This is a genomic window from Collinsella sp. AF02-46-1 (assembly GCF_003465825.1).
GTDB lineage: Bacteria > Actinomycetota > Coriobacteriia > Coriobacteriales > Coriobacteriaceae > Collinsella.
The window spans coordinates 56,920-101,277 of the sequence record NZ_QSBV01000007.1; the positions used below are offsets into that span (position 1 = coordinate 56,920).

43 protein-coding genes and 1 riboswitch (1 of these 44 only partly in view) are annotated in these 44,358 nt (G+C 58.3%); of the genes, 31 read left to right on the forward strand and 12 right to left on the reverse strand.

The genetic code is table 11. From position 1 onward, the window contains the following. Together DWV20_RS04220 and DWV20_RS04225 are read right to left on the reverse strand one after the other, a co-directional pair. Positions 1-258, reverse strand: partial view of a hypothetical protein gene (locus DWV20_RS04220; RefSeq protein WP_118256444.1) — the start only. 1,038 nt of this gene lie to the left of the window's left edge; the window shows 258 of its 1,296 coding nt (coding positions 1-258); its start codon is at positions 256-258; its stop codon lies off the left edge, out of view. A 140-nt stretch (positions 259-398) separates the two neighbouring features. After that, positions 399-1,361 carry a hypothetical protein gene (locus DWV20_RS04225; RefSeq protein ID WP_118237679.1) on the reverse strand — a complete coding sequence of 321 codons (963 nt, stop codon included), beginning with the start codon at positions 1,359-1,361 and terminating at the stop codon, positions 399-401. Positions 1,362-1,609: 248 nt separating this feature from the next. On the opposite strand from DWV20_RS04225, the gene DWV20_RS04230 reads away from it, so the two are divergent. The 13 genes from DWV20_RS04230 to DWV20_RS04290 all read left to right on the forward strand — a co-directional run bounded on the left by DWV20_RS04230 (position 1,610) and on the right by DWV20_RS04290 (position 14,894). After that, on the forward strand, positions 1,610-2,446 hold the full coding sequence (locus DWV20_RS04230) for a PRD domain-containing protein (protein WP_117655301.1): 837 nt from the start codon (positions 1,610-1,612) through the stop codon (positions 2,444-2,446). 267 nt (positions 2,447-2,713) lie between these two features. Further along, positions 2,714-4,138: a PTS transporter subunit EIIC gene (locus tag DWV20_RS04235; RefSeq protein ID WP_117635424.1), complete on the forward strand. Its 1,425-nt coding sequence runs from the start codon at positions 2,714-2,716 to the stop codon at positions 4,136-4,138. A gap of 118 nt (positions 4,139-4,256) precedes the next feature. Beyond that, complete coding sequence (locus DWV20_RS04240) at positions 4,257-5,468, forward strand: hypothetical protein (RefSeq protein ID WP_117773912.1); 1,212 nt, start codon at positions 4,257-4,259, stop codon at positions 5,466-5,468. Between the two features lie 58 nt (positions 5,469-5,526). Continuing rightward, positions 5,527-6,435, forward strand: coding sequence for an AEC family transporter (locus DWV20_RS04245; protein ID WP_158550973.1), 909 nt, complete (start codon positions 5,527-5,529; stop codon positions 6,433-6,435). Between the two features lie 183 nt (positions 6,436-6,618). Beyond that, positions 6,619-6,888, forward strand: coding sequence for a hypothetical protein (locus tag DWV20_RS04250; protein WP_118205981.1), 270 nt, complete (start codon positions 6,619-6,621; stop codon positions 6,886-6,888). Further along, the gene (locus tag DWV20_RS04255) at positions 6,881-7,159 is read left to right on the forward strand and encodes a DUF4160 domain-containing protein (protein WP_117635420.1); all 279 of its coding nucleotides are present in this window, start codon (positions 6,881-6,883) and stop codon (positions 7,157-7,159) included. The genes DWV20_RS04250 and DWV20_RS04255 overlap by 8 nt, the downstream gene beginning before the upstream one ends. A gap of 133 nt (positions 7,160-7,292) precedes the next feature. Then, positions 7,293-9,281: an NAD(+) synthase gene (locus tag DWV20_RS04260; RefSeq protein WP_118256445.1), complete on the forward strand. Its 1,989-nt coding sequence runs from the start codon at positions 7,293-7,295 to the stop codon at positions 9,279-9,281. Positions 9,282-9,398: 117 nt separating this feature from the next. Next, positions 9,399-10,562, forward strand: coding sequence for a pyridoxal phosphate-dependent aminotransferase (locus DWV20_RS04265; RefSeq protein WP_118256446.1), 1,164 nt, complete (start codon positions 9,399-9,401; stop codon positions 10,560-10,562). A gap of 201 nt (positions 10,563-10,763) precedes the next feature. After that, entirely contained in the window at positions 10,764-11,714 is a 951-nt protein-coding gene (locus DWV20_RS04270) for an L-lactate dehydrogenase (RefSeq protein ID WP_118256447.1), read from the forward strand. 127 nt (positions 11,715-11,841) lie between these two features. Next, positions 11,842-13,002, forward strand: a complete 1,161-nt coding sequence (locus tag DWV20_RS04275) for an Mbeg1-like protein (RefSeq protein ID WP_118256448.1) — start codon at positions 11,842-11,844, stop codon at positions 13,000-13,002. A gap of 111 nt (positions 13,003-13,113) precedes the next feature. After that, the gene (locus DWV20_RS04280) at positions 13,114-14,118 is read left to right on the forward strand and encodes a nucleoid-associated protein (protein WP_118256449.1); all 1,005 of its coding nucleotides are present in this window, start codon (positions 13,114-13,116) and stop codon (positions 14,116-14,118) included. A gap of 84 nt (positions 14,119-14,202) precedes the next feature. Further along, on the forward strand, positions 14,203-14,553 hold the full coding sequence (locus DWV20_RS04285) for a hypothetical protein (RefSeq protein ID WP_118256450.1): 351 nt from the start codon (positions 14,203-14,205) through the stop codon (positions 14,551-14,553). Further along, positions 14,550-14,894, forward strand: coding sequence for a type II toxin-antitoxin system RelE/ParE family toxin (locus DWV20_RS04290; protein ID WP_118256451.1), 345 nt, complete (start codon positions 14,550-14,552; stop codon positions 14,892-14,894). Before DWV20_RS04285 ends, DWV20_RS04290 begins: the two co-directional genes overlap by 4 nt. Before the next feature lie 218 nt (positions 14,895-15,112). On the opposite strand, the gene dapD is transcribed toward DWV20_RS04290, so the two are convergent. The 3 genes from dapD to dapA are packed head-to-tail and all read right to left on the reverse strand — an operon-like array spanning position 15,113 to position 18,914. Continuing rightward, positions 15,113-15,832 (reverse strand): 2,3,4,5-tetrahydropyridine-2,6-dicarboxylate N-acetyltransferase, encoded by a 720-nt coding sequence (gene dapD / locus DWV20_RS04295; protein WP_118256452.1) that lies wholly within the window; start codon positions 15,830-15,832, stop codon positions 15,113-15,115. A gap of 39 nt (positions 15,833-15,871) precedes the next feature. Further along, positions 15,872-16,612, reverse strand: coding sequence for a 4-hydroxy-tetrahydrodipicolinate reductase (gene dapB, locus DWV20_RS04300; protein ID WP_199581785.1), 741 nt, complete (start codon positions 16,610-16,612; stop codon positions 15,872-15,874). Next, positions 16,605-18,914: a 4-hydroxy-tetrahydrodipicolinate synthase gene (dapA, locus tag DWV20_RS10050; protein ID WP_118256453.1), complete on the reverse strand. Its 2,310-nt coding sequence runs from the start codon at positions 18,912-18,914 to the stop codon at positions 16,605-16,607. The genes dapB and dapA overlap by 8 nt, the downstream gene beginning before the upstream one ends. A 65-nt stretch (positions 18,915-18,979) precedes the next feature. Then, positions 18,980-19,148, reverse strand: a riboswitch (Lysine riboswitch). A 145-nt stretch (positions 19,149-19,293) separates the two neighbouring features. Here dapA and DWV20_RS04310 point away from each other — a divergent pair. The 7 genes from DWV20_RS04310 to DWV20_RS04340 all read left to right on the forward strand — a co-directional run bounded on the left by DWV20_RS04310 (position 19,294) and on the right by DWV20_RS04340 (position 24,073). Beyond that, a complete protein-coding gene (locus tag DWV20_RS04310) occupies positions 19,294-20,481 on the forward strand; it encodes an N-acetyldiaminopimelate deacetylase (protein ID WP_118256454.1) in 1,188 nt (395 codons plus the stop codon). 102 nt (positions 20,482-20,583) lie between these two features. After that, the gene (locus DWV20_RS04315) at positions 20,584-20,865 is read left to right on the forward strand and encodes a type II toxin-antitoxin system RelE/ParE family toxin (protein ID WP_006234335.1); all 282 of its coding nucleotides are present in this window, start codon (positions 20,584-20,586) and stop codon (positions 20,863-20,865) included. Continuing rightward, positions 20,837-21,178 carry a HigA family addiction module antitoxin gene (locus DWV20_RS04320; protein ID WP_022094130.1) on the forward strand — a complete coding sequence of 114 codons (342 nt, stop codon included), beginning with the start codon at positions 20,837-20,839 and terminating at the stop codon, positions 21,176-21,178. Before DWV20_RS04315 ends, DWV20_RS04320 begins: the two co-directional genes overlap by 29 nt. Before the next feature lie 29 nt (positions 21,179-21,207). Then, positions 21,208-21,531 carry a hypothetical protein gene (locus tag DWV20_RS04325; protein WP_158566312.1) on the forward strand — a complete coding sequence of 108 codons (324 nt, stop codon included), beginning with the start codon at positions 21,208-21,210 and terminating at the stop codon, positions 21,529-21,531. 164 nt (positions 21,532-21,695) lie between these two features. Next, a complete protein-coding gene (locus DWV20_RS04330) occupies positions 21,696-22,139 on the forward strand; it encodes an FxLYD domain-containing protein (protein ID WP_117637493.1) in 444 nt (147 codons plus the stop codon). Between the two features lie 33 nt (positions 22,140-22,172). Then, complete coding sequence (locus DWV20_RS04335) at positions 22,173-22,595, forward strand: XRE family transcriptional regulator (protein WP_118256456.1); 423 nt, start codon at positions 22,173-22,175, stop codon at positions 22,593-22,595. 98 nt (positions 22,596-22,693) lie between these two features. Beyond that, on the forward strand, positions 22,694-24,073 hold the full coding sequence (locus tag DWV20_RS04340) for a protein kinase (RefSeq protein WP_158566314.1): 1,380 nt from the start codon (positions 22,694-22,696) through the stop codon (positions 24,071-24,073). Positions 24,074-24,110: 37 nt separating this feature from the next. Here DWV20_RS04340 and DWV20_RS04345 read toward each other — a convergent pair whose 3' ends face one another. Then, on the reverse strand, positions 24,111-25,244 hold the full coding sequence (locus DWV20_RS04345) for a glucosaminidase domain-containing protein (RefSeq protein ID WP_099431497.1): 1,134 nt from the start codon (positions 25,242-25,244) through the stop codon (positions 24,111-24,113). A gap of 395 nt (positions 25,245-25,639) precedes the next feature. Here DWV20_RS04345 and DWV20_RS04350 point away from each other — a divergent pair, with 395 nt between their 5' ends. Together DWV20_RS04350 and DWV20_RS04355 are read left to right on the forward strand one after the other, a co-directional pair. Then, complete coding sequence (locus DWV20_RS04350) at positions 25,640-26,896, forward strand: ATP-grasp domain-containing protein (protein ID WP_117716582.1); 1,257 nt, start codon at positions 25,640-25,642, stop codon at positions 26,894-26,896. Between the two features lie 84 nt (positions 26,897-26,980). Next, a complete protein-coding gene (locus DWV20_RS04355) occupies positions 26,981-27,727 on the forward strand; it encodes an aspartate/glutamate racemase family protein (RefSeq protein WP_233539771.1) in 747 nt (248 codons plus the stop codon). 126 nt (positions 27,728-27,853) lie between these two features. On the opposite strand, the gene DWV20_RS04360 is transcribed toward DWV20_RS04355, so the two are convergent. The 5 genes from DWV20_RS04360 to DWV20_RS04380 all read right to left on the reverse strand — a co-directional run bounded on the left by DWV20_RS04360 (position 27,854) and on the right by DWV20_RS04380 (position 34,796). Further along, complete coding sequence (locus DWV20_RS04360; RefSeq protein ID WP_118256459.1) at positions 27,854-28,600, reverse strand: energy-coupling factor transporter transmembrane protein EcfT; 747 nt, start codon at positions 28,598-28,600, stop codon at positions 27,854-27,856. Then, positions 28,593-30,344, reverse strand: a complete 1,752-nt coding sequence (locus tag DWV20_RS04365) for an ABC transporter ATP-binding protein (RefSeq protein ID WP_118256460.1) — start codon at positions 30,342-30,344, stop codon at positions 28,593-28,595. Before DWV20_RS04365 ends, DWV20_RS04360 begins: the two co-directional genes overlap by 8 nt. A gap of 212 nt (positions 30,345-30,556) precedes the next feature. Next, positions 30,557-31,126 (reverse strand): hypothetical protein, encoded by a 570-nt coding sequence (locus tag DWV20_RS04370; RefSeq protein WP_117773926.1) that lies wholly within the window; start codon positions 31,124-31,126, stop codon positions 30,557-30,559. 400 nt (positions 31,127-31,526) lie between these two features. Next, complete coding sequence (locus DWV20_RS04375) at positions 31,527-33,470, reverse strand: C69 family dipeptidase (protein WP_118256461.1); 1,944 nt, start codon at positions 33,468-33,470, stop codon at positions 31,527-31,529. 408 nt (positions 33,471-33,878) lie between these two features. Then, positions 33,879-34,796, reverse strand: a complete 918-nt coding sequence (locus tag DWV20_RS04380) for a diacylglycerol kinase family protein (protein ID WP_117790630.1) — start codon at positions 34,794-34,796, stop codon at positions 33,879-33,881. Positions 34,797-34,894: 98 nt separating this feature from the next. On the opposite strand from DWV20_RS04380, the gene rnd reads away from it, so the two are divergent. The 9 genes from rnd to DWV20_RS04425 all read left to right on the forward strand — a co-directional run bounded on the left by rnd (position 34,895) and on the right by DWV20_RS04425 (position 44,086). Next, a complete protein-coding gene (gene rnd, locus DWV20_RS04385) occupies positions 34,895-36,028 on the forward strand; it encodes a ribonuclease D (protein ID WP_006234315.1) in 1,134 nt (377 codons plus the stop codon). A gap of 238 nt (positions 36,029-36,266) precedes the next feature. Continuing rightward, a complete protein-coding gene (locus DWV20_RS04390; RefSeq protein WP_117790628.1) occupies positions 36,267-36,971 on the forward strand; it encodes a zinc metallopeptidase in 705 nt (234 codons plus the stop codon). Positions 36,972-37,086: 115 nt separating this feature from the next. Then, a complete protein-coding gene (gene xseA, locus DWV20_RS04395; RefSeq protein ID WP_369831919.1) occupies positions 37,087-38,538 on the forward strand; it encodes an exodeoxyribonuclease VII large subunit in 1,452 nt (483 codons plus the stop codon). A 42-nt stretch (positions 38,539-38,580) separates the two neighbouring features. Next, entirely contained in the window at positions 38,581-38,847 is a 267-nt protein-coding gene (gene xseB, locus DWV20_RS04400) for an exodeoxyribonuclease VII small subunit (RefSeq protein ID WP_006234311.1), read from the forward strand. A 49-nt stretch (positions 38,848-38,896) separates the two neighbouring features. Then, positions 38,897-39,232 carry a histidine triad nucleotide-binding protein gene (locus DWV20_RS04405; RefSeq protein ID WP_035137921.1) on the forward strand — a complete coding sequence of 112 codons (336 nt, stop codon included), beginning with the start codon at positions 38,897-38,899 and terminating at the stop codon, positions 39,230-39,232. Positions 39,233-39,273: 41 nt separating this feature from the next. Next, a complete protein-coding gene (locus tag DWV20_RS04410; RefSeq protein ID WP_117766169.1) occupies positions 39,274-40,164 on the forward strand; it encodes a LysR family transcriptional regulator in 891 nt (296 codons plus the stop codon). 119 nt (positions 40,165-40,283) lie between these two features. Continuing rightward, the gene (locus DWV20_RS04415) at positions 40,284-41,444 is read left to right on the forward strand and encodes an MFS transporter (RefSeq protein WP_117766170.1); all 1,161 of its coding nucleotides are present in this window, start codon (positions 40,284-40,286) and stop codon (positions 41,442-41,444) included. Positions 41,445-41,564: 120 nt separating this feature from the next. After that, complete coding sequence (locus DWV20_RS04420; RefSeq protein WP_006234305.1) at positions 41,565-42,743, forward strand: acetate/propionate family kinase; 1,179 nt, start codon at positions 41,565-41,567, stop codon at positions 42,741-42,743. A gap of 164 nt (positions 42,744-42,907) precedes the next feature. Further along, positions 42,908-44,086: an acetate/propionate family kinase gene (locus DWV20_RS04425; protein ID WP_118256462.1), complete on the forward strand. Its 1,179-nt coding sequence runs from the start codon at positions 42,908-42,910 to the stop codon at positions 44,084-44,086. Between the two features lie 58 nt (positions 44,087-44,144). Here DWV20_RS04425 and DWV20_RS10055 read toward each other — a convergent pair. Next, a partial coding sequence (locus tag DWV20_RS10055; RefSeq protein WP_233539772.1) for a hypothetical protein occupies positions 44,145-44,358 on the reverse strand: 214 nt, incomplete at its 5' end.

Sequence of the window (44,358 nt, forward strand, 5' to 3'; positions counted from 1 at the left end):
AGCCTCGTTGGCGATGACGGTGGCATGCAGGCGACCGCCCTTAAAGACGGTCAGCTTAATGCAGTCGTCGAGCTCCTCGAGCAGCTCACGCGTGGACTCAAAGCCCAGGTCATAAGCGGTCATGTCGCCGGCGGCGAGCGCCTCCTCGACCTGTGTCATAAACGTTTGCTTGCCGCACCCAATCGCGTCGCGCAGCAGGCGATACAGATAGATGTGGTTGCCCAGCGAAAGCGTGGGCCTAACTATTGTCTTGCTCATGGCAAATCTCCTCTTTACACATGTAAAGCATCTTACCATCGCATAGCGTTCGCCATGGCGGCGCCCAAGGCAAACGGGCGCGAACCGCTTTCGATTCGCGCCCGTTGTACAGGTCGGTTATCTATGAGAGGCAAATGTGCTTAGTTGCCCGATGCCGTGCCTTGGCTCGAGTTGTCAGATGCCGTGCCGGACGCGGTTCCGCTCGAGCTGTTCGAGCTGTTGGTGTTGCTGCTGTCTGCTGTGCCCGTTCCCGAAGCGGTGTCGCTCGTCTGGCCGCCCGTGCTCGGCTGCGAACCGTCAGTCGTTTGGCTTGAGTCGGTCGTGCCGGACGGCGCGCCACTGTTGGCCGTAGAGGAATCGGTGCCCTGCGATTGGCTTTGGGTGTTCGAGGACGAATCGGCTGAGGTAGAACTGTCTTGCGTGCCGTCCGCCTGTGCCTGCTGATCTTGCGACTGGGTGTTGCCATTTGCATCGCTCTCGGTCGTGCGCGACGAAAGGATTGGCTCGGGGCGCTCGCCCAGACCCTCACCGGCGGTGGTAATAAGGATGGCGCCGGTACAGGCGATGACCGCGACGATGGCGATGGCGATCGAGAAGACGATGACCTTCTTTTGCGTCTGGCTGCGCTCTGCCGCCGCCTTGGCGCGCAGACTGTTAGGGGCGACGCGCGCCGTGGTCGCGCGTCCCGCAACCTGGCGCATTTCCTGCGTGGTCGCGGCGCCACCTAGGTGCTCCTCGACATCGGGTTCAACGGGCTCGTAGGCGCCGGCAGGGTAGTCGACAGCGGCATGCGTGCCCTTGATTGCTTCGGCGCTGGCAGAGATAAAGTGGCGGTAGACCTGCGAGGACACAACGGTGATGACCGAGCTCACGGCGGCGCCAATTACTGAACCAGCGATACCAATCTTGGAGGCAAGCGCGACGCTCGTGGCGGCAGCTGCGGCGCCGGCGATGATCTGGGGAATGGAAATGTCGTCAAACAGGCCCTTTTTGGGTGCGATGGCCATGGTCTGTCCGATGGAATGGTTCTCGTGCACGCCGTTGTTGAGCGATGCCGGCGTCATGACGCGCGTGCGCGGCGCGTCGGTATATTCAGTCGTCATACGGGGTCCTTCCGGTTCGTTTAGTGCTGCGACAGGTTGTTCAGCCCTCAGGGTACCCAGTCGGTGTGAACCGGAGATGGATTCGCCCGCAACACCATCAACTCACCAAAGCGCGAAATTTCTTCTCAGGCTGATCGAATGAAGACGGGGCGAATCGTTCGGATGTCGAAAGGAAGGTTGACCGGATTTGAAATCCCGTGGAATAATCGGGCTCGCGGCGCTGTTGCTTGCGCCGGGTAGGGAGCGTCATGAAAATCCTTAAGCGGATCAACAACAATACGGTTATCTGCGTAAACGCCAAGGGCCGTGAACTCGTGGCAATTGGCCGCGGTATCGGGTTTCCCAATGGCCCCGATGAGGTCACACTCGATAAGATCGAGCGAACCTTCTACGGTGTCGACTCGCGCTACCTAGCGCTGCTCGACGAGATCGATCCTCAGGTGATGGAGTTCTCCGCCCAGATTGCCGATATCGCTCGCTCCAACATCTCGCGCGAGCTCTCGGCAAACCTTCCCTTTACCATGGCTGACCATATCGCCTTTGCCATCAAACGCTGCCGCGAGCATATGTTTGTGCAGATGCCGCTCTCCTATGATGTGCAGCAGATGTACCCCATTGAGTACAAGATCGCCAAGTTCGCGATCGAGGGCATCAATCGCGGCTTCAACGTCAAGATGCCGCGGGGGGAGGCGAGCGGTATCGCGCTCTGTATCGTCAACAGCGTGGTCGCCTCGTCTTCAAAGGCCAAATCCAATACGGTGCGTAAGGACGAGGTGATGCTCGAGAGCTTCACCAAGATTATCGAATCCGAGCTGGGGGTTTGCGTGGACCGCGACGGCTTTGACTTTTGCCGTTATGCCACGCACGTGCGCTACCTGTTAGAACGCGTGCAGACAGGAGAGCCCCTCAACACGGAGAACGGCGCGCTTTACGGACCGCTCTGCGAGCAGCATCCCGACGTGGCCGTGTGCGTCGACCGCATGGCCGCGCTTATCGAAGAGCGCTTTGACGCCGGGCTCGCCGATGAAGAGAAGGTCTACCTGATGCTCCACGTCAATCGCGTCTGCGCGGGATCTAGGTCCTAATCGACCGCTCGCCGCTGAAGTTTGACCGTTGGCCGGTTTCGACTTTCGTAAAAGCAACTGTTGGATGTAGTTTCATAGTCACATAAGGTGTTATTCGAGAAGAGCCTCGAAGCATGACGTAGACAGTTCCCTGTCCGCTTTGTGCTTTGGGGCTCTTCTGTTTTTGTCTTCTTCTTGCTTTTCTCGATTTGCCTCGTGTCAGGCCTGCCGTAATCGGTTCTTCGCGTGTGCGCAAACGGGAAGACAGAAAAGCAAGGGAGTTCAGCTATGACTGACAATAAGAAAATCGCCGCGGACGTGCTCGAGGCCGTCGGTGGCAAGGAGAACGTGACGTTTGTTGCGCACTGTATGACGCGCCTGCGTTTTAACCTCAAAGATATCGATGCCCCCGATATCAAAGAAGTGAAGAAGATTGGCGGTGTGTTGGGTGCTCAAATCTCCGGAGGGCAGTTCCAGGTAATCGTGGGCCAAAACGTGCCCAAGGTTTATGACGAGCTCTGCAAGATCGGCGGCTTTGCCAAGCAGGACGCCATCGACGAGAACCTTGATGCTCCTAAGCAGAAGCTCACACCTAAGGTTATTGGCAATAACATCCTCAACTACCTGTCAAGCTCCATGGTGCCTATGATCCCCGTCCTAATGTGTGCTGGCCTGTTCAAGACCGTAGCGGTGGTGCTGGGACCTACGATGGCGGGCGTGCTGTCCGACACAAGCGACCTTTATGTTCTGATGAACATGGTTTATGACGCAGCGTTCTATTTTATCCCCATCTACCTTGGCTATAATGCGGCTAAGAACATTGGCGTAACGCCTGTCCTCGGTGCCTTTATGGGCGGCATTCTTATCGACCCGACCATGATTCAGCTTGCGACCGATGGAGCTCAGTTCTCCGTTTATGGCATTCCCTGCGTCGCCGCAAACTACACAAAGACGGTCCTTCCCATTCTTCTGTCCGTGTGGGCGATGAGTTATATCGAGCGCTTCTTCCGCAAATATGTGCCAGATACCCTTTCAACGGTTTTCGCGCCTTTCCTTACCATGGTCGTCGCTGTTCCTGTGTCTCTCTGCGCTCTCGCCCCTGTTGGTTCATGGGCCGGTAATGCCCTCGCCGCCGGTTTTGAGTTCCTTGGTACTTCCGGTGGTATCGCCGCCATTCTCGGAGGAGGTATTCTGGCGGGTCTTTGGTGCCCAATGATTATTACCGGCATGCATGTGGCGGTTGCGATGATTGCCATCGCTAACTATATGACTGTGGGAACCGACAGCTTTGTTTTGGTTGCGACGGGCGTTAGCCTTTGGGCGACCTTCGGCTGCGAGGTGGCGACCTGGCTCAAGCTGTGCGATAAAGACGAGAAGAGCATGGCATTCGGCTATTTGGTCGCAAACATTGTCGGAGGCGTCGGCGAGCCTTTCATCTACGGCATGATGCTGCGCTATCGCCGCGTGTTTGTCTGGAAGATTATCGGATCCTTTGTTGCCGGTGCGCTTGCAATCGCTCTCGGAGCCACGGTTTATACTGCCGGCGCGGCATCTAACTTCTTGGAGTTCCTCGCGTTTGCGGGCGGCGGGACCCAGAATCTCATCAACTTTGGAATCGCTGCTGGTGCAGGCTTCCTTGTGAGCGCCTTGGGCACGTATTTCCTGGGCTTTACGGCGGATGAGCTCGAGAATGGTCCCGTTTCCGAGCGTTAAGTTTTCTACGGCCTGCGTGTGGCAGGACGCATTGGAAGGGCGTCCATGACGCCCTTCTCTTTTTGTATTTCTATTTCCGATGTTTGGGCGGCGTGTGCCGCGAAGAGTTGGAGTTGGAATGAACATAGAGTTTGGAATCTCGAAGATTGACGTAACACCCCAGTCTCCTTGCCGCATGGGCGGCTACAACAGAAAAGGTGCCTGGACGGATGTTCTTGATCCTATTGAGGTCAACGCTAGCGCTGTCTGTGTTGATCTTGTCCCGTTTATTCTTATCGAGCTCGATTCAATAATGGTGTCGAAAGATTTTTCCCTTTCGGTCAAGAACGCCGTATCGTCAAAAACGGGCATCGATTCGAGCAATATCGTCGTCGCATGCATTCATACCCATTCTGCACCATGCTATTTTAAGCTTGCCTACGAGGACACGTTACCTGAAACCGAATTGACGAGTGATTTGATTGGCTTGGCTACCGAGGCGGCGGTATCTGCATGGGCGTCCAGGTCGAAGGCGACCGTATCGATGGAGATGTTAGGCATCGAGGGACTGTACGGGAATCGAAATGTTCAGGGCGGTCCGGCCGATAAACAGGTAAGTATTTTCTCGTTTGAGGACGCTCAAGGTGGTCGCCCAATTGGAAAAATGCTGTTCATGTCCGCTCATCCTACCATCCTTAATGGGAAAAGCGCCGTCCTCTCTGCTGATTTGATTGGGCATGTCAGGCAGCGTTTGGAGAGGAAATATGGCTGTCCTGTACTTTGCGTCAACGGAACGTGCGGGGATGTGTCGACGCGTTTCTATCGGCAAGGGGAGGGAGTTGCCGAACTCGAGCGTACGGCTAACGAACTTTGCGCTCAAATTGAATCCAAGCGTGAGCGCGCGGCACTCAGAGTTGATACTCCGCGTTGGGGCTCTATCAGCATGAAGAGTGTCTACGATGCAAAAACAGATCCGGATTGGATCGAGATGACCAATCGGATAGAGGCTATGGATGCGAGCCCGATGCGAGACTTTCTCCTTAAGCGGCAACAGCTTAAGCTCTCGATGGGGAAAATCGAGCTTGAGCTTCCGAGCCAGTTTGCGGTAATTGGTAACTGCATTTTTATCACGATGCCATGCGATACGTGTAGCACATTAGGCTTGGATTTTAAGAGGGCGTTTAGCCAATACAACGTCTTTGTTATCGGCTATGCGAACACGTACTGCAACTACCTTGTGCCTCAGGAAGACTACGGCAAGTATTTTGAAACCTACAACTCGCGAACGCCGCGCGGGGTTGCCGATGCGTTCGTTGCGCGAATCATTCAGGCGGTCGGTGCCGCGCTATAGCAGGCGCTATAGACCATCGTGGTAGATGAACCGGTCAGGATTATACGGAGCATGTATTGTGTCAATCATTGAACCTCTCATCCAACAAGTCCTTATCATGTTTTTGCTCATGGGAATGGGCTACGCTCTAAACCGCTTGGGCATATTGAGCGAGCAGGCTGCAATAGAATTCGGAAAGTTGCTCATCAACCTTGTGATTCCCGCAATCATTCTCAAATCATTTTGGATCGAGTATTCGTTTCAGAGGATGTATGAGTTGGGAATGACCTTAATGCTGTCGGCGGCGATGTTGTTGCTCGCTTGCGTTGTTGCCCGCCTGTTGTTCAGGGGCCGTCCCATCGACATTTTTGCTGCGGCATTCTCGAATGCTGGATTTGTGGGAATACCCCTTGTTGAAGCGGCGCTTGGAAAAGATGCCGTGTTTTTCATCACGTGCATGATCGCTCTTCTCAATGCCATGCAATGGACATACGGGCAGTATCTGCTGTCGGGGTCTAAAAAATGTATGAGTCCTAAAGCGATCCTGACAAGTCCAATGGTCATGGCTTTATTGGGCGGTTTCTTGATTTTTATCCTTCGTGTCCCAACGGTCCCTCTGGCACAGTCAGTGCTTTCGTATATCTCGGGGCTCAACACTCCGCTAGCAATGATGACTCTCGGTATCTATCTTGCTCAGTCTGATTTGATGGCGCTCCTGAGGGCGAAAAGCTTGTTTGCCGTCTCATCGGTCAGGCTGCTTGTTATTCCGATTCTTTCGCTCCTGTTCCTATGTCTCTTTCCATGTGATAGGTCAATTAAGATGGCGCTGCTGATTGCGGCTGCGACCCCCACCGGCGCGAATGTAGCCATCTTTGCCCAGCAGCATAATAAGGACTATCGATATGCATGTGGAACAGTCTGTGTTACCACCCTTCTGTCTATGTTCACTATGCCAGCGATAGTGTCCTTGTCTCAGCTAGTGTTCTAGGCGCTATGCCATGCACCTGCGGATGAACGCTTCGTGGCGGTCGATTATGGCCGGGGCCCAACAATCCGGACCGCCGTCGATCGTGCTGGCAACAGATGCCATCAACTCATCAAGGGGGCTTGCTATCATTGGTGCACTAGCTTGATGCTAAACTGAATTAATGATTGCGAGGTGGTTTACGTGATGTACCCGTATATGACATTCGAAGATGGTACCGAGGTCATTCATTCTGACCTGATCACAGATGGCGATATCGAAAAGGTCATCGTGCATTTTGAACGACCGACGGCAGAGGGTTTCGACTCCGCTCGTTGCGAGCTGCCTTCTTACAATTGGACCATGTGGGAGGGGCGTTTTACCGACGAGGAGAAGCGAGGTTTTGAGACTTTTCTGGGCAATAACGCCCATCTGCTGTATCGCTACGCCGCAAACGGAGGAGCTAAAGTTGCCTAGCCTTTTTCTTATTGGCGGCTATCGGGTCTTCTTTTGGTCCAATGAAGCGGGCGAGCCAATCCATGTCCATGTTTGCAAGGGGGCGCCTTCAGATAACTCGGCCAAAATCTGGCTGACTCGAAGAGGTGGCTGCATTGTCGCTAATAACAAAGCGAAGATCCCCCGGAGCACGCTTGATGACCTCTGTGAAATCATCGCCGCTCAGCATGAATTGATTTGCTCTAAATGGAAGGCATTTTTCCTTGTGGACGAGATCTCGTTCTACTGCTAAACGTCATCCCGGCTTCTCTTTTCCAATTTTAATCATGAGCTTGTCCCATCTGTGCTGATTGAACTTGACAGTACAATGGAGGCGGACTATATCGCCGCCGCTCGTTGCGGCTAACGGATGTGCTGGAGCTCGCATGAACGATTTTCTAAACGGTCAAGTTGATAACGACGGTTTTTTGCGCCTGGCAGCGGCCTCGCCCAAGATTCGCGTGGCCGATGTTGAGGGCAATGCCGAGGTTGCGCTGGCGGCTGTTCGCGAGGCTACCGAGCGCGGCGTTCGTGCGCTCGTGCTGCCCGAGCTTAACCTGACTGGTTATACCGCGGCTGATCTGTTCCATAACCGCACATTACTGCATGCCTGCGAGACCGCACTTGTGCACATCCTCGATGAAACCCGTGAGTTGCCGGTCGTCTTTACCATCGGTCTTCCCGTTGCAGTTGCCGAGAATATCTACAACTGCGCCGCCGTGTGCTGCGCGGGCGAGCTTTTGGGCCTCACGGCCAAGAAGTATTTGCCCAACTATGGCGAGTTCTATGAGCGCCGTTGGTTTGCTCCGGCGCCTGCGGATCCCGTGTGGGTTGAATTTGCCGGTCAGGGTCCGGTCCCGCTGGGTTCGGGGCTTGTCTACCGTTGCTGTGATGAAGGCGCCGAGGACCTGGTGCTGGGCGTTGAGGTCTGTGAGGACCTGTGGGTGCCGGCACCCCCTTCGACCGAGATGGCGCTTGCCGGTACGACGGTGATTCTCAACCCGTCGGCCTCGGATGAGATTATCGGTAAGGCAGACTACCGCCGCAGCCTTATCTCCAATCAGAGTGCGCGCCTGTACTGCGCCTATGTCTACGCCGATGCGAGCGAGGGTGAGTCAACGACCGACATGGTCTTTGCGGGGGAGAACCTCGTCTACGAAAACGGCTCCAAGCTCGCCGCGACCAAACTGCTTACCTGCGACATGGCCATCGCCGACGTCGATCTTGACCGCCTGGTTGCCGAGCGCCGTCGCTCGACGACGTGGACGCGCGCGGACGATGCGCCGGAGGCCACGACCGTTGATTTTTCGTTTGAGGGCGTGCTTGCGAAGGATCCTGTTCTGCGCGATGCGCTCGGCATCGACCGTGTCTTCCCCCGCGCGCCCTTTGTGCCGGCCGACCATGGCGACCTGGCCGAGCGCTGCGAGACCATCCTCGACCTGCAGACCGCCGGCCTCAAGACCCGCCTGGCCCATACGGGCACCAAGGCGGCCGTCATCGGTCTTTCGGGCGGCCTTGATTCTACACTGGCACTGCTCGTGACGGTGCGTGCCTTCGATGCACTGGGGCTGCCGCGCACGGGTATCACGGCGGTCTCCATGCCCGGCTTTGGCACGACGCATCGCACTAAGTCCAACGCCGAGTCGCTCGCGCGCGACCTGGGCGTGAGCTTCCGCGAGGTTTCGATCCACGCGGCTGTGGAGCAGCACTTCAAGGACATTGAGCACGATCCGGCCGTGCAGGACGTGACCTACGAGAACAGCCAGGCCCGCGAGCGTACGCAGATTCTGATGGATCTGGCCAACCAGGCTGGCGGTTTTGTCATCGGCACGGGCGACCTGTCGGAGTTGGCACTCGGCTGGGCTACCTATAACGGCGACCACATGAGCATGTACGCCGTCAACGCGAGCGTGCCCAAGACGCTTGTGCGCCATCTGGTGCGCTATGCGGCCGATGTCTTTGGCGGGCGTATTGCCGAGGTTTTGCTCGATATCCTCGATACGCCGGTGTCCCCCGAGCTCCTGCCGCCTACGGGCGACGGCGAGATTGCGCAGAAGACTGAGGACCTGGTGGGCCCGTACGAGCTGCACGACTACTTCCTCTACTACTTGCTGCGTTTTGGCTTTGAGCCGGGCAAGATCTACCGCATGGCGCTCAAGAGTTTCGAGGGTGTCTACGACGCCAAGACCGTCCACACGTGGCTGCGTACGTTCTATCGTCGCTTCTTTGCCCAGCAGTTTAAGCGCAGCTGCCTGCCCGATGGCCCCAAGGTTGGTTCGGTGACGCTCAGCCCGCGCGGCGATTGGCGTATGCCGAGTGACGCCAGCTCGCGTCTGTGGCTTGCGCAGATCGACGCGCTCAATCCAGTTGACTAAGGTTGGCTAAATTGAACCAATACGGGGGTTGCAAGCGTTACACTTTTGCAATCTGATGGCCCGTATCGCGCGGCGCTCTTGTCGGAGCGCCGCTTTTTTATATCGGAAGGTGGCACCATGCAGGCATCGCAGCGTCTCGACCGCTTTGGCGCGGAGGTCTTCGCCTCGCTCAACAACAAACTGCTTGCGCTGAAGGCTCAGGGCAAGACCATTTACAACATGAGCGTGGGCACGCCCGACTTTAAGCCGTACGACCACGTGGTCGAGGCGCTCACGCAAGCGGCCCAGGACCCCGAGATGTGGAAGTATGCCCTGCGCGACCTGCCCGAACTCAAGCAAGCCGTGTGCGATTACTACGAGCGTCGCTTTGGCGTTTCGGGCATTACGCCGTCTATGGTGCAGTCGTGCAACGGCACGCAGGAGGGCGTTGGCCATTTGGGCCTTGCCCTGCTCGATCCGGGTGACACCATTCTGGTTCCCGATCCGTGCTACCCGGTCTTTGAGGCAGGTGCCAAGATCGCCGATGCCAAGCTCGAGTACTATCCGCTGGTGGCGGAGCACAATTACCTGCCCTATGTGGCGGGTATCGATCCCGAGGTGGCCGATCGTGCCAAGTACATGATTGTGTCGCTGCCCGCCAACCCGGTGGGCTCGGTGGGCACGCCCGAGGTCTACGAGGAGATCATCGCTTTCGCCCGCGAGCACGACCTGCTCATCGTTCACGACAACGCATACTCCGATATCGTGTTCGACGGCGAGCCGGGCGGCAGCTTCTTGCAGTATCCCGGCGCGCTCGAGGTGGGCGTTGAGTTCTTCTCGCTCTCCAAGTCGTTTAACGTCACCGGTGCGCGTATCGGCTTTTTGGTCGGTCGCGAGGATGTGGTCTCGGCCTTTGCCAAGCTGCGCGGCCAGATCGACTTTGGTATGTTCTTCCCGATCCAGAAGGCTGCTATCGCCTGCCTGAACGGTCCGCGCGATGAGGTCGAGGCGCAGCGTCTGAAGTACCAGGAGCGCCGCGATGCCCTGTGCGACGGTCTTGAGGGCCTGGGCTGGGAGCGTCCCAACGCGCATGGCTCTATGTTTGTGTGGGCCAAGCTTCCCGGTGGTCGCACCGATTCCATGGCGTTTTGCGAGGAGCTCATGGAGGAGGCCGGCGTTGTGGTGACGCCGGGCGCGAGCTTTGGTCCTTCGGGCGAGGGGCACGTGCGCATGGCGCTGGTCTTGCCGCCCGACCAGATTGCTTTGGCTGTCGAGGCCATCCGCGAGGCGGGTCTGTATTAGAAACCTGTTTCGACTCGTCAATAGCTCGAAACCGATTTCGTGCAGTTATTTTACGAATCCTGCAAACAATTTCGGTAAACGGTCGATTTTTGGCTGCGAATAGGAGCATAATCAAAGTCCCGATTGGATGTATTGGGATTACGACAAGCCGCTCGGGTCGTTCCCGGGTGGCTTGTTTGTGGAGAGAGATGGGAGTTTCTAATGGTTAACGAGAAGAAAGTCGCTATTGTCGGTTGCGGTTTCGTCGGTTCGTCTTCGGCGTTCGCGCTGATGCAGAGTGGTCTGTTCTCCGAGATGGTCCTCATCGACGTGGACAAGAACCGCGCCGAGGGTGAGGCCTTGGATATCGCGCACGGCATGACGTTTGCCGAGCCGATGAAGATCTACGCCGGCGATTATTCCGATGTCGCCGACGCCGCCATGATCGTCGTCACCGCTGGCGCTGCCCAGAAGCCCGGTGAGACCCGCCTGGACCTGGTCAACAAGAATGTCAGAATCTTTAAGTCCATTATCCCCGAGATTAAGAAGTCCGGCTTCGATGGCATTCTGCTCATCGTCTCCAACCCGGTCGATGTTCTGACCTACGCCGCCATCAAGATGTCCGGCCTGCCCGAGGGCCACGTCATCGGTTCCGGCACCGTGCTCGACACTGGCCGTCTGCAGCAGATGCTTGGTGCTCATGTCGAGGTTGACCCGCGCGATGTCCAGGCTTATGTCATGGGTGAGCACGGTGATTCCGAGTTTGTCGCTTGGTCCAGCGCTCAGGTTGCCGGCGTTCCGCTGAACACCTTCTGCGAGCTTCACGGCCACCTGGAGCACGAGGCCGCCGAGAAGCGTATCGCCGAGGACGTCAAGAACTCCGCCTACACCATCATCGAGAAGAAGCACGCTACCTACTACGGCGTCGCCATGGCTGTCAAGCGCATCTGCACTGCCGTCATGCGTGACGAGCAGACCGTGTTGCCGGTCTCTTCGCTCATGGTGGGCGAGTATGGCCTGTCCGATCTGGCCATCTCCATGCCGACGGTCGTTGGTCGCGACGGCGTTGTCTGCCGCGTTCCCGTGCCGCTGAACGATGGCGAGCAGCATGAGCTCACCGCCTCTGCAAAGGCTCTCAAGGACATCATCGACAGCGTCGATTTCTCCTGCTAAATCAAGCTCGCTCGAGCGAAAAGCTACAATGAAGGCGTTCGGGTCCACACGGCCCGGGCGCCTTTTTGGTGCAAAGTAACCTGACCCCAATGCACCATCCCAATGCACCCTAGTTGATGGGAGGGCCATGTCGGATTCACCTAATTTTTTGACCTATGCCCAGACGGCGTTTGATTCGTTTGAGGAGCGGTCGTTCTGCGCGGTGGATAGCCTGGTCTTTGCGTGGTTGTCCTATTTGCGTTTGCCGGGTGATATGGCGGAGCTGACGAACTGGCAGGGCCTAGACGTGCGCGAGCTGCTGCGTGCCGAGTGCTACCGGGACATGATTGACGACTTGTGGGACCCGGAGGGGAGCAGGGCCTTGTTGGAGGCCGTGGCAGCAAGTCCTCGTTACCGTGGCGTGCACGTTTGCGGCTATCGTGCTGTGAGCGATATGGTGACGACAGAGCAGTTTGCAGCCATGGCGTTCCGGTTTCCGTCGGGGTTTGGTTATCTTTCCTTCCGGGGGACCGACAGCACGATCGTGGGCTGGAAAGAGGATTTTAACATGGCGTTCCGGTGCCCTGTGCCGGCCCAGGAATCCGCAGCGCGCTATGTAGACGAGGCGGCGGATGCGATTGACGGGCCACTTTTGTGCGGAGGTCATTCCAAGGGTGGAAACCTTGCGGTGTACGGTGCGGCGATGTGCTCCGATGTCGCCCGTGAGCGAATCGAACGGGCGTATTCCCATGATGGTCCGGGCTTCGTCGAGGAGTTTCTGAGCGGAGACGCTTTTGCGAGTCTTTCCGGTCGTATCGATAAAACCCTGCCCCAGTCGTCGATCTTCGGCATGATGTTCGAGACGCAGGAAGACTACGCTATCGTCGAAAGCACCGAGTTCAGCCTGCTGCAGCACAATCCCTTTAGCTGGGTAGTTAGCGGCTGCGACTTTGTGTATTGCGAACGCCTGTCTGCTGGCGCGCGATATGTTGACGGTTCCATTCGCGAGATGCTGCTTGCGGTGTCACCTGGCGAGCGCGAGCGTTTTGTAGATGCGTTGTTCTCCGTGTTTGAGGCTACGGGTGCTGAGCGGTTTGCGGATATCGCTGGGAATCTGCGCGAGAGCCTGCCCGTGATGCTCCAGGCTGCGCAAGGCTTTGGCAAGGATACGCGACGCCTTGTCTCGCAGACCATCGTGGCAATCCTTAAATGCGCGCTGTTGCCCAAACGACCCCAGATCGACATGCCCGCTGCCGGCAAGAGTTGGGCAGAACAGCTCGAGGCTTGGCAGTCCGAACTCCTGCGCTAGCCATTGGTGCAAAGCAACCTGTCCCCGATGTACCAATCTTCGATGCGCCTGGGGCGGGCTCGACCGCTATACTGGTTCGTGCCGAAATCGATCTAGAACGGAACGCCGTATATGAAAATCAATCACGCGATTCTGCATATCCTGGACTTTGACTCTGCCGTCAACGTCATGAGTCAGCGCGAGCTCGATATCGAGAGCCGTACCGTGCGCAACTTCGTGACCACGCATCTGCGCCGCGCCCGCACTTCGGCCGACAACAAGCGCGCCACGTTTGCCGAGAACTCCGCATTCGGCGGCGAGCTCAAGGGCTATTTCTTTGGCGAGCGCGAGTTTGTAGACCTGTCGCAGCAGATTGCGGAGTTTATCTCCTCCGAGCTCACCAAAGCCGAGAAAGCCGAGTCTACCGACGTGCTCGTGGCCGATTTTGACGACGATGAGGATGCCCGCTGGTTTGCCGTGATGCTGCTGGGCTCCAAGCAGGCTTTTATGCACGAAGTGGGCCGCGAGGAGGGGGAGGTGCGCAACGATATCGCGCGCCACTACGCCATTCTGCCGAACCCCTCGCAAAAGGTGCCGAGCTATGCCATCGTGCGCGCGAGCACTATGGAGATCGGCTACGTGGACAAGAAGCGCAAGATTGCCGGCGAGGATCGCATGCTCATTCCCGACGGCCTGCTGCAGTGCGACACCGGTGTATCGGGCAAGGAGGTCATCGACACGGTGACGCGCGTGGTCGAGGAAGTCGCCGAGGAGCACGGCGTCAATACGGCCGTGGCGCTCGCCAAGGTTAAGGCCGCCGTCGCCGAGAAGGTTGAGGATGACGAGGAACTGCCGCCGTGGGACATCGTCGATGAGGTCTTTGAGGACGAGCCGGTCATCAAGGAGAGTGTGCGTGCGGCGCTGACCGAGGAGAAGGTGCCCGAGCGCGTGCCCGTGGAGCGCAGGCAGGTTGAGCGTGCGGCGGTGCGCAATCATAAGATCCGCACCGATACGGGTATCGAGATCAGTTTCCCGGCCGAGATGGGTTCGAACTCCGAGTACATCGAGTTCGTCAACGAGCCCAACGGCCTCATCTCCATCGAGCTCAAAAACATCGGCAGCATCGAGAATCGATAGGGCTTTTTACTTTTGAATAAAAGTCTGGACTATATTTTGAAGTATACTTTGAAATATAGTCCAGATTATTTTTTGGAGGTCAAAATGTCCCCACTTGTTCTGGAAAAACCGGTGTTTACAAAAGACCAGGTTGTTTCTGCTACCGAAGCAAGCAAGTCTTTGTCCGCCATTCGTAAACGCGCAAAACGCGCACCACAGTTCATTGCCGATCATAACGATATCGATACCGTGATTATCGACTATGCCGCCTATGAGGAAATGTACGGCGCGCTGCAGTATCTGCACGAACTTGAGATAAATCGCATCGCTGCGGATCGAGTCAAGCATGGTCCGCATGAATTTGTTTCGTTTGAGGACGCCCTAACTACCGAGGAGCTCGCGGAGTTTGAATCGATGGATCCGGACGCGATCCCCGATGAGGTTCTTTTCGAATGAGTGGGCATTTTGTCGTCGGCTTTTTGAATCGAGACGTCGAGAAGGAATATCAAAAACTAGATGGATCTCAGCGAAGACTTGTCCGTATTGCAGTCGCGAAATTAAAGACGCGCGCTGATGAAATTGGAACGCCGCTTCACGGCGAGCTTGCCGGCTGCAAAAAGATCAAATGGCGCAATGCAGGACTCCGAATGGTTTTTCGAATCCGGGAGGACGGAACGGTTGAGATTGCCGAGATTGTGGCAATAGGGCGGCGGGATCGTTCCGAGGTCTATAAGACGGCCGCGGAGCGTATGTCAATACAACCTGCCATGGTTGAATACGACGGAACCCTGAGATGAAGAAGGCCGAAGTCCTTTGGGGCTTCGGCCTTCTTTCTTGGGGCTGAATTGCACCACAGGTTGAGCATACGTCAGCGAAAACGCCCCAGAGCGAGCAAGGTGACGTGAAAGAGGAGGGCATTGACCTTTTGGTCATGCCCGACGATTGAACGTCAGATTGCCGCTCTGGGGCGTTTGCAGCGTCGACTAGTTACGCGGTTTAGTAAAACCGCGTAACTCTACAGCTGGCGCAGGCCCTCTTCCAGGCCGGTCTTGCTGTCGGTCTGGGCATCGCGCATCTTGATGACGCGGGCGGGAACACCGGCCACGACGGCACCGGCGGGGACGTCCTCGACGCACACGGCGCCGGCGGCAACGACGGCGCCCTTGCCCACGCGCACGCCCTCCAGGACCACGGCGTTGGCGCCGATCATGACATCATCCTCGATGATAACGGGCGTGGCGCTCGCGGGCTCAACGACGCCTGCCAGTACGGTGCCGGCGCCGATGTGGCAGTTCTTGCCCACGGTTGCGCGGCCGCCCAGGACGGCGCCCATATCAATCATAGAGCCCTCGCCAATAACGGAGCCGATGTTGATGATGGCGCCCATCATGATGACGGCGCGGTCGCCGATCTCGACGCGGTCGCGGATGATCGCGCCCGGCTCGATGCGGGCGTTGATGCCCTTAAGGTCGAGCATGGGGACGGCGGAGTTGCGGCAGTCATTCTCCACGTCGTAGTAGTCGATGGAGTCGGCACTGGCATCGAGGATGGCCTTGAGCTCATCCCAGTCGCCAAAGACGGTCTTGCCGCGACGACCGCCGTAGACATGTGCATTGCCCCACTGGACCTTCATGCCCGGCTTCTCGCGCACGTACAGCTTGACGGGCGTCTTTTTGGGCGCTGTGGCGATGTAATTGATAATCTCCTGTGCATCCATCTCGGCTGCGTTACTCATATGCTGTTTCTCCTTTGCATGGGTACGGTAGATACCTGGTTAGGCGAACATGACCTGGTCGAAGGTGTAGAAGCCAGGGTCGCGGATGACGAGCTTTTGAGCGGCGGCCAGAGCGCCGTTGACAAAGATTTGGCGACTCGTGGCACGATGGGTAAGCGTAACCTCCTCGTCCTGGCCAAAGAAGCTCACCTCGTGCACGCCGGCGACGGTGCCGCCGCGCAGCGAGTGCATACCGATTTCCTTGGGGTCGCGCGCGCCGCACATGCCCTCGCGGCCATAGACGGGGTGGTAGCCCGCCTCGGGCTCAGCTTCGACGATGGCGTCGAGCAGTAGCTTGGCAGTGCCGCTCGGGGCGTCAACCTTTTGGTTGTGGTGCGTCTCGACGATTTCGCAGTCAAAGCCGGGCAGCTCGCGTGTGGCCTGTGCTACCAGATGACGCAGGGCTGCGATACCGATGGAGTAATTGCCGGAGTGCATGACGCGGGCGTTCTGACCTAGCTCGCGCAGGCGATCCATCTGCTCGGGTGTGTAGCCCGTGGTGCCCGAGACCAACGCGGCGCCCGTGCGCTCGACATAGGCGACGACGGCACCGAAGGTCGCAACGTTCGAGAAGTCGATGATGACGTCGGCTGCCGGGGTGCTCTCGAGCTCGGACAGATCAAAACCGATCTGGGCGACGATATCAAAAACGGGCTGACCGGCGGCGTCGACAACGCCCTCGGCGGTGGGTCGGATGAGCGAGCCCATGCGGCCCGTTCCCATGATGACGGTCTTAATCAAGCAGACCAGCTCCCTTCAGAGCATCGGTAAGTGCAGCGCGCGTGTCGTTGGCCATGGGGCATAGCGGCATGCGGTAGTTTGCTTCGATCACACCCATCTGAGCGAGCGCTTCTTTAACGGGGATGGGGTTGACCTCACTAAAGAGGGCGTTGATGAGCGGCTGGCCGGCAATTTGGATGTCGCGGGCACGTGCCACATTACCGTCCAGATAGGCACGGCACATGTCATGCACGAGCTGCGGCTGAACGTCGGCCCACACGCTGATGGTGCCCGAGGCGCCCAGGCTCATGAGCGGCACGGTGAGCGCGTCCTCGCCCGAGTACATGCGGAAGTCGTCGGACAGCAGGTGGGCAATCTTGGCCGCATAGGCGACGTTGCCCGAGGCTTCCTTAATACCCATGATGTTGGGGTGTGCGGCCAAGCGCTCTACATTGCGCTCGCTGATGCTGCAGCCGCAGCGGCCGGGGATGTTGTACAGGATGCAGGGGATGTCCACGGCGTCGGCGACGGTCTTAAAGTGCCGATAGATACCCTCTTCATTGGACTTGTTGTAGTAGGGGGTAATGAGCAGCAGGCCGTCGGCTCCCAGGCCCTGGTAGGTGAGCGACTTGGTGAGCATCGTCTGCGTGGAGTTAGAGCCCGAGCCGGCAATGACGGGGACGCGGCCTGCAACTTGCTTGACCACGGCGGCGACAACGGAGTTGTCCTCGTCATCGGTCATCGTGGCGCTCTCGCCGGTGGTGCCCAGGGTGAGAATGGCGTCGGTGCCATTCTGCAGGTGGAAATCGACCAGGCGCTCGAGCGCGTCGAAGTCGACGCTGCCGTCCTTTTTAAACGGCGTAACCAGGGCGACGATCGAGCCCTCGAGGTTGCGGACATCCATATTCTTCTCCTTCGCTTCTGCGATCTGGATGCGTTTGTTCCATTGGGCGGCGACGGCCAAGCGTTCGTCCTGGGCGCGACGACGGGCGCTTTCGGCGCGTGACTTTGCCAGCAGCTCGCGGCCGCACGGCAGCACGTCGAGCGTGGCAAAATAATCGCCCGGGCGCTCGGCGCGACGAATGAGATCTGCCGAGCCGTCGGGGCGCAGCAATACCTCGGCGGAGCGCAGACGGCCGTTGTAGTTGTAGCCCATGGAGTAGCCATGCGCGCCGGTATCGTGGATCACGAGCACATCACCCATGTCGATCTGCGGCAGCTCGCGGTCGATGGCGAACTTATCGTTGTTCTCGCACAGATTACCCGTGATGTCGTAGGTGTCCGTAACGGGCGCTGTGGTCTTGTCGGCGCCACCCGGCTGGCCCATCACCGTGATGTGGTGGTAGGCACCATACATGGCAGGGCGGATCAGGTCGACGGCGCTTGCGTCGACACCGATATAGTCCTTGTAGATCTGCTTCTCGTGGATGGCCTTGGTGACCAGGCAGCCGTAGGGCCCCATCATAAAGCGGCCCATCTCGGTGCAGATGGCCACATCGCCCATGCCGGCAGGAACCAGGATCTCGTCGTATGCCGCGTGTACGCCTTCGCCGATGGCGTGAATGTCGTTGGCCTGCTGCTCGGGCAGATAGGGGATACCGACGCCGCCGGACAGATTGATGAAGGCGACATGTGCGCCGGTCTCGCGCTCCAGGCGCACGGCAAGCTCAAAGAGGATGCGCGCGAGCTTGGGGTAGTAGTCGTTGGTGACGGTGTTGCTGGCAAGGAATGCGTGGATGCCAAAGTTTTCGGCGCCCTTGGCCTTGAGCATGCGGAAGGCCTCGAAGAGCTGCTCGGTGGTCATGCCGTATTTGGAGTCGCCGGGGTTATCCATGATGCCGTTGGAGAGCTGGAACAAGCCGCCCGGATTAAAGCGGCAGCTGACCGTCTTGGGGATGGGGCCTGCAACGCGCTCAAAGAACTCAATGTGGCTGATGTCATCAAAGTTGACGATGGCGCCCAGCTTGTCGGCGAGCTCAAAGTCCGCTGCCGGCGTGTCGTTGGACGAGAACATGATGTCGTGTCCCGTGATGCCCAGCGAGCGGGCGATCATGAGCTCGGTATAGCTCGAGCAATCGCAGCCGCAGCCGTATTCGTTGAGAATGGAGATGAGCGCCGGGTTGGGATTGGCCTTGACGGCAAAGTATTCCTTAAAGCCCGGGTTCCATGCAAAGGCGTCGCGCACTTCTTGCATGTTGCGGCGGATGCCCGCCTCGTCGTATAGATGAAACGGCGTAGGGAACTGCTCGACGATATGCTCGAGCGTCTCCTTGTCCACAAACGGCCGCTTGGCCGCATATGCCTCGTTGGGGGTCAATGCCATGTCCCGTAAACCTCGCTATCCAGACGGCGCCATCGGCGCATCGAATCCGCATAGCGTGGACCCCATGTCCGGATAGCGCTCCCGCATTGCTGCAGACAGTCCTGCGGGTGTTTCCCACAGGCCCACCAGGCTTTTCGTGCCTGAAAAACCCAGTTCGGCGGGTTTCGCCTCCCCACGGGGTCAAAGCCTGCCGGCTCGCCCGCGGCTCTTCGTGCCCGCGCCTCTATCAAGTGGTAAAGACCCTACCACGTTGCACTTTACCAAACAAGAGTATTCGTATATAACGTTTAAAAAATGCAGGGATATGCTGGAAACAAGGGCGTCATAATTCTGCATCAAAATAGTGTGTGAATGGATATGCCCCATGAAAGGATCCTTTATGACCGAGCTCCAAGAACTTCGTCGCTATCGTCGCGACCTGCATCGCATTCCGGAGCTCGATTTCGATCTTCCTCAAACCATAGCCTATATCGAGGGCGTGCTCGCCTCGCTTGCCTGTGAAGTGACCCATCCCTGTCCCAGCTGTGTTTGTGCTTTCTTCGACGCTGGCACAGGCGCCGCGCATGCCACGGCGATTCGCGCCGATATGGACGCGCTGCCCATCGCGGAGGCGACGGGAGCGGCCTTTGCCTCGACGCATCCCGGCAAGATGCATGCTTGCGGCCACGATGGACACATGGCCATGGCGCTTGCCGCCGCGACGTATGTCGACCGTACGATTCGCGAACAGCCGGGCGCCATTAGGCGCAATGTTCTCTTTGTGTTCCAGCCGGCCGAGGAAACGACCGGTGGTGCCAAGACGGTATGCGAGAGTGGTGTATTCGAGCGCTATGGGGCCGACCGCATTTTTGGCTTCCATGTGTGGCCCGATCTGCCTGCCGGCACGTTGGCGAGTTGTTCCGGTCCGCTGCTGGCGCGTTCGAGCGAGACGCATATCCATATTCACGGTACGAGCATCCACATCGCTAAGACCTATGGTGTGCCGGTTGGGGAGTCGCACGATGCCGCGTTGGCGGCAGCAAAGTTTTTGGTTGCCGAGCGCGAGCTGATGGACGAGCTGGGCACCGACGAGCCCTGTATCGGTAAGTTTGGTCTGCTGCAGGCCGGTACGGTTTGTAACGCGGTAGCGGGGGAGGCCCATGTGGCCGGAAGCCTGCGTGTGTTTACGGACGACATGTTCGACCGGGCGCGCGAAGGCGTGCGTCGTGTGCTGGACGATGCCTGTGCCGCAACGGGCTGCACGTACGATCTCGACTTTGCCGAGGGCTATCCGCCGGTCGACAACGACCCCGAGTTGTTTGCTCGAATCGCGCCTGCTCTGCCCGACTTACAGCTCGTGGACGAGCCGCTGCTGATTGCCGAGGACTTTGCCTTCTATCAGCGCCATCTGCCGGGCGTGTTTTTCCTGCTGGGCACGGGCGCGCCTGCCGGCCAAGATAACCCGAGCGATTCGGATGGCTGTCCCGCCTATGCCACGAGCGCCCTTCACACTGATACCATGCTCTTTGACGAGGAAATCCTGCTCAAAGGCCTCGATGTCTACAAACGATTACTTTCGCTTGACTAAGGCGTGAAGGACTATTTGTTCTAGAAAACACGAACAAACGTACGATATAATAGAGATATAAGTCTATAGAAACGTTTGACGTTACTAACGTAAGGCGATACTATGATTGCATCGTATAAAGATGAGGATACCGAACGCTTTGCCATGGGTGTGCGGGTCAGGAGGTTCGTGCCCTTTGAGCGCGTTGCGCTGAGGAAGATTCGCCAACTGCAGGTTTGTGCTTCGCTTGATGATCTTCGCGTTCCGCCGGGCAACCGCCTGGAAGCTTTGAAGGGCGATCGTGCCGGTCAATATAGCATCCGTGTTAACGAGCGCTATCGGGTCTGTTTTGAGTGGAGACAGGAGATGGCTTGGAATGTCGAAATCGTCGATTATCACAAGTGATGAGACCTCGTCCGATTTGCTGTCGCCAGTGACTCCTGGTGAGCTTCTCAAAGAGGAGTTTCTTGTTCCCATGGGCATTTCTCAATATCGCCTTGCGAAAGAGACCGGGATTCCGGCTCAGCGTATCGGGCAGATTGTCTTGGGAAAACGTCGCGTGACGGCCGACACCGACCTCCGTCTTTGCCGTTATTTTGGCCTGACGGATGGTTATTGGCTGCGCGCTCAGGTGGCGTTTGACCTTGAGGCCGAGAAAAGGCGGATCGAACCGGAACTCGATAAGATCGTTCCTGTTCAGCAGGCCATTGCGCTGTAGTGCTCAGAGATGATGGGGGTGGCGTGACGATGGAACGACGCCGACAGTCTGCCGTATATAGTCCGGGTGGATGCGGATGCGGTTTGCTGCTGCTTCCGGTCATCGCTGTGAGCATTGGCGTGATGTTTGTGTTTGCTGGGCTGGCTGCGGCGGCACTCGTACTGTTTATCACTGCCATCGGCGTGACGATTTGGCTCTGCCGCAATCGCGGGCAACGCCGTGCCGACGGTAAAACCAATGTCGGCTGGGTCGTATTCCTGATCATTGCGTACCCGCTGAGTGTCAGCTACCTGGTGTTCTTTGCCCTGTTGATGATCAGTGCCTTTACCGGGAAATCCGTCACGGTGGGTTGATGCGCTGCCAGCAGACGGTCACGCAAAGTGCGTTTGCTCGGCGTCTGGATAGCTGCATTGGCCGTTTACCGCAACCTTAGCTCTCAGCTAATGAATTCAAATTCAATCCTTCCTACGATGTGCTGTGTGCCGGCACGGTAGCCGGATCGTAGGAAGGATGAATAATGGCAAAAGAGGGAAAGAAGCCGATCGGCAAGATTGTCCTAGGCGTCATCGTGGTGCTGGTTATCGTCGGTGCCGTGGGCTCTATGGGTGGCAATTCAACCGATTCGTCTGCGAGCGATTCGGCAAAACCTGCCGAGGCGACACAGCAGGCTGAGGAGCAAAAAGAATCGCAAGAACCGTATACCATTGCTGACGAGGCTGAAGACACCTCCAGTCAGTTTGCCTATAAGATCACGGGCACGCTGACCAATAACACGGACAAGGAAAAGAGCTACATTCAGATTGAGTATGTTCTGTATGATGCCGATGGCAACCAGGTTGGAACGGCTCTTGCAAACACCAATCATCTGAAGGCGGGCGGCTCCTGGAAGTTCGAGGCGCTGGGTACGGTGTCTCCCGACCAGGTTGCTAGCTGGGAGCGTTCGGACGTAAGCGGTTTCTAGCATGTTGCATGCACTTGGGGGAGGTGAAGTCGTATGCCCGATAAAAAGCTGACCGAGGAGCTGCTCAATGAGCTTCTCGATGCGCCGAACATCGATGGCTATATCAGGGAGCACGACTTTGCCGCCCCGTCGCTTTCGGACTACCTGAAGCAGCTGCTGCAGGAAAAGGGCTTGGAGCGCTCGCGCGTGGTTCGTATGGCCGATCTCAATGAGACCTTTGGCTATCAGATCTTTACCGGTGCGCGTCACCCGAGTCGCAATAAGGTGCTGCAGATTGCCTTTGCGATGGCGCTGACGCTCAAAGAGGCCAACCGTGCACTGGCGGCTGCCGGGGTAAGCGTCCTCAACTGCAAGGATCGCCGTGATGCGATTATCATCTTTTGCATCGATCGCGGGTGCAGCCTCCAAAAGGTCAACGAGGAGCTGTATCGCTTTGGCGAGGAGACGGTGAGTTAGCGGCTGATATCTGAGCCGGCGGAGCTGCCGAACAACGATGCAAGCGAACGGGGCGCGGATGCCATGGGGTGTCTGCGCCCTGCGCTATGATGGAGGCTATGGATACTCAGACCACAACATATTCCGATGACGAGCTGACCGCAGCGCTTGCCGAACATCTGGCGTCGCTCGATCGCGACGACAGCTATCGCGTGGAGCGTGTACTTAAGCGCTCGTCCGTTGAAACAACCGAGCTCGTGTACTTTGAAGGAACCGGCGGTGGTTCGCTCGGCCCCTTTGTCCGTAAACGCATCGATGCTTCGGCTCAAATCGGCGGGGCATACGAGCGTCTGTTTGCCGCCCAGCGGGCAGGCAGGCGTTTTGAGCACCTGCCCAGAATCGTCGATTGTCGTCGTGTGGGCGACGAGCTCAACGTGGTTATGGAATACATCGAAGGGGAGACGCTCGGGGTGCTGGTGGACCGTCTGGGAGCCACCCCCGATTATGCGCGTGAATTGTATCCTGCCCTATGCGATGCCGTGGGCGAGCTCCACGCCGGTTTTGCAATGGCGGGGGAGACGTCGGCGCCGGTGATCCATCGCGACCTCAAACCGTCGAATATCATCGTGACGGGTGCGAACTGTACGCTCGATGAGGGCCTGACGTTTTCGTCGCTGGTGATTATCGACTTGGGGATCGCGCGCGTATGGCGCGATGGCGCCGATGCCGACACCGTCAAGTTTGGCACGCGACCCTATGCGCCGCCCGAGCAGTATGGGTTTGGGCAGACGAGTGTGCGCAGCGACGTCTACGCACTTGGCGCCCTGTTGTTCTTCTGCTTGACGGGAGTCGACCCTAAACCAGGGCTCGACATGCGCGAGCAATGCGAGGCGCGTGGCATTCCCACTCCACTTGCCGATGCCGTCTGCATGTCGATGGCGCTCGACCCGGCCAAGCGTTTTGCGAGTGCGGAAGCGTTGGGACGGGCGACGCGCTCGGCATACGATCTGAGCCGCCCCGTGCGGCCTTCTACACCTGCGCCTGTCCGTACTCCGGCCTCGGAGACGGTGTTGACGCTCCAAGGGCTCCAGAACCCCGCAGGGCTTCCTAGGCCTGCCGCCTCCGCTGCATGCGGTCCGCTCTCTCGCGTTCCGGAGTCTCTGGGGCGCATTTGGAATACGCTCGTCTGCTTCTCGCTACTTGTGTTCTTTGCCGGAAGTCACTTTGCCGTCTTTCACCCCACGGGAGCAAACCAAAGCTACCCGACGTGGTTTCTCATAATCGAGTATTTTTTCTTTGTCGATGGCCTTATGGTGCTTATGCATTTTGCGCTGCTCGATAAGCGCCGTCTTCGTCGGCGATTCGCACTGCTCGACAGCTATCGCGGCAAGAAACTCGCGAAACTCTGGCTCAAGGCATTGGGTGTGCTGCTCCTATGCATGATCGTCATAGTCGCGATTGCCAATGCGACCGGCGTCGTCGATACCTCCGCTACCTAAAAGAAAAGGGCCCCATTGGGGCCCTTTGCAGTTGCGCTTAGATGCGGTTCATCTGAGCGGCGACTTTGTTGTACCAGTCCTGCCACGTGGGCGGGCAGTACTTTTTGGCCGCTGCCGGGGTAAGGGTGGAGCCGTAGTTGGCGCCCAGATAGGCAACGTGAGCGGAGATGCCCTCGCTCCAGCTGCCAAAGCTGCGCCAACCGCCGCCACGGGCACTCCAGCCCCAGGCGTTGTAAGAATTGGCGCAATAAGCACCCTTGGTGCTCTCGATGCAGGCGATGGCGGGGGACCAACGGGGGTCGACACCGGTATTCCAAGCGGCGACGGCAAAGTTATAGCCCTGGCCTGCCATGGGGGAGCCGGCGAGATAATTGTCGATGCGGCTCGTCCACTCATTAATGAACGAATCGTAATCGGAGCTACCGGTATTGGCGTTGTTCACCGTGGTGTCGATGGTGGTGTTGGTGTTGGTGGCCTGGCTGCTGGAATTGCTGCCGCTTACGCCCTCGCCCGAGAGCTTCTCGGCGGCAGCGGCCTTATCGGCCTCAAGCTTGGCAAGCTCGGCGGCATTTTCCTGCTCGGCTTTTGCCTGTGCCTCGCTGCGGAGCTGCTGGGCCTGAGCCAACGCATCCTCGGCGTTTTTCTGCTCTGCCTCAAGCTGAGACTTGGCCTGCTGGAGCTCAGCCTTGTTCTGCTCGAGTTCGGTTTGCATGTTATTGAGCTGTTCGATCTCGTCGACGCTCGAGCTCGTGATCTGGTTGGTGTATTTGCAGGTCGTGATGAACTCACCCAGGCTCTGCGCGTTGACCAGGAAGCTCACGATGGGGTTGGTGCCCTTCTGATACTTGTACAGATCGCGCATGGCGGAGCTTGCCTTGGCCTGCTGCTCGGGAAGCTTAGCCTCGATTTCCTCGATGCTTGCCTCATTGGAGTCAATCTGCTTTTGCAGGTCATCGAGTTTGGTGCGGGCGTCGTTGTAGGCGCTCGTGGCGGCTTCGATCTTCTGCTGGGCTGCGGAAAGCTGGTCCTGCGTTGCCTGCGAGGCGGCATACGCCGCAACGGGGGAGAGCATCGGCGTGGCCGTCAGCGCAACGGCGAGCGCGGCGCTCGTGATGATACGAGCCGGCTTCGACGCAATGAGCGCTGCGGCGCGATGATTCGAATGCTGCATCCAGTCCCTCTGCAATCAATCGTAGGTTATGGTTCGAACGGTATTCTACTACTGCTTTCGACCTCAACTTGAACCTTAAAGGTTCCAAAGGGTCAAGTTGAACTTGAGGCTTTGGCTTTGACCTGCAGTTATGATGAATTGTTGAGAAACCATAGAGTTCAACTTTAACGTTACGGGGGCCTGTTTAAGAGGAGTTTAGGGCTGTAAAAGCTATCTCAACAGGGGGTTTGCAGCTACAAGGCTTCATCGCGGTGAGTGCGGCCTTTATGCTGGACGATTACGTCGATTGCCATAGATACGGTGGAGCTTTGGGCGCCGGCGGCTTGGCACGCTAGAATAAATCAGTTGCGCAAAGACCGCCCCGTTGTGTGGGCAGTTCATGATAGGAAGTTTCCATGGCATTGCAGTTTACAGAGCGCGAGTTTATTCCCGTGCTGCTCGGTGGCGACATCAACGCCTATTCGGTGGCGCGCGCCTTCTATGAGGAGTACCAGGTCAAGAGTCTGGTCTTTGGCAAGTACCAGACGGGCCCCGCGTACCGCAGCCAGATTATCGACTACACGCCCAACGTGGATATCGATACCATGCCCGTGATGCTCAGGACCGTCAACGGCATCGCCCAAGCGCATGCCGATAAGACGATTGTCCTTGTGGGCTGTGGCGATAACTATGTTGCCCTCGTGGCTCAGGCCAAGGATGCCCATGAGTTGGCGGATAACATCGTCGCGCCTTACGCTCCCTATAGCATGCTTGAACAGTGTCAGAAGAAGGAGATCTTCTACGAGCTGTGCGAGAAGCATGGCGTGCCCTATCCACATACCTTTACCTTCACCATGGCGATGCTGAACGCCAAAGGCGAGGCACCTGCCGAAGTGCTCGACCAGATCGATTTTCCCTACCCGATGATTCTGAAGCCTTCTGACGGCATCATGTGGTGGCAGCACGAGTTCGAGGGCCAGAAAAAGGCCTATGAGATTGCCGACCGTGCCGAGCTGGAACAGGTCATTCGCGACTCGTATGCCAGCGGCTACACCGACGACCTGATCTTGCAGGATCGCGTGCCCGGCAACGACGAGTACATGCGCGTGCTCACCAGTTATTCCGACCGTAACGGCAAGGTGCGTATGATGTGCCTGGGTCACGTGCTGCTCGAGGAGCATCAGCCTCACGGTGTCGGCAACCACGCCTGCATCATCACCGAGCCCAATGACGAGCTTATGGATGGCGTGCGCAAGTTGCTCGAGGACCTTCACTTTGTGGGCTATTCCAACTTTGACGTTAAGTACGACGAGCGCGACGGCTCGTTTAAGTTCTTCGATTTCAACACGCGCCAAGGTCGCAGCAACTACTACGTTACCAACAGCGGCTTTAACGTCGCCAAGTATGTGGTGGACGAGTATGTGTTCAACCGTCCGTTTGAGCCGGAGTTTGTGACGGCACAGGACGAGGCACTGTGGATGGTCGTCCCCATGGGCGTCGTCGACAAGTACGTCAAGGATCCCGAGTTGCGCGCGAAGGTGCATCGCCTGGACAAGGAAGGCAAGGGCGCCGACCCTTCGTTTATGAAGGGCGACTTTGTCTTTAACCGCTGGCTGCGCATGTGGCACACCAAGCTGCGCCACTTTAAGCTGTTCAAGACGTATTACAAGTAGATGAGTGCGGCGCCCGTCCGGTTTACATCGGGCGGGCGCGGGTATGATACGCGCAATTGCGCAAGCGTCACCAAGGAGGCGGCGATGGAAAAGCTGGGAGTTATCGGCGGCATGGGCGCCGAGGCCACGTCGTATTACTACGACCAGGTGGTGCGCCATACGGCTGCTGCCTGCGATCAGGAACATATCGACATGGTGGTGCTCTCCAAGTCGACCATGCCCGACCGCACGCTTGCCATTAAGACCGGCGAGCATGCCAAGCTGCTGGCGACCATGAAAGAGTGTGCCCAGGCACTCGAGTCGCTGGGCTGTGCGCACATTGCCATTCCCTGCAACACGTCGCACTACTTCTACGACCAGATCCAGTCGTTTACGAAGGTGCCGATTATCCACATGCCGCGTGAGTCGGTGCGCTATGCCCTTGCGGGTGCGGTGATGGGGGAGTGCGAGTTCGACCCCAACCTGAGTATGCCGGCCGAGCCGGTGCACAAGATTGGCATTATGGGCACCGACGGAACCGTGGGCGCGGGCGTCTACGGCCGCGAATGCGAGGCTGCGGGTGTTGAGGTCGTCTATCCCAGCGAGAAACGTCAGAACGATGTGATGTCGCTTATCTACGATGATGTGAAGGCCGGATGTGAGCCCGATATGGATAAGTTCGACCGCGTGATGTGGGAGTTCGCCCGTAGCGGCTGCGACCGTGTCATTCTGGCCTGCACCGAGCTATCGGTGCTGCAGAAGTATCGAGAGATGCCCGAGATCACCCTCGATGCCATGGATGTCCTGGTGCGCGAATCCATCATCCGCAGCGGCGCTCCCTACCGCCTCTAGCTTCCGACCTGCCAAAAAAGGGACAGGTTAATTTTGGTAGGTTTTATCTGGTGAAACAGTAAAGGCCTCGGCTCGTTTGGTGCGAGCCGAGGCCTTTTGCGTTGGGTGGTTGCTGTCGGTGGTGAACTAGAACAGGAAGCCGATGGCGATGAGGGCGATGCTGACGATGAGCACGGCGATGTCCAGGCCCTTGATGGGGTAGCGCTTGTACGAGCTGGCGCGTGTACGCAGATAGAAGCCGCGCTGTTCTGCCGCCAAGGCTGTGGCATCGGTCTTGCCCACGCTCGAGATGAGCAGTGGCACGCACAGTGGCAGCATGAGCTTAAGCTTCTTGATGGGGTTCTTGGTGTCGTACTCGACGCCGCGTGCGGTCTGCGCTTCCATGATGGCGTTCATCTCCTGACCAAACACCGGCACAAAGCGTAGCGCCGTGGTAAAGGTGAAGGCATAGCGATACGGCACGTGCAGCACCTCGACGCAGGCGTTGGCAAGGTCGTTGAGCTTGGTCACCATGAGCATGAGGATGAGTGGTAACGCCACGCCCAGCAGGCGCAGGCAGGCCTTCGATCCCGTGATGAGGCCCGTGTCGGTGATAAAGCCCCACACCACGTTGCCATCGCGCATAAAGGCTAGCTGGAGCACCAGCATGATAAGCGCGAGCGGAATCAGCAACTTGAGCAACGAGAACAGACGGTCGACGACGCCGGCATAGGCACCCAGCGCAAGGGTGAGTGCCAAAAAGCCCAGCAGCGCCACGTAGGTGTCGGACAAGAAGATGCCGACGATGATGGCGGCGGCGAGGCCCAGTTTGACGATGGGGTTCAAACGATGCAGTAGCGTATCGCCCGGCATGTAGTCGATGACGTTAACCACGGTGGACCATCTCCTTGGTAATTCGAACGACATCGGTGACCTCGCTCACCTGCGCAAAAGCGGGCGAGACGGAAGGTGCCAGACGGCGCGAGAGTTCAATAACCTGGGGAGGCTCCACGTAGGCACGCCGCATGAGATCGATGTTCGAGAATAGCTCGTGCGTGCGGCCGCGGTCGAGGATGCGACCGTCGGCCATTACTACGATACGCTCGGCAAAGTCGGAAACGACTTCCATGTCGTGACAGACCATAATCACGGCGCAGCCGCGCTCGGCCATGGTGCGCACCGTTTCCATGACGGTCATGCACTCGCGGTAATCAAGGCCGCTCGTGGGCTCGTCGAGCACGACGATCTTGGGCTCAACAACTACGACGGAGGCAAGCGCCACCATTTGTCGCTGGCCGCGCGAAAGCGAGAAAGGTGCCTCATCGGCAGGCAGGCCAAAGCGGTCGATAACGAGTCGAGCGCGACGCAGAGCCTCGGCACGGTCGATGCCGGCAAGCTCCAGGCCAAAAGCGACCTCGTCGAGTACGGTATCCTTGCAGATCTGGCGGTCGGGGTTTTGGAAGAGGGTTGCGACTTCGCGGGCGATGCGGCTCGTGGGAACGGCTGCGGTGTCCAGCCCCGTAACGCGCACGCTGCCCGAGGCGGGCTTAAGCAGGCCTGTGAGCAGCTTGGTGAGCGTGGTCTTGCCGGCACCGTTCTGGCCGACGATGCCCACGAGCTCGCCGGGATAGAGGGTCAGGTTGAGGTCGTGTACGGCGGCGCCGCCATTGGGATAGGCAAACTCAACGTGATCGAAGGTGAGCACGGGCTCGGCGTCCTTGGCGTGCGGGCGCAACGACGGTGCATGCGGGGAGCCGGCGGGCGCCTGGGCTTCGCTGGCCGCGTGTGCGGGGTCGACGATGCCCGAAATCAGGCGCCCGGCCTCATCGACATCCAAGCAAGGGGTACCGCTTACCAGGCCATCGGCCTCGAGGCTATTGAAGATACGCGTGACGCGAGGGCAGTCGACGCCGATGGCACGGAGCTCGTCGGTATGCCCGAAAACCTCGTGTGGCTCGCCCTGCAGCGCGATTTCGCCATGGTTGAGCACGAGCACGCGGTTGCAGTACTCCGAGAGCAGGGCGACCTTTTGCTCAACGACGACGATGGTGATTCCAAGCGCGCGGTTTGCCTCACGTAGCGTCTCGAAGACCAACGTGGAGCTGGCGGGGTCGAGTGCCGCGGTGGGCTCATCGAGCACGAGCACGCGCGGTCGCATGGCGAGGATGGCGGCGATGGCTACCTTTTGCTTCTGTCCGCCCGAGAGCGTGGCGATCTCGCGGTCGCGCAGGTCGACGATACCCACGGTCTCGAGGGTTTCGGTGACGCGCTGCTCGATCTGGTCGTGGGGAACGTCAAAGTTCTCGAGGCCAAAGAGCATCTCGTCCTCGACGACCGAGGCGACCATCTGCGTGTCGATATCCTGCAGCACGCTGCCGACGATTTGCGACACGTCGGTGAGCGAGGCTTCGCAGGTGTCGTGGCCGTCAACCATGACGGACCCAAAGAACGTGCCGGTGTAGTGGTGGGGCACGGCACCCGACAGGCAAGCGGCAAGTGTGGACTTGCCGGCGCCCGAGGGCCCGATGATGCCGATGAAATCTCCCTTGTTCACGCTGAGCGAGATGTGGCTGAGCGCCTGCTCGGTCTGCGTGCCATAGGAGAACGAGACATCGTCGACGTTGATGATCGTTTCCATGGATACCTTTCATAGTCATTGGGGACGTTCTTACATGACTAGTCGTTTAAGAACGTCCCCAAAAGCTAGTCGTTTGGGACAGTCTTTGTTGGTGGAGTGCGGAGACGGCTTTACGAGGGGCCCCAGGTTGGCGCGAAAGAGGAGCGAAGCGTACTTGGGTACGCGAGCGACGAATGAACGCCAAGATGGGGTGGCTCATAAAGCCGAGCGGGTTAGTTGAGCTTCAGGGCCTTCTGAATGGGCAGATAGAGGGCGCCGACCAGAATGGCGTTAAAGACGGCGGTCATGGCGACGACGGGCAGCATAGCGGCGGCGAGCTCGCCGACCACGCCAAGCATGGCCATCTTGATAACCATGAAGATGACGCCGGAGACAAAGGTGGTCACGAAGGTAGCGACGATGGCGACGGCAGGCTTGACCTGACCGTTCTTGCCGGCGGCGTTGACGATGCCGGCCATGAGCATGGCGGCGATGCCCTCGGCGGCAAAATCGACGAACGGCGAAGTGGTGGTGATCTGGATCACGGCAGCCGAGATGAGGCCAATGACGAGCGCCTGGCCGATGTTGGGGCGAACGACCAGGATGGTGAGGCAGAAGGCCGAGATGATGAACTCGGGGCTGATCATGCCGCCCGAGATGCCCGAGATTGCCTTGCCGACGGTGAAGTTGAGGATGAAGCCGGCGGCGAGCAGGATGGCGAGCAGGACGAGGGCGCGGACATCGAGTTTGCCGCGGTCGGCGGTCTGGACGGTGCGGGGCTGGGCGGCGGTGTTCTGAGACATGGTGAAAATCCTTTCGGAATGGGAGTGCAAGAGAAAAGCGGAGGCGCGTGATGCGAATGCGATCGGGCTCGAGATAGAAAAAGGCCCCCGGTCGAAACCGGAGGCCTTCCAATCACCTAGAGCTAAAAAACAGGCGTGAGGGACTCACTGTCGACCGATCGTATTCGCATCACGCCACCACCAGTTGTTGAGAGAGTTCATCGTGTTCTTCATGTTGGTGGCTCCTTTCGTGATGCCGTGGCGCGGTCGCACCTAGTTGCTGTTGCGCTGCACTATAGCACAGCGAAGTGTGTGCGGGGAAATCTTTTTTAAAAAGATTTCAGGCGGGTTTCCCGCCGGTCAAAAGAGCGGGCTAAGCGGGCGAGGCTGCCATTGCTGCCTTGCCCGCTCAGCTAGGACGTTACTCCTTGTTGCGACGGTAGAGGAAGTAACCACCGGCGGAGATGACGGCAACGCCAGCGATGGCGAATGCAGCCACCATGCGGCCATCAAAACGATCACCGGTGGTGGGCAGGCCGCCCTTGGTGTTCGTCTTGTTGGTGGTTACTGTGGTTGTGGTGTCCGACTTGCCAGGCTTCTCAGGCTTGGTGGTGGGCTGCTCGGGCTTAGCGGGCTGCTCGGGGGTGCCGGGCTGCTCGGGGGTGCCGGGCTGCTCGGGGGTGCCGGGCTGATCCGGGGTGACCGGATCGGTGGCAAGAGCATCCTTGGCGTAAGTGATGGACACCTTGAGGCCGTTGGTCTCGGTGTTCAGGTCGCTCGGGGTGAAGGGCTCGTCAAAGTTTCCGGCCTTCTGATAGGCGCGCATCTCCTGGAGCAGGGCCTTGCACTTGACGTAGGTGTTCTCGGTGGCAGCCTTGCCGGCCTTGTTGGCCAGAGCGGTGCGGCCCTCGGTGGTCGTCTCGGCCAGCATGGCGGCGTCGACTTCCTTGTTCTGTTCGATGAGCTCGTTCTGGAGTGCATCGAGGTAGGAGCGGACGCTGATACCAAGGGTATCGGGATTCTCAAAGCAGAGGGAGCTGATGTCCATGAGGACGTAGTTGATGGAGTTCTCGGGCTCCTCGTTGTTCACGATGTCCGTCTCTTTGCAGTGGTCGAAGGAGACGGTCTGGTCGCTGAAATACGGGCTAACCTCGGTAATCAGCGCGGAGTAGAAGGGGATGGCGACGGAGTACGCGGCGCGGGAGAGCATTTCCCACTGGATTGTTGCAACCTGGGGATCAAGACCGTTGCGAACCTGGAAGACGTGAATCTCGGTGTTGCGCTCGGTGCCGATGGCATAGGCACCGTCAGTGTTGGCGTTAAGGCCCGGGGTATTCTCGCCACGGTTACCGAGAGAGCGAATCATCTCAAAGGTAGTCCAGTCTTTCTTTCCGGGCTGGAAGAACAGCGGCTGCATCTCGTGGACCAAGGCGCCGGTCGTGGCGCGAGCCTCTTCGCGCTCGTCCTTGACGATCTCGTAGTCGGTGCCCTCCTGGAGCTCGTTGCCAAAGTAGTTACGGCCCTGGACGTAGCGGGTCCACTGGTGAATACCGGAATTCTGAATGGTCTCGCCATAGGTTGCGGCGACGTCGAACTTGCCGTCGGTGTACTCGGCAAAGCCCTTCTCCTTAGGCATGGACTCGATGCCCTCGGAGTGCAGGCAGTTCTCGGGGTCGTTGAGGTCGACATCGTAGTTGAGGTTGCCGATGTTGGGGTTGATCGAGGCGACGTCGTCGGCGAGCTTCATGCCGATCCACTGGTGACCGGAAAGCGCGGCAAATAGCCAGGTCTCGTTGTTGTCGGCGATGATGATCTGGTCGTTGGAGCAGACGCCCTGCTCGTCAATCAGGCTGCCGAGGAGCTCGACGCCCTCGCGGGCCGTGGCGCTCTCGCCCAGGATGACGCTGGCGTAGTTGTACTCGCCGATGCCGGTTTTAGTCAGGGGGTCTGCTGTCTCGGCATCTGCATTCATACTGGTGCTTAGCGTGGCGGAGCAGGATACGCCCTTCTCGTTGATGCCTGCTTCAGAGTAGGCATCCCAGCGGTTGTCCCACTGGGAGGGATGGTCGCGTACATAGGTGTAGCGATACGTGGTCTTGGTCGAGGTGTACATGAACGAAGACTCGTCCGAGCTGTACGTATGTCCCGGGCCGTGAGAGGGCTCAATGCCAAAGTGCTTAAGATAGCGCGGGCCATAGTCCTCGGAACGGCCGTAGTACGTGTTGCCGTCGGCCGTAAGGTTTTTGCCCATGTAGACCTGCGTGCAAGCGAGTGCAGAGGTCGGCATGGACATGATGGTTGCAGCTCCAAATGCAAGGCCTATGCCAAGCTTCTTGAGCGCGTTGACGGGGCGAGTTTTCCTCATTTTCCCTCCCAGCGTGCGAAAGCCCTCTGTCGCCAGAGGGCTTCAGCCAATAAAGACACCTCATTAGCGTAACGAACTGGAAACAATATTCATCTATGAAAGAAACTTACTCGATAAGCGTGATGAAATATGCGATGAGCGGTTAATCGTACTCAGTTTGCAGCTTTACTTTAATAAAGACGCCCTGTAATTACTGTAGCCGAATAAAGTAGCTGGGAATGCCCGAAATGAAAATCCCCCGCTGTTTGACGAATGCATAAACAGCGGGAGAGGCGATAACTGGATGAATATCATACCAATGTGGATTTACTTCTTTCGGCGGTGAATCACGTTGATGGCGTAACCGACGAGCATGGCCAAGACGATGACAATAAAGCCGATCAGGGGATTGTCGTTCATGGGGTCCTCCTATTTTCCGAGCGGTGAGAATTCGTCGACGATGAGGTCGAGGCATTGCGGAAGCGCGCGGGCTCCAAAGACGCCCGAATTGCTGGAGATAATCTCGCCATCGAACTGCATGCCCAGCGACGGGGTGCAGGTGATCTTGGCTTCCTTGGTCTGGATGATCTTGAACTGCGGGCGCCCGAGTACCTTGCCGGCGGGGTCAAGCGCAGCGGTGATCACAGTAGGCAGCAGCTGCACGGTGCGCACGGGTTCTATGACCGCAATGTCGACCATGCCATCGTTCATGCGGCAGTCGGGGAACAGGTTGATGTCGTTTTGGATGACCGAGGTGTTGCCGGCCATGCAGCAGATGCCGTCGAGCTCCTCGACAATGCCGTCATGCTCAATCGTAAAGTGCGCCACCGTGGGGTTGGGCGTGGCGAGCGCAGAGAGGAAGTAGGCGATCTCGCCGATGTCGTTTTTGGTGGGAGCGGCCTTCATCATGATCTCGGCGTCGAAGCCCGAGCCGGCGATGATGATAAAGCCGTGGCGCTTCTCGTTGCCGTCCTCGTCGAGCCAAAAGAGCTCGCCCATGTCGACTTTGACCGTGCGACCGGCACGGCAGGCCTTGGCGAGCGCCGCCGCCTCAGGGGCATTGCCGATGTTGTTGAAGAACAGGCAGGCCGTACCGGAGGGGAAGATGAGCGTGGGGACACCGCATCCGCGCATCTGATCGAGCACGTTGGAGACGGTGCCGTCGCCGCCCGAAACGACCACGCGATCAAACTCGCGCACGTCTGCCACGGCGTCCTCGGGCTCCATGCCATCGCCGATGAAGCGCATCACGACCTCGTCGCCGCCTTGCGCGAGGGCGTGCGTGAATGCGTAGATTTCATCTGAGCTGGGGCCCGATGCCGGGTTGTGGATGATAAGGCAGCGCATACTTACGTTCCCGTTCTGTGACTAACCGAGTATAGTTGTAAGGCAATGCCGATATCCTACCCGTGTTTTTCGGGCCTAACCTTATTCGATGGGTTGATATGTACATTTCCACACATCAGGCTCTACTCGACTTTTGCCAGCGCGCCCGTGAGTTTGACGCGATTGCCGTCGATACCGAGTTTTTGCGCGAGCGCACGTTCCATCCGCGCCTGTGTTTGGTTCAGATTGCCACCCCTGCCGAGAGCGTCGCGGTCGACCCTCTGGTGATCGACGACCTGTCGCCGCTGGCCGAGCTTATGGCCGACGAGAGCGTGACCAAAGTCTTCCACGCCTGCTCGCAGGATATGGAGGTTATGCTCCATACCGTGGGCGTGCTGCCGCGTCCCATTTTTGACACGCAGGTGGCCGCCGCCTTTTTGGGCGAGCGCCAGCAGATTTCCTACGGCGCGCTCGTTCAGACGTTTTGCGGCGTCTCATTGCCCAAGACCGAGTCGCTGACCGACTGGTCGCGCCGCCCGCTGACCGATAAACAGATCGAGTACGCGATCGATGACGTCAAGTACCTGATCGTTGCCTATACCGAGATGATGAGCCGCCTGCGCGAGCTGGGCCGTGTGGACTGGGTGCTCGACGAGCTGCGCCCGCTGGCTGATGAGTCGCACTATCGCGCCGATCGCCACGAGGCGTTCCGCAAGGTCAAACGCATCAATTCGTGCAGCCGTCACCAGTTGGGCATCGCGCGCGAGCTCGCCGCCTGGCGCGAGGACCGCGCCGAGCGCCGTAACATCCCACGCAAGTGGGTCATGTCCGACGACACGCTGCTTGCGCTCGTTAAGCGCAATCCCGTGCGCGTTGAGGAGTTCCGTAGCATTCGCGGTACCGATCAGTTGGGGGAGCGCGACGTGGACGGTGCGCTCATGGCCATCAAGCGCGGCGCGAGCTGCCCGCACGATCGCCTGCCGCTCATGGTGCGCGGGCATCGTCAGATCTCGCCGGAGCTGGAGAGCGTGACGGACCTGATGTATGCGCTCATCCGCCTGGTTGCCGAACGCTCGGGAGTGGCGACCTCGGTTATTGCCTCGCGCGATGACCTGGCCGACTACATTGAGCATCCCGAGCAGAGCCCCCTGCGTGAAGGCTGGCGTTTTGAGCTTGTGGGCTCGCGTCTGGACGATCTGCTTTCCGGCAATATGGGACTCACCGTGAAGGACGGAAAGATTGAGTTGTTATAGGTATATAGTTACGCGGTTTTACCAAACCGCGTAACAGCTCGACGCTGCAAACGGCCGAGAGCGGCAATCTGACGTTCAATCGTCGCTCGCGTACCAAAGTACGCGTCGCTTCTCTTTCACGTCACCTTGCTCGCTCTCGGCCGTTTTCGCTGACATTGCCAAAACATCGATGTTGATTTGCCTGCTGGGCGAGTGGGTAGAATGCCTCCAACGTGTAACTCGATTCGGAGGAATTCGTATGCCCTACTACTATGGATACGGCTTTGGCATCGACCCGCTGTACCTGCTGGTTGTGCTTGTCTGCACGGTGCTTGGCCTTGCCGCACAGAACTATATCAATTCGACGTACAAGACGTGGTCCAAGGTTCGCTCGGACGGCGACACGGGCGCTGCGGTCGCGCGCCGCATGCTCGACGCCAACGGCTGCAATGCCGTGGGTATCAAGGGCGTCGCTGGTGAGCTTACCGACCACTACAACCCGCAGGACAACAATCTGTATCTGTCGGATTCCAACCGTTCGGGCGGCTCGGTCGCAAGCGTTGCTGTCGCTTGTCACGAGGCAGGCCATGCCGCTCAGCGTCAAAGCGGCTATACCATGATGAAGGTACGCACCGCCCTCGTGCCGGTCGTCAACTTTACCCAGAACACTTGGACCATCGTGCTGCTCATGGGCCTGTTTATGAACATCGCGGGACTCACGACCCTCGCGCTGATCTTCTTCTCGTTTAGCGTGCTGTTCCAGTTCGTTACGCTGCCGGTCGAGATTGACGCCAGTCGGCGCGCCGTGGCGTATATTGAGCAGTCGGGTATGAGCTCCAAGCAGGTCAACGGTGCCAAGAAGGTCTTGACGGCAGCCGCGCTTACCTACGTGGCGGCGGCACTCACCTCGATTATTCAGCTGCTCTATCTTATGGCTCGCTACAACAGAAACTCCAACCGATAACAAATTGGGTCGCTGGGCGCCGCGGGGATTTGTGTCCCCGCGGCGCTGTACTATGTGTTGGACTTGAATTTGCGCAGGGCCAGAGCCTTTGTGCACGATAACGAAAGGAGGTTGCGTGGCAGGTTGGAATCTAACCGGCAATAGCGTTTCCGCCGAGTTCGACGGTTCGGACGAGCAGGAGCGTAAAGAGCTCAGCGTGAGCCAGGCGGTAGAGATCGCCGCCGGTGCGCTCGATGCTATTCCGCAACTGATCGTCCTGGGCGAGGTCACGGGTTTCCGTGGTCCCAATGCCCGAAGTGGCCACTGCTACTTCCAGATTAAAGACGACTCGGCCGCCGTCGACTGCATCATCTGGAAGGGCGCCTATCTCAAGCGTACCTTCGATCTGCGTGACGGCATGCAGGTGAGCTTTAAGGGCAGCTTCAATCTCTATAAGGCCACGGGCCGCATGAGCTTTGTCGCTCGCTCGTTTTCGCTGGCGGGGGAGGGTCTGCTGCGTCAACAGGTGGCGCAGTTGGCCGAAAAGCTACGCCGCGAGGGCCTGATGGACGAGTCCCGCAAACGCCGCATTCCGGTGTTTTGCTCACGCGTGGCGGCCGTCACCTCGCTTTCCGGTGCGGTAATCGACGACGTCAAGCGTACGCTGCGCCGTCGCAACCCGCTCGTCGAGCTTGTTTGCGTGGGCGCCAAGGTCCAAGGCGAGGGTGCGCCGGCCGAGCTCATTGAGGGCTTGCGCCGCGCCGCTTCCATTACGCCGGCGCCCGACTGTATTTTGCTGGTGCGCGGCGGCGGCTCCTTTGAGGACCTCATGACCTTTAATGACGAGGAGCTTGCCCGCGCGGTGGCGGCTTGTCCTGTGCCCGTGGTGACCGGCATTGGCCATGAGCCCGATACCTCGATTTGCGACATGGTGAGCGACCGACGCGCCTCCACGCCCACGGCGGCGGCAGAATCGGTGGCGCCGGCTATGACGGAGTTGGCCGATGTGCTCGAGGCGCGCCATCAGCGTCTGGGTGCCGCGATGGCATCGATGATTGGGTCGGCCCAGGTCGACCTGGAGATGCTCGATCAGCGCGGTCGCCGTGCCTGGGATACCTATACGGCTCGCTTGGGTGATGCGCTCGATGCCGCTGCGTGTCGCCCGTGCCTCAACGACCCCACATTTATGGTCGAGCGTCGCGAATCGGAGCTTGCACTGACTGCCGATCGCCTGTCGGGCGCCATAGTACGCTCAGTCGGGGTCTTCCGCTCCAACTTCGAGCGTCTGCCCGAGCGTCTGGTTGCAAGCACCTCAGGGCTCGACGGCAAACGCCATGCGCTCACGCTTACGAGTTCCCGTCTGGAGCATCAGGGGCGCACGATGCTCAGCAAACCAGCGTCCGACCTGGGCCGTGCAGCGGCTTCGCTCGATGCCCTGTCGCCGCTTAAGGTACTTGCCCGCGGCTATTCCATCGCGTACAGCGACGATGGTGTGGCTATAAGTGCCCAGACCTTTAAGCCGGGCGACGCCATCCGCGTGCGCATGGCGGACGGTAACGTGTCGGCAACCGTCAACGCGGTCGAGTAGACCGCGTTTCGCAGTGATAGACCCTTAGGAAAGGAAACAGATATGGCAGAGAAGACCCCGGTAGAGCAGCTTACGTACAAGCAGGCCTCGCAGGAGCTGGAGCTCATCATCCGCAGCCTGGAGTCGGGCGATATGGAGCTCGAGGAGTCGCTCGAGAGCTACACCCGCGGCGTCGAGCTCCTCAAGAGCCTGCGCACCCGCCTGTCCGATGCCGAGCAGAAGGTCTCGGTGCTCCTTAAGGACGTCGACGGCAACGACGTGCTCGCCGACGGCGAAGCCGCCAACACGGACGACAACCTCTCGTTCTAAGCATCTCGACCAAATATAATTACCTTGGTCTGTGAGAAAGGAACCAGCTATGTGTGATTGCATCTTCTGTAAAATTGCCAACCACGAGATCCCCTCGACCGTTGTCTATGAGGACGACCAGGTCATCGCCTTCGATGACCTCAACCCCCAGGCGCCGGTCCACACGCTCGTGATCCCCAAGAAGCACTACAGCGACATCGCCGACAACGTGCCTGCCGAGACCATGGGCGCCATGGCTCACGCCATCCAAGAGGTCGCCAAGGCCAAGGGTTTGGAGGACGGTTTCCGCGTCATCTCCAACAAGGGCGTCAACGCCGGCCAGACCGTCATGCACTTCCACATGCACGTCCTCGGCGGCAAAAACCTGGGCGAGAACCTCATCTGAGGGCGCTTGGTCCGTCGACTTGGCTGCCTTTGGAGTAATCTATGCAGCTTTCTCAACTCGAATACCTTCAAGCGGTGGCGAACTATGGCGGCGTGCGCAAAGCAGCTCGCGCCGTTCATGTGAGTCCGCAGGCCGTTTCGTCGGCAATCAAAAAGTTGGAATCTGAGTATCAGATTGTTTTGCTTGACCGATCGGCGGGGGAGGCTGTTTTGTCTCCGGCGGGCAGAGAATTTGCGCGTCGTGCACGCGTGATCCTGGCACAAGTCGACGATCTCAAAAAGTACGCTCAATCGAGGGGCGACGGCGTTTCGCCCGATGGCCACTTTCGTCTTTACGCCCCCTGCCTTCATGGGCGGGGGCGCCTTTTTGCCGAAAGCTGGTATGACTCGTTTGAACGCTCGCACCCTCAGATTCACCTTGATGTGTGGCATCAGCCAACGGCTACATGCTTTGAATCACTTGTGCTTGGCATTTCGGATGCGGCTATCTCATTCGAGGAACCACGGGACAGCGTCCTTTCTTCAAAATATTTGGGTGAAAAGGAGCTCAAGGTTCTTTCATGCCCAGCGGGTCATCAATCTGTGGGCGCCATGACCATTCGCGAGTTACTGGGCGGCAGGCTCGCTGTTCCCATTAATTTGTCACCCTGTCTCAATGCAATCAATCAATGTCCCGAAGCCCAGCTCGTCAATTTTCGCTTCCGTGATGTTGAATACGGAAGCAGGGCTCAGACTGAGTTTCTTCAAGCCGGGGGATTGATATTGAGTTTGTCTGGGTCCTCTCTCGCATCGGATGGGTCAGAAGTGAGTGAGTGCTCCATTGAAGGTTCGCGTGATGTAACCTTGCCCATCTACTTTTGCTATCGGCAAAATTCCTGGACTGATCGACACCAGACGGTTTTTCTGCACCTATTGCGTCATCTTGCTTCGTGAGATTAATTGGCTTCGAGGCATCAAGTGATTATTGACGCCTTGTAACACATAGCTGACAGCTTTGCCCTCATGCTTTTCCAAGATTCCGATTTAGATTGCTGACTCTTGGAGGGCGGAGCATGAAAAACCGTACGGTTTTGCTTTATATGACGTTCGTTTTTCTGTCGAACTTCAGCACCATCTTGTATTTTCTAACTGTCTACCTTGAGTTCGTCGGACTTTCGATGGTATCGATTTCTAGCATGATGATTGCATATCAAGTGAGCAAGTTCATCCTTGAAGTTCCCACTGGCTATATTGCTGATAGGTTTGGACGAAAGACAAGCGGTCTCGTTGGCGTCGTGGGGATGCTTGGATACTACGCCGCCCTGCTTCTCGTCCGTTCTCCCCTGCTTTTAGTCGGTGCGTTCGCTCTCAAAGGTTTTGCCGTTGCGTGTGTGAGCGGATCCATCGAAGCGATTTACATTGACAGCGTCTCTCAGGACCAGCTCGTAAGACTTAATGTCGTTGAGCGATTTGTTTTCTATGCCTCTTGTGCCATCTCCGCTTGCGTGGGCGGTTTCATTTCGTCCGTCGGTGCATATCTCATTGGTCTTTCGGCAGATATCATCGCAATGGTGTTGACGTTGGTTGTCGTTGTCTGCATTCCTGAGATGCGAAGAGGGGGCATTGCGACGACACCTGAACATGGGATTAGCCCGAAGATGATCGGTGCCGCTATTGCGGGTAATGGCATTCTTCGTTCAGCGTTCATCATGGACTGTTCTCAGGCATTTGCTTTTGTCGCCCTGGAAGACTTTTTCTCACTGCTGCTTGCGGGTCGCGGAATGAATGCCGTCGCTTCGGGTGTCACCATTGCGGTCCAGCTCCTTGCCTCGGCCTCCATGGGACTTATTGTGCCCTGCGCGATTGCTCATGTCGACAAGGGCCGCTTTGCGCGTATTTGCGGCATCGTGCGCCTTTTCCTGACAGCTTTGTTTTTGATTCCCCTTACTCCGGCTAATTTGCTGCCCGTGTTCTATGTGCTGCAGACGGTTGCGTACTCGTTATTTGCTCCAATTAAATACTCAATTTTTCAAAAAGTAGCCGATTCTTCGATGCGCTGTTCACTGATTTCGGTTCAAAGCCAGATGGTGGCGGTGGGCGCCATCCTTTTCTATCTGTTCAATGCTGTGTTGAGCAGCATCGCGGGCATTCGAGTCATATTGCTTGTCGCACTCGGAACCTCTTCTTTGGTGTATATCCCCGCGCTCTTTCGTCTTACAAGCCAAAGGACATGAGTATTTGGGCACCGATAACTTATATATCAACGCAATAAACCCGAGCGCGAGGGCGTTTGGGTTTATTATTGAAGCGTATGTAACCTGGCGGCGCCACACCGCCTGTTAGTAGGGAGACACATGAACGTTCTGGTCGTCAACGCAGGATCTTCGACCCTTAAGTATCAGGTCATCGATACCAAGTCCCATAAGGTGTCCGCAAAGGGCTCCTGCGAGCGCGTCTGCTTTACCGGCGGCACTTTCACCCATGCTGCCAACGGCTCCAAGAAGGTGACCGAGAACATCGAGTTCCCCGACCACAAGGTCGCCATCGAGGTTGTCCTGAAGGACCTCGAGGCCAACGGCGTCAAGATTGAGGGTATCGGCCACCGTATCGTTCAGGGCGGTTGGTACTTTGGCGATTCCTCCCTCGTCGACGAGGATGTCCTCGCCAAGATCCGCGAGGTCGCTCCGCTCGCCCCGCTGCACAACAACCCCGAGGCCAACGTTATCGAGTACTGCCTGGAGCAGTATCCCGACCTGCCCAACGTCACGGTTTACGACACCGCTTTCCACTTCAACATGCCCGAGGTCGCCAAGACTTACGCCCTGCCCAAGGACGTCTGCGACAAGCTGCACATCCGTAAGTACGGCGCCCACGGCACCAGCTACCGCTACATCTCCAAGAAGGTCGCCGAGATGACCAACGGCGAGGCCCGCAAGGTCGTCGTGTGCCATATCGGCTCCGGCGCTTCCCTGTGCGCCATCGAGGACGGCAAGTGCATGGACACCACCATGGGCTTGACGCCGCTCGACGGCGTCATGATGGGCACCCGCTGCGGCTCCATCGACCCGGCTACCGTGTGCTACCTGCAGCGCGAGGGCGGCTACACCTTCGACGAGGTCGACGAGATGATGAACAAGAAGTCCGGCCTTTTGGCTGTGACCGGCGGCAAGACCAACGACTGCCGCAACGTCGAGGAGCTCGCCGCTGCCGGTGACCCCGAGGCCCAGCTCGCCTTCGATATGTTCGTCTACAAGATTGCCGCCAAGGCTGCCGAGATGGCCACCTCCATGTGCGGTATGGACACCCTGGTCTTCACTGCCGGCATCGGTGAGCACGCTCCTGCCGTCCGCGCCGGCGTGGCCGACCGCCTGGCCTTTATGGGCGTCAAGATGGATCATGCCCGCAACGCCCTGCGTGGTGACGGCGCATGGTGCCTGTCTGCCAAGGATTCCAAGGTCAAAATCTTTGTCATCCCCACGGACGAGGAGTTCATGATCGCTTCCGACGTCGAGCGCATCGTCAACGGCAAGTAATTGCAAGAGGGGAGGGGCTGGACGACCGAGCGCCGTTCAGCTCCTCTTTTGTACTCGTTGGGCGATATGCCTGATAGCTATTTATCAAGTTGTGATAACTTCTTATTAACATGCGGCCGCCTTAAGGGGTCTGCGCCGACCGTATCGCACTGCAAAGGAGTCTCATGAACGTACTTGTTGTCAACGCCGGCAGCTCGAGCCTTAAATATCAGCTTTTGGATACCGATACCCGCGAGGTTTTCGCCAAGGGCAACTGCGAGCGTATCGGCTCGGAGATGGGCATCTTTGGCCACTCCGAGAACGGTGGTGCCAAGCAGACCGAGGAGATTCCTTTTCCCGATCATCGCTGCGCCATTGCGCGCGTGCTCGAGGAGCTCGAGAAGACCGACTTTACGATCGATGGCATCGGCCACCGTATCGTTCAGGGTGGCTGGCACTTCGATGATTCCGCGGTCGTCGACGATGAGGTCATGGCTAAGATCCTCGAGGTTGCTCCGCTCGCCCCGCTGCACAATTACGGCGAGGCCGCGGCAATCGAATATTGCCGCGAGAAGTATCCGGAGCTGCCCAACGTGGCCGTCTTCGACACCTCGTTCCACATGACCATGCCCGAGGTCGCCTACACCTACGCGCTGCCCAAGGACGTGTGCGACAAGTACCACGTGCGCAAGTACGGTGCCCACGGCACGAGTCACCGCTATGAGTGGATGATGGCCAAGGAGATCCTGGGCTCGCGCTGCCACCGCCTGCTCTCGTGCCATTTGGGCAACGGCGCCTCGCTTGCCGCCATCGAGGACGGTGTATGCCGCGATACCACGATGGGCCTCACGCCGCTCGACGGCCTGATGATGGGCACCCGTTGTGGTTCCATTGACCCGGCTACCGTGTGCTACCTGCAGCGCGAGGGCGGCTACAGCTACCAGGAAGTCGATGACATGATGAACAAGCAGTCTGGTCTGCTTGCCATCTCGGGCATCTCCAACGACGCCCGTGACATCCGTACGCGCGCCTCCGAGGGCGACGAGCGTTGCCTGCTCGCCTTCGATATGTTCGCCTACAAGGCCATGCAGCAGGCCGGCTCCATGATCGCTTCCATGGCGGGCGTGGACACCATTACCTTTACCGCCGGCATTGGCGAGAACGACTGGTCGATCCGCAAGGCCTTCTGCGACTGCTTCGAGTGGCTGGGCGTGCGCATCGACAACAACAAGAACCGCGAGGCCGTGGGTAACGGCCCGCAGGTCATCAGCGCCGCCGGCTCTTCCGTCACGGTCATGGTCATCCCCACCGACGAGGAATACATGATCGCCCACGACGTCGAACGCCTGACCAAGAACAACTAACGCATTCGTCTGTAATTGAAAAAAGGCCTCCAGAGCAACAGCTCCGGAGGCCTTTTTACTAGCAGGCGGTAATTCCAGTCCCAAAGTGACCATCGCCGGCAACGCCTGCGCTTTCAGCAACGGCATCCATTCGTTCAGATCCTAAGCCCCAGCTCGTAGCCAAGCCGCCGCCCACTCCAGATTCCCTGACTGCTGCGTGACGGCAGGGACCCTGCAGGGCAAAGCTCTGAAAACATTCCGCACTGATATCTTCTGTATTGAAGACGTCGATG

Coding starts and splice junctions, on each gene's coding strand:
- DWV20_RS04330 (WP_117637493.1), top strand. CDS start 21,696: ATGGCAAAAGAGGGAAAGAAGCCGATCGGCAAGATTGTCCTAGGCGTC.
- DWV20_RS04355 (WP_233539771.1), top strand. CDS start 26,981: ATGGAAAAGCTGGGAGTTATCGGCGGCATGGGCGCCGAGGCCACGTCG.
- dapD (WP_118256452.1), bottom strand. CDS start 15,832: ATGAGTAACGCAGCCGAGATGGATGCACAGGAGATTATCAATTACATC.
- DWV20_RS04405 (WP_035137921.1), top strand. CDS start 38,897: ATGTGTGATTGCATCTTCTGTAAAATTGCCAACCACGAGATCCCCTCG.
- DWV20_RS04410 (WP_117766169.1), top strand. CDS start 39,274: ATGCAGCTTTCTCAACTCGAATACCTTCAAGCGGTGGCGAACTATGGC.
- dapA (WP_118256453.1), bottom strand. CDS start 18,914: ATGGCATTGACCCCCAACGAGGCATATGCGGCCAAGCGGCCGTTTGTG.
- DWV20_RS04240 (WP_117773912.1), top strand. CDS start 4,257: ATGAACATAGAGTTTGGAATCTCGAAGATTGACGTAACACCCCAGTCT.
- DWV20_RS04230 (WP_117655301.1), top strand. CDS start 1,610: ATGAAAATCCTTAAGCGGATCAACAACAATACGGTTATCTGCGTAAAC.
- DWV20_RS04340 (WP_158566314.1), top strand. CDS start 22,694: ATGGATACTCAGACCACAACATATTCCGATGACGAGCTGACCGCAGCG.
- DWV20_RS04325 (WP_158566312.1), top strand. CDS start 21,208: ATGGAACGACGCCGACAGTCTGCCGTATATAGTCCGGGTGGATGCGGA.
- DWV20_RS04265 (WP_118256446.1), top strand. CDS start 9,399: ATGCAGGCATCGCAGCGTCTCGACCGCTTTGGCGCGGAGGTCTTCGCC.
- DWV20_RS04225 (WP_118237679.1), bottom strand. CDS start 1,361: ATGACGACTGAATATACCGACGCGCCGCGCACGCGCGTCATGACGCCG.
- DWV20_RS04335 (WP_118256456.1), top strand. CDS start 22,173: ATGCCCGATAAAAAGCTGACCGAGGAGCTGCTCAATGAGCTTCTCGAT.
- DWV20_RS04285 (WP_118256450.1), top strand. CDS start 14,203: ATGTCCCCACTTGTTCTGGAAAAACCGGTGTTTACAAAAGACCAGGTT.
- DWV20_RS04250 (WP_118205981.1), top strand. CDS start 6,619: ATGTACCCGTATATGACATTCGAAGATGGTACCGAGGTCATTCATTCT.
- DWV20_RS04310 (WP_118256454.1), top strand. CDS start 19,294: ATGACCGAGCTCCAAGAACTTCGTCGCTATCGTCGCGACCTGCATCGC.
- DWV20_RS04280 (WP_118256449.1), top strand. CDS start 13,114: ATGAAAATCAATCACGCGATTCTGCATATCCTGGACTTTGACTCTGCC.
- DWV20_RS04315 (WP_006234335.1), top strand. CDS start 20,584: ATGATTGCATCGTATAAAGATGAGGATACCGAACGCTTTGCCATGGGT.
- DWV20_RS04375 (WP_118256461.1), bottom strand. CDS start 33,470: ATGAGGAAAACTCGCCCCGTCAACGCGCTCAAGAAGCTTGGCATAGGC.
- DWV20_RS04270 (WP_118256447.1), top strand. CDS start 10,764: ATGGTTAACGAGAAGAAAGTCGCTATTGTCGGTTGCGGTTTCGTCGGT.
- DWV20_RS04275 (WP_118256448.1), top strand. CDS start 11,842: ATGTCGGATTCACCTAATTTTTTGACCTATGCCCAGACGGCGTTTGAT.
- DWV20_RS04425 (WP_118256462.1), top strand. CDS start 42,908: ATGAACGTACTTGTTGTCAACGCCGGCAGCTCGAGCCTTAAATATCAG.
- DWV20_RS04420 (WP_006234305.1), top strand. CDS start 41,565: ATGAACGTTCTGGTCGTCAACGCAGGATCTTCGACCCTTAAGTATCAG.
- DWV20_RS04370 (WP_117773926.1), bottom strand. CDS start 31,126: ATGTCTCAGAACACCGCCGCCCAGCCCCGCACCGTCCAGACCGCCGAC.
- DWV20_RS04345 (WP_099431497.1), bottom strand. CDS start 25,244: ATGCAGCATTCGAATCATCGCGCCGCAGCGCTCATTGCGTCGAAGCCG.
- DWV20_RS04390 (WP_117790628.1), top strand. CDS start 36,267: ATGCCCTACTACTATGGATACGGCTTTGGCATCGACCCGCTGTACCTG.
- DWV20_RS04320 (WP_022094130.1), top strand. CDS start 20,837: ATGTCGAAATCGTCGATTATCACAAGTGATGAGACCTCGTCCGATTTG.
- DWV20_RS04290 (WP_118256451.1), top strand. CDS start 14,550: ATGAGTGGGCATTTTGTCGTCGGCTTTTTGAATCGAGACGTCGAGAAG.
- DWV20_RS04260 (WP_118256445.1), top strand. CDS start 7,293: ATGAACGATTTTCTAAACGGTCAAGTTGATAACGACGGTTTTTTGCGC.
- rnd (WP_006234315.1), top strand. CDS start 34,895: ATGTACATTTCCACACATCAGGCTCTACTCGACTTTTGCCAGCGCGCC.
- DWV20_RS04350 (WP_117716582.1), top strand. CDS start 25,640: ATGGCATTGCAGTTTACAGAGCGCGAGTTTATTCCCGTGCTGCTCGGT.
- DWV20_RS04365 (WP_118256460.1), bottom strand. CDS start 30,344: ATGGAAACGATCATCAACGTCGACGATGTCTCGTTCTCCTATGGCACG.
- DWV20_RS04415 (WP_117766170.1), top strand. CDS start 40,284: ATGAAAAACCGTACGGTTTTGCTTTATATGACGTTCGTTTTTCTGTCG.
- xseB (WP_006234311.1), top strand. CDS start 38,581: ATGGCAGAGAAGACCCCGGTAGAGCAGCTTACGTACAAGCAGGCCTCG.
- DWV20_RS04380 (WP_117790630.1), bottom strand. CDS start 34,796: ATGCGCTGCCTTATCATCCACAACCCGGCATCGGGCCCCAGCTCAGAT.
- DWV20_RS04235 (WP_117635424.1), top strand. CDS start 2,714: ATGACTGACAATAAGAAAATCGCCGCGGACGTGCTCGAGGCCGTCGGT.